Here is a 54184-nt window from a genome sequence, read left to right as displayed (position 1 = left end):
CGGAGAGCTCGTCCATGCCCAGGATAGCGATGATGTCCTGCAGGGCCTTGTAGCGCTGCAGCGTCGCCTGCACCTGGCGGGCCACCGCGTAGTGCTCCTCGCCGACGATCATCGGGGAGAGCATGCGCGAGGTGGAGTCGAGCGGGTCCACGGCCGGGTAGATGCCCTTCTCGGCGATCGAGCGCGACAGCACGGTCGTGGCGTCGAGGTGGGCGAAGGAGGTGGCCGGGGCCGGGTCGGTCAGGTCGTCGGCCGGCACGTAGATGGCCTGCACCGAGGTGATCGAGCCCTTGGTCGTCGTGGTGATGCGCTCCTGCAGGGCGCCCATGTCGGTGGCGAGCGTCGGCTGGTAGCCCACCGCCGAGGGAATGCGGCCCAGCAGTGCCGACACCTCCGAGCCCGCCTGCGTGAAGCGGAAGATGTTGTCGACGAAGAAGAGCACGTCCTGGCCCTGGTCGCGGAAGTACTCGGCGACGGTGAGGCCGGTCAGCGCGACGCGGGCGCGGGCGCCCGGAGGCTCGTTCATCTGGCCGTAGACGAGGGCGCACTTGGAGCCGTCGCCGCCGCCCTTCTTGTTCACGCCGGACTCGATCATCTCGTGGTAGAGATCGTTGCCCTCGCGGGTGCGCTCGCCGACGCCGGCGAACACGGAGTAGCCGCCGTGCGCCTTCGCGACGTTGTTGATCAGCTCCATGATGAGCACGGTCTTGCCCACGCCGGCGCCGCCGAACAGGCCGATCTTGCCGCCCTTGGCGTAGGGAGCCAGCAGATCGACGACCTTGATGCCCGTCTCGAGGATCTGCGCCTCGGTCGACTGCTCGGCATAGGACGGGGCGGCCGCGTGGATCGGGCGCATCGCGTCGGCCGGGACCGGGCCGGCCTCGTCGACCGGCTCGCCGATGACGTTGATGATGCGGCCGAGCGTGCCATTGCCGACCGGCACGGCGATCGGGGCGCCGGTGTCGGTGACGGGCTGGCCGCGCACGAGGCCTTCCGTGGTGTCCATCGCGATGGCGCGGACCGAGGATTCGCCGAGGTGCTGCGCGACCTCGAGCACCAGGCGGTTGCCGCCGTTGGTCGTCTCGAGCGCGTTCAGGATCTCGGGCAGGTGGCCGTCGAACTGCACGTCCACGACGGCGCCGATGACCTGCGTGACGCGTCCGGTGGGTTTAGTGGCCATGGTCATGTCCTCGGTCTTGGCTCAGAGCGCTTCCGCGCCCGAGATGATTTCGATCAGTTCCTTCGTGATCATCGCCTGACGCGTCCGGTTGTAGGTCAGCGTCTGCTTCTTGATCATCTCGCCCGCGTTGCGCGTGGCGTTGTCCATCGCGCTCATGCGCGCGCCCTGCTCGGAGGCGGCGTTCTCGAGCAGTGCCCGGAACACCTGCACCGCGATGTTGCGCGGCAGCAGCGTCTGCAGGATCTCGCCCTCGCCGGGCTCGTACTCGTAGCTCGCCTGCGAAGCCGCGGGCGTCGCCTGCGCCGGGATTTCGGCCGGGATCACCTGCTGCGCCGTCGGGATCTGCGCGATCACGCTGCGGAAGCGCGAGAAGAAGATCGTCGCGACGTCGAACTCGCCGGCCTCGAACATGTCGATGATGCGCCGGGCGATCGGCTCGGCGGTGTCGAAGCCCAGCGTGCGCACGTTGCGCAGCTCGATGGCGTCGATGATCTGCCGCGCGAACTGGCGCTTCAGGATGTCGTGGCCCTTCTTGCCGACGCAGATGATCTTGACCGTCTTGCCGGCCGCCATCAGCGCCTGCGCCTTGTCACGGGCGAGGCGCGCGATCGACGAGTTGAAGGCGCCGCACAGGCCGCGCTCGGCGGTGAAGACGACGAGCAGGTGCACGTCGTCCTTGCCGGTGCCGGCGAGGAGCGGCGGGGCGCCCGGCCCGGCCACGCCGGCCGCGACGTTCGCCAGCACGGCGCTCATGCGCTCGGCATAGGGACGGGCCGCCTCGGCCGCCGTCTGGGCGCGGCGGAGCTTGGCCGCCGCGACCATCTGCATGGCCTTGGTGATCTTCTGCGTCGCCTTCACCGAGGCGATGCGGTTGCGCAGGTCCTTCAGCGACGCCATGGCTCGCCTCTACCTCTCCGGTCCGGCCGCGATCAGGCGAAGGACTTGGCGAACGCGTCGACCACGCCCTTGAGCTGCTTCGTCGTGTCGTCCGAGAGATCCTTCGACGTGCGGATCGCGTCGAGGATCCCGGCGTGGCTCGTCTTCAGGGTGGCCAGCAGGCCGTCCTGGAACGCGCGCACCCGGTTCACCGGCAGCGGGTCGAGGTAGCCGTTGACGCCGGCGTAGATCACCGCGACCTGCTCCTCCATCTGCAGCGGCGAGAACTGCGGCTGCTTGAGGAGCTCGGTCAGGCGCGCGCCGCGGTTCAGCAGGCGCTGCGTCGTGGCGTCGAGGTCGCCGCCGAACTGGGCGAACGCGGCCATCTCGCGATACTGGGCGAGCTCGCCCTTGATCTTGCCCGCGACCTTCTTCATCGCCTTCGTCTGGGCGGACGAGCCCACGCGCGACACCGAGAGGCCGACGTTCACCGCCGGGCGGATGCCCTGGTAGAACAGGTCCGTCTCGAGGAAGATCTGGCCGTCGGTGATCGAGATGACGTTCGTCGGGATGTAGGCCGACACGTCGTTCGCCTGCGTCTCGATGACCGGCAGCGCCGTCAGCGAGCCCGAGCCGAACGTCTTGTTCAGCTTCGCGGCGCGCTCCAGGAGGCGCGAGTGCAGGTAGAACACGTCGCCCGGATACGCCTCGCGGCCCGGCGGGCGGCGCAGCAGCAGCGACATCTGGCGGTAGGCGACGGCCTGCTTGGACAGGTCGTCATAGATGATCACGGCATGCATGCCGTTGTCGCGAAAGTACTCGCCCATGGTGCAGCCGGTGAACGGCGCGAGGAACTGCATGGGGGCCGGGTCGGACGCCGTGGCGGCGACGACGATGGAGTACTCCAGCGCGCCCTGCTCCTCGAGCACCTTCACGAACTGCGCGACGGTGGAGCGCTTCTGGCCGACGGCGACGTACACGCAGTAGAGCTTGGCGCTCTCGTCCGTGCCCTGGTTGATCGCCTTCTGGTTGAGGATCGTGTCGAGCGCAATCGCGGTCTTGCCGGTCTGGCGGTCGCCGATGATCAGCTCGCGCTGGCCGCGGCCGATCGGGATCAGGGCGTCCACGGCCTTGAGGCCGGTGGCCATCGGCTCGTGCACCGACTGCCGCGGGATGATGCCCGGGGCCTTGACGTCGACGCGCATGCGCTTGTCGGCCTTGATCGGGCCCTTGCCGTCGATCGGGTTGCCGAGCGCGTCGACGACGCGGCCGAGCAGGCCCTTGCCGACGGGGGCGTCGACGATGGCGCCCGTGCGCTTCACCGTCTGGCCTTCCTTGATGTCCCGGTCGGAGCCGAAGATCACGATGCCGACGTTGTCGGTCTCGAGGTTCAGCGCCATGCCGCGCACGCCGTTCTCGAACTCGACCATCTCGCCCGCCTGGACGTTGTCGAGCCCGTAGGCACGCGCGATGCCGTCGCCGACGGACAGCACCTGGCCGACCTCGGTGACCTCGGCCTCGGAGCCGAAGTTCTTGATCTGCTCCTTGAGGATCGCGGAGATTTCTGCGGCGCGGATGTCCATCAGCCGACCTCTTTCATCGCGGTACGAATGCCGTTGAGTTTGGTGCGCAGCGAGGCGTCGACCATCTTGGAGCCGAGCTTCACCACGATGCCGCCGATGATCGCGGGATCGACCTTCACGTCGATCGCCACGTTGTCACCGGCCACGTCCTTGAGGGCCTTGCGGATCTCGCCCATCACCGCATCGGAGGGCGCGTCGGCCACGGTCACCTGGGCGCGCACGACGCCGTGCGACTTGTCGACCAGCGCGCCATAGGCGCGGACCATGTCCGAAACCGCGAAGAGGCGGCGCTTGGCCGCCACGAGCTTGAGGAAATTGGCGGCAAGCCCAGTGACCCCGATCTTCGCCAGGATCGGCGCCAGCGCCTTGCCCTGCTCCTCGGCGGTGAACACCGGGCTGCGCACGAAGCGCTCGACATCCGGCTGGGTCGCGATGAGCTGGGCGAAGCGGTCGAGGTCCGCCTTCACCGCGTCGACCGCGCCAGCCTCGCGGGCCAGCTCGAACAACGCCGTGGCGTAGCGCCCCGCAACCCCCGAAACGATCGTGTTCTCTTGAGCCACCGGCCGTCTCTCGAACTCTCTGTCCCGACTGGGGTTTCGCGCCGCAGGGCCCGCTGCCGGGCATCGTCGCGCAACCACCGTCTGGTGTGGAACGGGCCCCCTCCGGTAAATCCCCGCGAACGCGCGGAAATACCCTGATCGGAGGCCCGAAAGGCGCCGGTGACCTAGCATGAGTATCCGGGGTGCGCAACCCGAACGGGACAGTGGAAAGGCCGACTTTCGGGGCAGGCGGAGGGGGTGCCGCCGGCTGGGCGGGCGCAGGCTCCGGCCAGGCTGCCGGAACTACAGGAAACTCATCGGATCGACGTCCACCTGCACGCGCACGCTGCCGGCGGTTTTCGGCGATCGGCCCAGCCAGGCCCTGAGCCAGCCCTGCAGGTCGAACTCCCGCGGCGTCTTGAGCAGCATGCGGAAGCGGTGCCGGCCTCGGATGACGGCGAGCGGGGCCTCGGCCGGCCCCAGCAGCAGCACGTCGGGGGGCGCTTCGGCGCAGCGCGCCATGGCGCGGGCATGGGTTTCCGCCTGGGGCCGGTCGGCGGCCGAGACGATGACGGCGGCGAGACGGCCAAAGGGCGGCAGGCCCGCCGCCTCGCGCATCGCCGTCTCCTCAGCGTAGAAGCGCTCGGCATCCCCCGACACCAGCGCCCGCATGACCGGATGGTCAGGCTGGAAGGTCTGGATGAGCGCCCGGCCAGCCGTGTCGCCGCGGCCGGCTCGCCCGGTCACCTGCTGCAGCACCTGGAAGGTACGCTCCGCCGCCCGCGGATCGCCGGAAGAGAGGCCGATGTCGCCGTCGACCACGCCGACGAGCGACAGGAAGGGGAAATTGTGGCCCTTCGCCACCAGTTGCGTGCCGATGACGATGCGGAACTCGCCCGCCGCCACCGCGTCGAGTTCCCGCCGCAGCCGCTCCGTCCCGCCGGGGAAGTCGGAGGAGAGCACGAGCGCCCGGTGGCCGGGGAAACGCTCCGCGACCTCCTCTGCCAGCCGCTCCACCCCCGGGCCGCAGGGAATCAGGGCGTCGGCGACGCCACAGGAGGGGCAGGTCTCCGGCCGTCGCTCGATATGCCCGCAATGGTGGCAGACCAGCGCCCGGCGGAACCGATGCTCGACAAGCCACGCCGTGCAGTTGGGGCACTGGAACCGATGGCCGCAGGCGCGGCAGAGCGTCAGCGGAGCATAGCCGCGGCGGTTGAGGTAGAGGAGCGCCTGCTCGCCGGCCTCCAGCGTCCGCGACACGGCCTCCGCCAGCCGCGGCGACAGCCAGCGCCCGCGCTCGGCCCCCTCGGTGCGCATGTCGATGGCGGCGATGGAGGGCAGGGCGCGTCCGCCGAAGCGCGAATCGAGCCGCAGGTGCCGGTAGCGCCCCCGGCGGGCGTTGACACGGCTCTCGATGGAGGGGGTCGCGGAGGCCAGCACCACGGGGCAGCCCTCGATCTGGCCGCGCACCACGGCCATGTCGCGTGCATTGTAGTGGACGCCGTCCTCCTGCTTGTAGGCGGCCTCGTGCTCCTCGTCGACGACGAGCAGGCCGAGCGACCGGAACGGCAGGAACAGCGACGAGCGCGCGCCCGCCACCACCAGCGCCTCGCCGGAAGCCACCGCCGCGAAGGTCCGCTCGCGCCGCCGCCCGGCGATGCCGGAGTGCCACTCGGCCGGCCGCACCCCGAAGCGCTTCTCGAAGCGGGCCAGGAACTGCCCCGTCAGCGCGATCTCCGGCATGAGGATGAGCGACTGCCGGCCGGCGCGCACGGCCTCCGCCACCGCCTCGAAATAGACCTCGGTCTTGCCCGATCCGGTGACTCCCTCCAGCAGGCTCACCGAGAAGGCGGCGTCCGCGACCGCCTGCCTCAGCGCCTGCGCGGCTGTTTCCTGCCCGTCCTCGAGATCCGTGCGGGCGTGGTCGGGGTCCGGCCGCGGGGCGATCGCCGGCGGCGGGATGCCGATGGCTTCCAAGGTCCCCTCGTCGACCAGCCCGTCGATCACCGCCGTGCTCACGGCCGCCGCGTCGGCAAGCGCGCGCTTGGAGAAGGCGAGGCCGCCCTCCGCCGCCGCGATCACCCGGGCTCGGGCGGGGGTCATGCGCGCCGGCGGCGGCCCGGCGAGCCGCACGCCCACCTGCATCCGCTCCGGTTCGTCATGGTCCGGCCCGCGCAGCGCCATGCGCAGCACCATGCCGCGCGGCGCGAGCGTGTAGCGCGCCACCCACTCCACGAAGCGCCGCAGCGCCGGGGACAACGGGGGGCTGTCCAGCTTCCGGGTGATGCTCTTCAGGTTGCTGGCGCCGCCGGCGACCTGCTCGCGCACCTCCCAGACCACCCCCTGCCACTCGCGCGGGCCGAACGGCACGGCCACGACGTCGCCGGCTCGCAGGTCGAGGGCAGGCGGGACGACATAGCTGTAGAGCTGGTCGAGGCCGGTCGGCACCAGGACGTCGGCGACGGTCGTGCCGCCGCCGGCCAGGGAGGTGGGGTTCGATCCGGCCGACATCCTTCCCCTCTACCACCGATTCGACGGCCGGAGAGAGCCGCCCAGTCGGAGGGAGCGGCGCGCTAACCGCTCCTTCACCATCCCGGCCCACCCTCGGGCCATGCAGACCATGGCCCCTGATCTCGCCGCCGCGCTGGTGAAATGGCGCCGGCACCTCGTTTCCGAGCGCCGACTCTCCGACAAGACGGTGGACGCCTACGAGCGCGACGTCCGCCAGTTCGCCGGCTTTCTCGCCGGTCGCGACGGGGAGGCACCGGGCCTCGCCACCCTCCGACGCCTGCGCCCCGGCGACCTGCGGGCCTTCATGGCGGAGCGGCGCGGCGAGGGCGTGGTCAGCCGCTCGCTCATGCGCAACCTCGCCGGCCTTCGCTCGGCCCTGCGCTTCCTCGAGCGCGAGGGCCTCTCCGACGTCTCGGCGCTGTCCGCGGTCCGCGGCCCCAAGGTGGCCAAGGGTCTGCCCAAGCCTGTCTCCGCCGCCGCCGCCCGCCGCATGACCGACCCGGACCTGCGCGCTGCCGAGGACCGTGAGACCTGGGTGCTGGTGCGCGACGCCGCCGTCATCGCGCTGCTCTACGGCAGCGGCCTGCGCATCTCGGAGGCGCTGGGCATCCGCGCCAAGGACGCGCCGGTTCCCGGCCGCGACAGCCTGACCGTGCTCGGCAAGGGCGGCAAGACCCGCATGGTGCCGGTACTGCCGCAGGTGGCGGCAGCCGTGCAGGACTACGTGAAGATGTGTCCCTGGCCGCTGGAGCCCGATGGCCCGCTGTTTCGCGGCGCCAAGGGCGGGCCGCTCTCGCCGCGCATCATCCAGTTGGCCATCGAGCGCCTGCGCGGCGCGCTCGGCCTCCCGGACACCGCCACGCCGCACGCCCTGCGCCACTCCTTCGCCACGCACCTGCTGGCCCGCGGCGGCGAACTCCGCGCCATCCAGGAACTGCTCGGCCACGCCTCGCTGTCGACGACCCAGATCTACACGGAAGTCGACACGTCCCGCCTGCTGTCCGCCTACCGGGCGGCGCATCCGCGGGCTTGAGGCTCTTCCCTTCTCCTCGCGGGCGGGGAAAAGGTGCCGGAGCGAAGCGAAGGCGGATGAGGGGCGGCCTCGCCGCGCAAACCCCTCATCCGGCCCTTCGGGCCACCTTCTCCCCGTCGGACGGGGAGAAGGGAACGCGCGGCGACGTCCCGACGACCCCGCTAAGGGCCCGGGAATCTCTTCGTCCGTCCCGCCCGTCCGTGACACCGCGCCGCGCACCCCCCTCTGGAACACGGCCGCGCCGGTGCTACCTTTTTCACGTCGGCCGATCCCGCCGATCTGACGAAGGAGTATCCCCCATGCGCAGAGACCTCCTCGCCATCCTGGTCGCCGCCGCGGCGCTCGCCGGGGCCGTGGCTCCCGCGGCCGCCGAAGGCGGCTGCTCGTCCTACAAGGCCGTGACGGCGTCCTCGAGCCAGTCCACGACCACGCAGACCGCGTCGGTCCAGACGCAGTCGCAGACGGCCACGCAGTAACGCCTGCCCAAACACGGAAAAGCCCGGGCCGCGCCAGCGGACCCGGGCTTTTTCTTGTCGTGACCGGTCCTCGAGGACCGGTCTCAGATGTGGATGGCGCGCTTCTCGACGGCCAGCGCCGCCTCCTTCACCGCCTCGCTCATCGTGGGATGGGCGTGGCAGGTGCGGGCGAGGTCCTCCGACGAGCCGCCGAACTCCATCAGCACGGCCGCCTCGTGGATCATCTCGCCGGCACCGGCGCCGACGATGTGCACGCCCAGCACCCGGTCGGTGTTGGCATCGGCCAGCACCTTCACGAGCCCGTCCGACTTGCGCATGGCGCGGGCGCGGCCGTTGGCGGTGAAGGGGAACTTGCCGACCGTGTAGGAAACACCCGCGGCCTTGAGCTCCTCCTCGGTCTTCCCGACCGAGGCCACCTCCGGCATCGTGTAGACCACGCCAGGAATGACGTCGTAGTTCACGTGCCCGGCCTTGCCGGCCAGGATCTCGGCCACGGCGATGCCCTCGTCCTCGGCCTTGTGGGCCAGCATCGGGCCGCGCACCACGTCGCCGATGGCGAAGATGCCGGGCACGTTGGTCTGGAAATGATCGTCGATGACGACGCGCCCGCGGTCGAGTGCCACGCCCGCCTGCTCCAGCCCCAGCCCCTCGGTGTAGGGGCGCCGGCCGATGGCGACGAGCACCACGTCGGCCTCCAGCACCTGAGCGTCGCCGCCCTTGGCGGGTTCGACGGTGACCTTCGCCCCTGCCTTGCCGGTCTCGACGCCGGTGACCTTGGAGCCGAGGAGGAAGGTGACGCCCTGCTTCTGAAGGATGCGCTGGAACTGCTTGGCGATCTCGTCGTCCATGCCGGGCAGGATGCGGTCGAGGTACTCGACCACCGTCACCTGCGCGCCGAGGCGGCGCCAGACGGACCCGAGTTCGAGGCCGATCACGCCGGCGCCGACGACGACCATCTTGCCTGGCACCTTCGGCAGCGCGATGGCGCCGGTGGAGGAGACGACGGTCTTCTCGTCGATGGTGACGCCGGGCAGCGGCGTGACGTCCGACCCCGTGGCGATGACGATCGCCTTGGTTTCCAGCACCTGCTCCGTGCCGTCCTCGGCCGTCACCTTCACCTGGCCGGGCGCCACGATCGTGCCGGTGCCGTGGAAGGCGTCGACCTTGTTCTTCTTCAGCAGGAAGCCGACGCCGTTCACGTTGGCGGCGACCGTGTCGTCCTTGTGCTTCATCATGCCGGCGAGGTTGAGCTTCGCCTTGCCGACCTCGATGCCGAGGTTGACGAAGTCATGCCCCGCCTCCTCGAAGAGGTCGGAGGCGTGCAGCAGCGCCTTGGACGGGATGCAGCCGACATTGAGGCACGTGCCCCCGTGCGTCTTGCGCTTCTCCACGACGGCGGTCTTGAGGCCGAGCTGGGCCGCGCGGATGGCGCACACGTAGCCGCCGGGGCCGGTGCCGATGACGATCAGGTCGTACTGGGCCATGCGGGCCTTCTCCTTCTCAGACGCCCGGCCGCCGTTGGGCCCGGAGCGCGCGTTTGACGTGGATGATGATCGCGGCGTGGAGGGCGACCGCGAGGGCGGCGCCGCACGCCTGCTGGATCGGCGAGGCGATGGGCCACTCGACGCGCAGCAGCGCCAGGCCGAGCGGCAGGAAGAGCGCGACGGCGGTGAAGAGACCGGGGTTCGGCTTCCGCATCGCCAGCGCCGGGCCGACGTGGACCAGCGCGTTGACCAGCAGCAGGTACGCCGCCAGCACGCCCCAGCCGGCGCCCGCGAGGTTGGTGAGCGCGATCACGGCGGCGAGGACCGCCCAGACGCCGACGATGTTGATGACGAACACGTCGAGCGGAGTCAGGACCTCGACGCCGCCCCCGATCTCGGCGTTGACGAAGCGGCGGAAGCGGTCGTCGTCATGCTCCTCGTACTGGTGGAGCATGTAGGCCGGCAGGCACAGGAACGTCAGCGTCTCCGCCGTCGACCAGCCCGTGGTGAGGACCGGCAGCAGCAGGAGAAGCAGGAGCCCGGCGAGCACCCCGCCGTACACCCAGTTCCCCACGAGCCGGTCCAGCATGGCTCGCCGCCGGGCTCAGAGGTCGAGCACGAGGCGCGCCGGATCCTCGAGCGCCTCCTTGACGCGAACGAGGAAGGTCACCGCCTCCTTGCCGTCGACGATGCGGTGGTCGTAGCTCAGCGCGAGGTACATCATCGGGCGGATCTCGATCTTGCCGCCCACCACCATCGGCCGCTCCTGGATCTTGTGCATGCCCAGGATGCCCGACTGCGGCGCGTTGAGGATCGGCGTCGACATCAGCGAGCCGTAGATGCCGCCATTGGTGATCGTGAAGGTGCCGCCCTGCATCTCCTCGATCTTCAGTTGGCCGTCGCGGGCCCGCTTGCCGAACTCGGCGATCTTCTTCTCGATGCCGGCGATCGACAGCATGTCCGCGTCGCGCACCACCGGCACGACGAGGCCCTTGTCCGTGCCGACCGCGATGCCGACGTGGTAGTAGTTCTTGTAGACGAGGTCGGTGCCGTCGATCTCGGCGTTGACGGCCGGGATTTCCTTCAGCGCCTGCACGCAGGCCTTCACGAAGAAGCCCATGAAGCCGAGCTTCGTGCCGTGCTTCTTCTCGAAGACGTCCTTGTAGGTGGCGCGCAGCGCCATCACCGCGCCCATGTCGACCTCGTTGAAGGTCGTCAGCATGGCGGCGGTGTTCTGGGCGTCCTTCAGCCGGCGCGCGATGGTCTGGCGCAGCTTGGTCATGCGCACCCGCTCCTCGCGGGCCGCGTCGTCCGGCACGGACGGGGCGCGGACCTGCGCGGGGGCGGCGGGAGCCGGCACGGCGGCGCTGGCCGCGGCCGCCACGGCGGCGAGCATGTCGCCCTTGGTGACGCGGCCGTCCTTGCCGGAGCCGGCGACGCCGGCCGGGTCGACACCCGTCTCGGCGGCGATGCGGTTGACGGAGGGCGCCTGCGGCGTCCCGGCCGGGAGCGGCTTGGCGGCCGTGGCGGGCGCCGGGGCCGGGGCCGGCTTGGCGGCGGGAGCCTCGGCCGCGGGAGCCGCGGCGGCAGCGCCGGAGCCCGCGGCGATCGAGCCGAGCAGGGCGCCGACGCCCACCGTCTCGCCGTCCTTGGCGACGATCTCGGCGAGCACGCCGGCGGCCGGGGCGTTGACCTCGAGCGTGACCTTGTCGGTCTCGAGCTCCAGCAGCGGCTCGTCCGCCTTCACGGCGTCGCCGGGCTTCTTGAACCACTTGCCGATGGTGGCCTCGGAGACGGATTCGCCGAGGGTCGGGACGCGGATGTCGGTGGCCATGGCCTTTCGGACCTTTCGTCAGGATCGGCGTTCGCAGGTCGGTCTCTCGACCGCCGCGCGGGAGGCGCGGGGAACACCCATGCGGAGCGGGGGCCGGCTCGCGCCGGCCCGGGGCGGGTTCAGCGGGCGTAGACCTCTTCGAGGAAGGCCTGCAACTGGGCGACGTGCTTGGACATGAGGCCGGTGGCCGTCGCGGCGGAGGCGGGGCGGCCGGCATAGACCGGCTCCTTCGCCTTCAGCCCGGCGTGCGGCAGGACCCAGCGCAGATAAGGCTCCACGAAGGTCCAGGAGCCCATGTTCTTCGGCTCCTCCTGGCACCACACCACGTCCGCGTTCTTGAAGCGGGCGAGCTCGGTGGCCACCGCCTTCACCGGGAACGGATAGAGCTGCTCGACGCGCAGCAGGTAGACGTCGTCGATGCCGCGCTTCTCGCGCTCCTCGTAGAGGTCGTAGTAGACCTTGCCCGAGCACAGCACGACCCGACGGATCTTGTTGTCGCGGGCGAGCTTGATCTTCTCGCCCTTGAGCAGCTGGGCGTCGTCCCAGAGCACGCGGTGGAAGGTCGAGCCCGTGGCGAGCTCGTCGAGCCGCGACACGGCGCGCTTGTGGCGCAGCAGCGACTTCGGCGTCATCAGGATCAGCGGCTTGCGGAAATCGCGCTTCAGCTGGCGGCGCAGGATGTGGAAGTAGTTCGCCGGCGTCGTGCAGTTGGCGACCTGCATGTTGTCCTCGGCGCACATCTGCAGGAAGCGCTCGAGACGGGCCGAGGAGTGCTCCGGGCCCTGGCCCTCGTAGCCGTGCGGCAGCAGGCAGACGAGGCCCGACATGCGCAGCCACTTGCGCTCGCCCGACGAGATGAACTGGTCGAACACGACCTGCGCGCCGTTGGCGAAGTCGCCGAACTGCGCTTCCCACATCGTCAGCGCGTTCGGCTCGGACAGCGAGTAGCCGTACTCGAAGCCGAGCACCGCCTCCTCCGAGAGCATCGAGTTGATGACCTCGTAGCGGCCCTGCCCTTCGCGGATGTTGTTGAGCGGCGTGTAGCGGGTCTCGCTCTCCTGGTCGATCAGCACCGAGTGGCGCTGCGAGAACGTCCCGCGCTCGCAGTCCTGGCCGGACAGGCGCACGCGGTGCCCCTCGAGCATCAGCGAGCCGAAGGCCAGCGCCTCGGCCGTCGCCCAGTCGAGCCCCTCGCCCGTCTCGATCGCCTTGCGGCGGTTGTCGAGGAAGCGCTGGATGGTCTTGTGGACGTTGAAGCCCTGCGGAACCGACGTGATCTTCTCGCCGATCAGCTTCAGCACCGAGGCGTCGATGCCAGTCTGGCCGCGGCGGGCGTCGTCGTCGCTCTCCTTGATCGCCTTCAGGCCGGCCCAGCGGCCGTCCAGCCAGTCGGCCTTGTTGGGCTTGTAGGCCTGGCCGGCCTCGTACTCCGCCTCGAGCCGGGCGCGCCAGTCGGCGCGCATCTTGTCGATCTCGCCCTGGGTGACGACGCCCTCGGCGATCAGCTTGTCGGCGTAGAGCTCCAGCGTCGACTTGTGCGACCGGATCTTCTTGTACATCAGCGGCTGCGTGAACGCGGGCTCGTCACCCTCGTTGTGGCCGAACCGCCGGTAGCAGAACATGTCGACGACAACCGGCTTGTGGAACTTCTGCCGGAACTCCGTCGCCACCTTGGCCGCGAACACGACGGCCTCGGGGTCGTCGCCGTTCACGTGGAAGATCGGCGCCTCGATCATCTTCGCGACGTCGGACGGGTAGGGCGAGGAGCGCGAGTAGCGCGGGTAGGTCGTGAAGCCGATCTGGTTGTTGATGATGAAGTGCACCGAGCCGCCCGTGCGGTGACCCTTCAGGCCGGACAGGCCGAGGCACTCCGCCACCACGCCCTGGCCGGCGAAGGCGGCGTCGCCGTGGATCAGCAGCGGCATCACCTTGGCACGCTCGACGGTGTCGTCGAGCTGGTCCTGCTTGGCGCGCACCTTGCCGAGCACCACCGGGTCGACGATCTCGAGGTGCGACGGGTTGGCGGTCAGCGACAGGTGGACCGTGTTGCCGTCGAACTGGCGGTCGGACGAGGCGCCGAGGTGGTACTTCACGTCGCCCGATCCCTCGACCTCCGTGGGCGCGAAGGAACCGCCCTTGAACTCGTGGAACAGGGCGCGGTGGGGCTTGCCCATCACCTGCGTCAGCACGTTCAGCCGGCCGCGGTGGGCCATGCCGAAGACGATCTCCTTCACGCCGAGGTTGCCGCCGCGCTTGATGATCTGCTCGAGCGCCGGGATCAGCGACTCGCCGCCGTCGAGGCCGAAGCGCTTCGTGCCCGTGTACTTGACGTCGATGAACTTCTCGAAGCCCTCGGCCTCGACCAGCTTGTTCAGGATGGCGCGCTTGCCCTCGCGGGTGAAGGCGATCTCCTTGTCCGGCCCCTCGATGCGCTCCTGGATCCACGCCTTCTCGGCGGGATTGGAGATGTGCATGAACTCGTAGCCGATGGTGGAGCAGTAGGTGCGCTTGAGGATCGCGAGCATCTCGCGGATCGTCGCGTACTCCAGCCCCAGCACGTGGTCGATGAAGATCTTGCGGTCCCAGTCGGCCTCGGTGAAGCCGTAGGACGACGGGTGCAGCTCCTCGTGGTCCTTCAGCGGCTCGATCTCGAGCGGGTCGAGCTGGGCGTGCAGGTGTCCGCGCATGCGGTAGGCGCGGATCATCATCAGGGCGCGGACCGAGTCGCGCGTGGCGCGCTGGATGTCGGCGTCCGAGAGGCCAGGGGCGCCCTTGGCCTGGATCGCCTCGGCCTTCCCCTTGATCTTGTCGCCGACGATCTTTTCGACCTGCCCCCAGTTGCCGTCGAGCGCGGAGACGAGCTCACCGTTGGCGGCGACCGGCCAGCCGGGCCGCTTCCACGACGCGCCGCGGGCGCTTTTCGTCACCGCCGCGCCGTCATCCTTCAGCGCGCCGAAGAACGCCTGCCACTCGGCGTCCACCGAGGACGGGTCGTCCTGGTAGCGCGCATAGAGGTCCTCGATGTAGGCGGCGTTCGCGCCGTACAGGAAGGAGGTCTGGAGGAAGGCGTCGTTCTGGTCCTGACGTGCCATGTCGTTTCCTCGTCGCTCCCTGTTGGTCTGCGGCCGGAGCGGGGCCGGTAGGCTGGGACACCGTCCGCCCGTAGGCGGCGGAGAGGGAACCCGCCGTCCCCGGAACGGCCGGAGCCGCGCCGGGGACGGCGTGTGAGGTTTCAGCCCTTGAGCAGTTCCACCAGCGTCTTGCCGAGGCGGGCCGGCGACGGCGACACGCGGATGCCCGCGGCCTCCATCGCGGCGATCTTGTCCTCGGCGCCGCCCTTGCCGCCCGAGATGATCGCGCCGGCATGGCCCATGCGGCGGCCGGGAGGCGCCGTGCGGCCGGCGATGAAGCCGACCGTCGGCTTCTTGCGCCCGCGCTTCGCCTCGTCGGCGAGGAACTGCGCCGCGTCCTCCTCGGCCGAGCCGCCGATCTCGCCGATCATGATGATCGACTCGGTCTTCGGGTCGGCGAGGAACAGCTCCAGCACCTCGATGAACTCGGTGCCCTTGACGGGGTCGCCGCCGATGCCGACCGCGGTCGTCTGGCCAAGGCCCTCGCGCGTGGTCTGGAACACCGCCTCGTAGGTCAGCGTGCCGGAGCGCGAGACGATGCCGACGTTGCCCTTCTTGAAGATGTTGCCGGGCATGATGCCGATCTTGCACTCGCCCGCCGTCATCACGCCCGGGCAGTTCGGCCCGATGAGGCGCGACTTCGAGCCCGAGAGCGCCCGCTTCACCTTGATCATGTCGGTGACGGGGATGCCCTCGGTGATGCAGACGATGAGCGGGATCTCCGCCTGGATCGCCTCGCAGATGGCGTCGGCCGCGCCGGCCGGCGGCACGTAGATGACGGAGGCGTCGGCCCCGGTCTTCTCGCGCGCCTCGGCGACGGTGTCGAACACCGGAAGGCCAAGATGGGTGGAGCCGCCCTTCCCGGGCGAGGTCCCGCCGACCATCTTGGTGCCGTAGGCGAGCGCCTGCTCGGAGTGGAAGGTCCCGTTCTTGCCGGTGAAGCCCTGGCAGATGACCTTGGTGTTGGCGTCGATGAGGACGGACATCAGCGGGCCTCCTTCACGGCCTTCACGATCTTCTGCGCGGCGTCGTCGAGGTCGTCGGCCGGGATCACGTTGAGCCCCGACTCGGCGATGATCTTCTTGCCGAGGTCGACGTTGGTGCCCTCGAGGCGAACCACCAGCGGCACCTTCAGGCCGACCTCCTTCACCGCGGCGATCACGCCCTCGGCGATGACGTCGCAGCGCATGATGCCGCCGAAGATGTTGATCAGGATGCCCTTCACGTTCGGGTCGGCGGTGATGATCTTGAACGCCGCCGTCACCTTCTCCTTGCTCGCGCCGCCGCCGACGTCGAGGAAGTTCGCCGGGCTCTCGCCGTACAGCTTGATGATGTCCATCGTCGCCATGGCGAGGCCGGCGCCGTTGACCATGCAGCCGATGGTGCCGTCGAGCGTGATGTAGTTGAGGTCGTACTTCGACGCCTCGATCTCCTTGGCGTCCTCCTCCGTCTCGTCACGCAGGGCGAGGATGTCGGGGTGCCGGTAGAGGGCGTTCGAGTCGAAGGAGATCTTGGCGTCCAGCGCCTTCAGCTTGCCGTCGGTGGTGACGATCAGCGGGTTGATCTCCAGCAGGCTCATGTCCTTGGACACGAAGGCCGTGTACAGCTTGGCCGTCAGGCTCTCGGCCTGCTTGGCGAGGTCGCCGGTCAGCCCCAGCGCCTGAGCGACGCGGCGGCCATGGTGCGGCATCACGCCGGTCGCCGGGTCGACCGAGAAGGTGATGATCTTCTCGGGCGTGTCGTGCGCCACGTCCTCGATGTTCATGCCGCCCTCGGTGGAGACCACGAAGGCGACGCGCGAGGTCACGCGGTCGACCAGCATCGACAGGTAGAACTCCTTGGCGATGTCCGAGCCGTCCTCGATGTAGAGGCGGTTGACCTGCTTGCCCGCCGCGCCGGTCTGGATGGTCACCAGCGTCCTGCCGAGCATCTGGCCGACGTGGGCCACCACCTCCTCGATGGACTTGGCGAGGCGCACGCCGCCCTTCTCGCCGGCCTCGGGCTCCTTGAACTTGCCCTTGCCGCGGCCGCCGGCGTGAATTTGCGACTTGACGACCCACAGCGGGCCGCCGAGTTCCTTCGCCGCCGCCTCGGCCTCCTCGGCCTTGAAGACGGCCCGGCCGTTGGAGACGGGAACGCCGAACTCCTTCAGGACCGCCTTGCCCTGGTATTCGTGGATGTTCATGGAAACCTCGCGGGTGAGCGACGGGCGACGGGCGGAGGGCGGCGCCCGGCCGAAGCCGGCGCGCCGCCGTCCTGTCTCACGCGAACGCCGGGTTGATCTGCTTGCAGGCGTCGACGAGGCCCTGCACGGCGGCCACCGACTTGGCGAACATCGCCTTCTCGGCCTCGTTGAACTCGATCTGGACGATCTTCTCGACGCCGGTCTCGCCGATGAGCACCGGCACGCCGACATACATGTCCTTCACGCCGTACTCGCCGCTGAGATAGGCGGCGCAGGGCAGGATGCGCTTCTGGTCCTTGAGGTAGCTCTCGGCCATGGCGATGGCGGACGCCGCCGGGGCGTAGAAGGCCGAGCCCGTCTTGAGCAGCGCGACGATCTCGCCGCCGCCCTTGCGGGTGCGCTCGACGATGGCGTCCAGCCGCTCCTGGGTCAGCCAGCCCATCTTCACGAGGTCCGGCAGCGGCACGCCGCCGACCGTCGAGTGGCGCACCAGCGGCACCATGTCGTCGCCGTGGCCGCCCAGCGTCATCGCGTGGACGTCGCGGACCGACACGCCGAGCTCCTCCGCGAGGAAGTAGCGGAAGCGGGCCGAGTCGAGCACGCCGGCCATGCCGACGACCTTGTTCTTCGGCAGGCCCGAGGCCTTCTGCAGGGCCCACACCATCGCGTCGAGCGGGTTGGTGATGCAGATGACGAAGGCGTTGGGGGCGAACTGCTTCAGGCCGGCGCCCACCTGCTCCATCACCTTCAGGTTGATGCCGAGCAGGTCGTCGCGGCTCATGCCGGGCTTGCGCGGCACGCCGGCGGTGACGATCACCACATCGGCCCCGGCGATCGCCTCGTAGCTGTTGGCGCCGGAGTACTTGGCGTCGAAGCCGTCGACCGGCGACGACTCGGCGATGTCGAGGCCCTTGCCCTGCGGAACGCCCTCCGCGATGTCGAAGAGAACGATGTCGCCGAGTTCCTTCAGGCCGGCGAGATGGGCGAGGGTGCCGCCGATCTGGCCGGAACCGATCAGAGCGATCTTCTTGCGCGCCATGGGTCCAGGGCTCCTTGGACGTGGTCAATAACGAGCCCGCGACGAACGCCGTCCGCCCGGGACGGGTCCGCCTTAGCCCCAGACCATCACAACGGCAAGTCGCGCAAAAGGCGTACGCCGGACGGGTCGGTCGGCGGCGATCCGTCGCAGGCGCGCCCCTCGCGATTTGCACAAGTCACTGATTTCAATGACGTTAGCCAAGGAGAGACGGCAGAACGTACGGCCGGAATGAGAATCGGATCACACCATGACAATTTTCAGATTTTGTAACTTGTAGCGAGTTTTTGGCGCCATCCTGAGCGCGGCGTTAAGGCTGGGGAGCCCCCCGCGGCGGGTCGCCCGCGGCTCAGGCTCCGCCCGTCTTGAGAGTGCGAAGGACGGACCTGACGACCACCGCCAGCCGGTCCTCCAGGGTCCGTCGCGGCACCTCCCTGTCGAGGCGGACCGCCAGCGGATGGATGAACCGGAACAGCGCGTCGTGCAGCAGGGCCACGGCGCGCTCGGGGCGCTTCACGTCGAACAGGCCCGACCCCGTGCCCTCCTCGATGATGCGCTCGATGAGCGCGCGGACGCGGGCCCGATGCTTGCGCGCGACGCCGCGCATCTCGCTCGAGGCCTCCACGAACATCTCGAACAGGTTCGGATCCTGCTCGAGACGGTCGCGCAGGGCCGATGCCCAGGCCAGCAGGAGGCGCTCCAGCTTGTCGTCCGCCGGGTCCGGCGCATCGGCGATCCCGGCGAGGTCCGCCTCCAGCGGCCGCAGCCACGACGCGGTCAGCGCATCGGCGAGCGCCAGCTTGGAAGGGAAGTAGCGGTAGACGTTCGCATGCGTCATCCCGGCGTCGCGGGCCACGGACACCACGGTGGTGCGCTCGTAGCCGTAGCGGCGCACGTGGTCCGCCGCCGCGGCCAGGATGCGGGCGTCGGTGCTCTCCTCGGTGCTGGCGGTCTGCTGCATCGCGGCCTCCACCCCGACAGTCGGCAGCAGGGGGGCCTTCGTCAATGGCGTTTGACCGCGTGGCCGGGCGGGCCTACGCACAAGGCATGCCCAAGGAGAGGCCACCCGGCGCAACACCGCCCCAGTCGGGGCCAGCCGACCCGCCGCGCCGCCGCCACGTGCGCCACACGGTGCTGCGCCTGCTGGGGCCGGGACTGGTGGCGGGGGCGGCCGACGACGATCCCTCCGGCATCGCGACCTACTCTCAGGCCGGCGCCCAGTTCGGCTACGGCATGCTGTGGACGGTGATCCTCACCTACCCGTTCATGGTGGCGATCCAGGTCGTCGGGGCCCGCATCGGCCGCACCACCGGCTCCGGCATCATCGCCAACGTCCGCACGGTCTTCCCGCGCTGGACCGTGCTGTGGCTGGTGATGCTGCTGCTGGCGGCGAACACGATCAACATCGCCGCGGACCTCGCGGCGATGGGCGCGGCGCTGAAGCTCGTCGCCGGCGGCCATGCCGCCCTCTACGCGCTGCTCCTCGGCGTGTTCTGCGCGGCCCTCGAGGTGTTCGTCCCGTACCGCCGGTACGCGCCCCTCCTGAAGGGACTGACGATGGTGCTCTTCGTCTATGTCGCGACGGTCCTGAGCATCCGCGTCCCGTGGTCCTCGGTCGTCGACGGCGCCCTCGTGCCGAGCCTGTCGCTCGAAGCGGACACGCTCGTCATGGTCGTCGCGATCTTCGGCACCACCATCAGCCCCTACGTCTTCTTCTGGCAGGCCGCGGAGGAGGTGGAGGACCTCCACCTGCGGCGTCACGGCCGGCCGCTGCGCGAGGCGACCCGCAGCGCGCGGCCCACGCTCCGGCGCATCGGCATCGACACCGCCATCGGCATGGCGTTCTCCATCGGGATCGCCGCCTGCATCATGATCACGACGGCCGCCACCCTGAATGCCAACGGCATGACGCACATTTCGACGTCGGCCGAGGCGGCGGAGGCACTGCGCCCGCTGGCGGGCGAGATGGCGTTCCTGCTCTTCGCGGCGGGCATCATCGGCACCGGGCTTCTTGCCGTTCCGGTGCTGGCGGGCTCCGCCGCCTACGCCGTCGCCGAGGCCATGGACTGGCGGTCGAGCCTCGAAGACGCGCCGCGCGACGCGCGTGGCTTCTACGCCATCGTCGCGGGCTCCACGCTCATCGGCGCGCTGATCGCGCTCTCGCCGCTCGATCCCATCCGCATGCTGTTCTGGACCGCCGTGATCAACGGCGTCGTCGCCGTCCCCGTCATGGCCGTCATGATGACCCTCGTGTCCAGCGAGCGCGTCATGGGGCCGGTCCGCGCAGGCATGCTGCTGCGGGTCGGCGGATGGGCGGCGACCGGGGTCATGGCGGTCGTGGTGGTGGCGATGCTGGGGCAGTGGGCGCTCGCCTGAGACGCCGCGGATCCTCGCTCCGCCTCAGGTCTCCACGAGGCCCGTCGTGCTGCCGGAGGCCTTCGAATCCCGTCGCCCCTTCGGTGCCGCGAGATACTCCCTGGACCGCATCTCGATGAGCCGGGAGACCGTGCGGTCGAACTCGAAGGCCTCGCGTCCGTCGGTGGCCGTGTAGAGGCCATGGGGCTCGGCCTCCGCGGTCGCGAGGAGCTTCACGCCGGAATCGTAGAGGGCGTCGACGAGCGTGATGAACCGTTTCGCCTCGTTGCGCTTCTCGATGCCCATCACGGGGACGCCGTCGATCATCACGGTGTGGAAGCGCTCGGCGACGGCGAGGTAGTCCGAGGCGCCCAGCGGCTGGCCGCAGAGCTCGTCGAAGGAAAACCGTGCGACGCCCTGTGCCGCGCGCGGCACCACCACGTCGCGCCCCTTCACGGTGAGCATTGCGCGCCCCGGCGCCTGCCCGCCCGCGAGCCGCGTGAAGGCTCCGTCGAGCGCGGCTGCGCCGACGGCATCCGCCGGCACGTGCCACACTTCGGCGCCCTCGAGCTTCTCAAGCCGGAAGTCCGTGCGGGCCTCGAGCTTCACCACCTCCATGCGCTCCTGCAGCAGCTCGATGAAGGGCAGGAACAGCGCCCGGTTGAGACCGCCCTCGTAGAGCCGCGACGGCTCGACGTTCGACGTTGCGACCACCGTCACGCCGCGTGCGAAGAGAGCGGTGAACAGCCGGCCGAGGATCATCGCGTCCGCGATGTCGGTGACGGTGAACTCGTCGAAGCACAGCAGCGACGCCTCGTCGGCGAGCTGGCCGGCGACGGTGGGGATCGGGTCGGTGTCCTTCACCTCCCCGCGCTTCACGCGCTGGCGAAAGGCGTGGATGCGCTCGTGCACGTCCGCCATGAACGAGTTGAAGTGCGCCCGCCGCTTGTCGGCCACCGGCACGCGCTCGTGGAACAGGTCCATCAGCATCGTCTTGCCGCGGCCGACGGAGCCCCAGATGTAGAGGCCGCGCACCGGCTCGCGCGGCGCCCGCTTGCCGAACAACCAGCCGAGTGCCCGCCCCTTGCGGGCGAGCTGGCGCTCGTGCAGCGCCTCCGCGAGCGCCACCAGCCTTCGCAGCACCGCCTTCTGCGCGGCATCCTCCTCGATCGTCCCGGAGGCGACGAGCGCGTGGTAGCGGTCGGCGATGCTGGAGGGCACGTGCGGTTCCCTGCGGTCGTGGCGTCGCTTTAACGCGCGTGCCGGCCCAGCGGCAACCGTCCTTCCGTCGCAGGCCTCAAGCCGGCAGCGGGTGGCCGGGCATGAGCTCGTAGGGATGCACCCAGCCCGGCAGGCTGCTGATCCGCTCGCGCCAGGCCGACAGGGCCGGGAAAGCCGCCCAGTCGATGCCGGTCTCCTCCGGGTAGAACACGTAGCCCGCCATCGACAGGTCCACGATGGTCGGCCGGTCGCCCAGCATGAAGGCCCGCGTCGCGAGATGCCTGTCGGCGATGCCGAAGGCCGCGGTGGCGCGGGCCCGCAGGAACTCCGTCACCGGTGTCTCGCCCGTCTTCTGCAGCCCGCAGAGGAACCGCAGCGTGGCGAGATAGCTCGTGAACTTGTGGTTGTCCCAGAGGATCCAGCGCAGTGCCTCGTAGCGCTCGTCGGCATCCTTCGGCGCGAAATGCCCCTCGGTCTCCGCGAGCATCGTCAGGATCGCCCCCGACTGGCTGTAGCGCTGTCCGCCGCGCTCCAGCACGGGCACCTCGCCCATGGCGCTGACGCCCTCGCGCCACTCCGGCCGCCGCGTCTCGCCGCCCTTGAAGAAGTCGACGAACACGGGCTCCCAGTCGAGCCCCGCGAGCTGCAGGTACAGCGCGACCTTGTAGGCGTTGCCGGACTGGGCGAAGCAGTGGAGGCGGTGGCGGGCCATGTGGGGGACTCTCCGGGTGATGGCTCAGCGGACGTAGGCGATGACGTCGGGGCCGGCGAAGCGTGCGCGTGCGCCGAGTTCCTCCTCGATGCGCAGCATCTCGTTCCACTTCGCCGTGCGCTCGCCGCGAGTGATCGAGCCGACCTTGAACTGCCCGGCGTCCCAGCCCACCGCGAGGTGCGCGATCGTCACGTCCTCGGTCTCGCCGGAGCGGGCGGAGACGATCGTCGCGAAGCCCGCGCACCGGCCGGCTTCGAGCGCCGCAAGGGTCTCGATAATCGTGCCCGCCTGGTTCGGTTTCACCAGCACCGCCGAGCAGCGCCGCTCGCGCGCCGCCGCCTCGACGCGCGCGGCGCTGGTGACGAGGAAGTCGTCGCCGATGACCTGAGCCCGTGCCCCGTGCGCGGCGGTGAAGGCGCGGAAGCCGTCGGCATCATCCTCGGCCAGGGGGTCTTCGATCGAGATGATCGGGTAGCGCGACAGCCAGCCGCCGAGCAGGTCGATCAGGCCATCCGTATCGAGCTCGCGCCCGTCGCGGGCGAGGCGGTAGAGCCCGCCCCGGCCGAACTCAGAGGCCGCGACGTCGAGCGAGATCGAGACCTCGTCGCCGGGCGTGAAGCCCGCCTTCTCGATGGCGCGCACCAGCATGTCGAGCGCCTCCTCGTTGCCGGCGAAGGCGGGCCAGAACCCCCCCTCGTCGGCCACGCCCTGCAGCAGGTCGCGCTCCTTCAGCAGCTGCCCCGCCGCGCGGTACACCTCCGCCGTCCGGTCGAGCGCCTCGGCGAAGCTGCCGGCCGTGGGGCAGATCACCATGAAGTCCTGGATGTCGACGCGCCGCGCCGCGTGGGCGCCGCCGCCGAAGATCTGGATCTCCGGCACCGGGATGCGCACGGGGCGGTCCCCGGCGAGCATCCGCCACAGCGGCTCGCCGCGATGCGTGGCCGCCGCGTGCAGCACGGCCATCGAGGTGGCGATGATGGCGTTGCCGCCGAGCCGCGCCTTGTTGGCGGTGCCGTCGAGGGCGAGGAGGGTGGCATCGACGCCGGCCTGGTCGAGCGCGTCACGCCCGCGCAGGCCCGGTGCGATCGCGTCGCGGACATGGGCGAGCGCATGGCGCACGTCGAGGCCGCCGAAGGCCGCGCCGCCGTCGCGCAGGTCGAGTGCCTCCCCCGATCCCGTCGACGCCCCGGCCGGCGCGATGGCGCGCCCGCGCGCGCCGCTCTCCAGCACGACGTCGACCTCGACGGTGGGCCGCCCGCGTGAATCCCAGACGCGGCGGCCGTTGACGGCGTGGATGGCAGAGGTCGGCATGGGCGGGGCTCCGGCGGGTTCGGCTCAGGACTGCAGCCGCGACGCCCACGCGTCGCGCACGGCGGAAAGGATCGTCGGCGGCGTGGCGAGGAGCGGCAGCGCCGTAGCGCGCACGCGGTCGCGGTCCGCCTCGCGCGTCACGTACTCGACGGGCGACTTGCCGTCGACGCGCGCGAGGAACAGCGCGGGCAGCAGCCGCGCGGCGCGCGCCTCCACCATCGCCGGATCCTCGAACGTCACGGCCGCGCGGTAGGCCGACGCCAGCGCGTCGAAGCCGGCGAGGAAGGCGTCCCGCGCGGAAGGCGTCCAGAGGCACTTCAGCAGGAGGTGGTTGAGGCAGAACGCGATGTCGAAGGCAGGGTCGCCGTACCATGCGCACTCGGCGTCGAGGAACACGGGCCCGCGCGGTCCGGCGAGGATGTTCTTCGGCGACACGTCTCCATGCACGAGCGCCACCTTCCGCGCGAGCGTGCCGCGCGACAGCGCCATGAGGGCGCCCGCTGCGTGCGGGTGCCTCGTGGCCGTCGCCTCGAGGTACGGCTCGAGGCGGATGGGGTGGAAGATGTGGTCCGTCGCGAAGCGCGCGGCGACGTCGGCGCGGCCCGCCGTGGCGCCGTGGATGCGCGCGAGCGCAGTGCCCACCTGCGCCGCGAAGGCCGGGTCGCAATGCCCGTCGCGCAGGCGCAGCTTCCACACCGGATGGTCCGCCGGCTCCAGCCACTCCATCGCGAAGAGCCCGGCCTCGGTATCCTCACCGAGGATGGCCGGGACGTTGGCGGGAACGATGGCCTCGGCCTCGCGCAGCCACGCGACCTCGTAGCGGTTGCGTTCCGTGGGAGCGCGCCAGTCCGCGGCGACGCGCAGCTTCGCCAGCGCGCGCTTCACGACGACGGAGCGCGAACGCATGGTCGCGAGCCAGATGTCGGAGGACACGCCGCCCGTCAGCGGCTCGAGATCCACGTGCTCGTCCTGCGCAAGCAATCCCATGCGCCGCAGGGAGGCGACGATGTCGCTTCGATCCTCCGGCATGCCCTCGCTCCGACGTCCCGGGTGGCCCTAGCTGTCGCATGCCGGCGCCGCGGCGGGCAAGGCGGACACCGACGAAAGAACGACGCCGGAATCGGCCGTTCGCGACGTTGGTACGGTTCAGTTCCGCGAGCGCGCCGCTACATTGGGAAGAGGTCTGGGGAGGAGATCGAGTCGCACGAATCCGGCTGCACCGGAGGCACCGTTGGCACAGTCCGTACCGCCCCTCGTCGCCGGCATCCGCAGGCTCGGATCGAACGACCGCGGAGCCTTTCGCGAGCACCTGCTGAGGCTCGACGGAGAGAGCCGCGCGAGCCGCTTCGCGATGGCCGCGAGCGACGCCTTCGTGGAGCGCTACGCAGGCACTGCGATCGTCCACGACATCACGTTGTTCGGCTTTTTCGACGAGGAACGGTTGCGTGCCGTCGCGGAGCTGCGGCCCGTCGGCGAGCGCGCGGCGGAAGCCGCCTTCAGCGTCGAGCCCGCGTGGCGCGGACGCGGCATCGCCACCGCACTTTTTGCGCGAATCATCGACGACGCGCGGGCCCTCGGAACACGCCGAATCTACATGAGCTGCCTCTCCGAGAACCGCGCCATGCAGGCGCTGGCCCGAAAGTTCGAAGCAGAATTTCGCTTTGAGCCGGCGGATTTACTCGACGGACAGTCGATGCGGTCCGCATCGCTTCGTCCCGCGGAAACATCTGGTACCAAAGAAGAATTTTCGACGGCGATCGTACGGCTCGGAGACGGATGGCGCCGTTTTTCGCCGCGGCGCGGCTGATTGCGGTTGATGAGTGGTCGCCTACACTTGAAAAAATTGTGACGAATACTCTTTTTTCAGGTTAGTTCGCCACGCTCACCGCGCGTCGCCTGATTCGGAGGGTATCCCATGGCGAAGACAGCGAAGTCCACCGGTAGCGTAAAGAAGGCCGCCCCCAAGGCGGAAGCGAAGCCCGCCGCCAAGGCTGCAAAGCCCGCGGCGAAGGAAGCTGCAAAGCCCGCCACCAAGGCGGCTGCGCCGAAGGCTTCGGCCAAGGCGAAGGAAGCGAAGCCCGCCGCCAAGGCGGCCGCGAAGCCGGCTGCCAAGGCCCCGGCCAAGGCTGCCGCCGCAAAGCCCGCTGCGGCCCCCAAGGCTGCCGCCAAGGCTCCCGCGAAGGCTCCTGCGAAGGCCGCCGCCAAGGCGCCTGCCAAGGCTGCTGCTGCGAAGGCCCCGGCCAAGGCCGCTGCGCCGAAGGCTGCCGCCAAGGCCAACGGTGCGAAGGCTCCGGCTGCGAAGCCTGCCGCCGCTCCCAAGGCGAAGGCTCCGGCCAAGGCCGCCGCTGCCAAGGCGGCTGCGAAGCCCGCGGCCAAGGCCGCTGCTGCCAAGTCGGCCGGCAAGGGCAAGTAAGACCGGCGGGGGCCACCCCGCCGCAAGATCCTCGCGACCGTGCTTTCGGCTCCCAGGAGTGGGGCACGGTGACGACACGTGTTGTCCGGTGATCGCGATGAACCGCAACGGCAAGGCCCATGGTCGTGCCGTTGCGGTCCGCGTGTCCAGCGTGGAGACGGCGCGTGGCGCCGCTCCCCGAAAGGCCCTACGCCTCAGAACTGGCGGGCCACCATCATCTTCTTGATCTCAGCGATCGCCTTCGCCGGGTTGAGCCCCTTCGGGCACGCCTTGGCGCAGTTCATGATCGTGTGGCAGCGGTACAGGCGGAACGGATCCTCGAGGTTGTCGAGGCGCTCGCCCGTCGCCTCGTCGCGCGAGTCGATCAGCCAGCGATAGGCCTGCAGCAGTGCCGCCGGCCCGAGGTAGCGGTCGCCGTTCCACCAGTAGCTCGGGCAGCTCGTCGAGCAGCACGCGCACAGGATGCACTCGTAGAGGCCGTCGAGCTTGAGCCGGTCCTCGGGGGACTGCTTCCACTCCTTCTCCGGCGACGGCGTCGCCGTGTGCAGCCACGGCTCGATGGAGGCGTGCTGCGCGTAGAAGTTCGTCAGGTCCGGCACCAGGTCCTTCACCACCGGCATGTGCGGCAGCGGGTAGATGCGGATGATGCCGGCGACGTCGTCCATCGCCTTGGTGCAGGCGAGCGTGTTCGTGCCGTCGATGTTCATCGCGCACGAGCCGCAGATGCCCTCGCGGCACGAGCGGCGGAACGTCAGCGTCGGGTCGATCTTGTTCTTGATCCAGATGATCCCGTCCAGGATCATCGGCCCGCAGTCGTCCCGGTCCACCCAGTAGGTGTCGATGCGGGGATTGCTCTCCCCGTCCGGGTCGTAGCGATAGATCCTGAACTCGGTCGTCCGCTTGGCGCCGGCCGGCTTCGGCCACACCTTGCCCTCGACCGGGCGCGAGTTCTTGGGAAGGGCGAGCTCAACCATGGGACAGCGCCTCCGTCCTCAGTACACGCGAGCCTTCGGCTCGATGTACTGGACGTCGTTGGTCATCGTGTAGGTGTGCACGGGGCGGTAGTCGATCTGCACCGAGAGCTTCGTCTCGTCGATCCACGCCAGCGTGTGCTTCATCCAGTTCTTGTCGTCGCGGTCGGGGTAGTCCTCGCGCGCCTGGGCGCCGCGGCTCTCCTTGCGGTTGAGCGCGCCCTCCATGGTGACGACCGCCTGCGTGATCAGGTTGTCGAACTCCAGCGTCTCGATGAGGTCGGAGTTCCAGATCAGCGAGCGGTCCGTGACGTTCACGTCGGCCGTGCCGCGCCACACCTCGTGGATGAGCTTCTGGCCCTCCTGCAGCACGTCGCCCGTGCGGTACACGGCGCAGTTGCTCTGCATCGTGCGCTGCATGCGGTCGCGCAGCTCCGCCGTCGGCGTGCCGCCCCTGGCGTTGCGGAAGCGGTCGAGGCGCGACAGCGCGAGGTCCGCGGAGCCCTTCGGCAGTTCGCCGTGCTTCTCGCCCGGCGTGACGATCTCCGCGGCGCGCAGGCCGGCCGCGCGGCCGAACACGACGAGGTCGATGAGCGAGTTCGAGCCGAGCCGGTTGGCTCCGTGCACCGAGACGCAGGCCGCCTCGCCGATGGCCATCAGCCCGGGGACCACGGTGTCGGGGTCGCCGTTCCTCTTGGTCAGCACCTCGCCGTGATAGTTCGTCGGGATGCCGCCCATGTTGTAGTGGACGGTCGGAAGGACCGGGATCGGCTCCTTCGTCACGTCGACGCCCGCGAAGATCTTCGCGCTCTCCGAGATGCCGGGCAGGCGCTCGTGCAGGATCTTCGGGTCCAGGTGGTCGAGGTGCAGGTAGATGTGGTCCTTGTTCCTGCCCACGCCGCGTCCGCCGCGGATCTCCATCGTCATGGCGCGCGAGACGACGTCGCGCGAGGCGAGGTCCTTCGCCGACGGCGCGTAGCGCTCCATGAAGCGCTCGCCCTCGGAGTTCGTCAGGTAGCCGCCCTCGCCGCGCGCGCCCTCGGTGATGAGGCAGCCCGCGCCGTAGATGCCGGTCGGGTGGAACTGAACGAACTCCATGTCCTGCAGCGGCAGGCCGGCCCGCAGCACCATGGCGTTGCCATCGCCCGTGCAGGTGTGCGCGGAGGTCGCCGAGAAGTAGGCGCGCCCGTAGCCGCCCGTCGCCAGGATGACCATGTGCGAGCGGAAGCGGTGGATCGTGCCGTCGTCCATCTTCAGGGCGACGACGCCGCGGCAGCGGCCCTCCTCGTCCATGATCAGGTCGATGGCGAAGTACTCGATGAAGAACTCGGTCTGGTTGCGCAGCGCCTGCCCGTAGAGCGTGTGCAGGATGGCGTGGCCGGTGCGGTCGGCGGCGGCGCAGGTGCGCTGGGCGGTGCCCTTGCCGTACTCGGTGGTCATGCCGCCGAAGGGCCGCTGGTAGATCTTGCCCTCGCCGGTGCGCGAGAACGGCACGCCCCAGTGCTCGAGCTCGTACACGGCGGCCGGCGCATTGCGGCACAGGTACTCGATGGCGTCCTGGTCGCCGAGCCAGTCGGACCCCTTCACCGTGTCGTACATGTGCCAGCGCCAGTCGTCCGGCCCCATGTTGCCGAGCGCGGCAGAGATGCCGCCCTGCGCCGCCACCGTGTGCGAGCGGGTGGGGAACACCTTGGAGATGCAGGCCGTGCGCAGGCCCGCCTGCGAGCAGCCCACCGTCGCGCGCAGGCCCGCGCCGCCGGCGCCCACCACCACGACGTCGAAGGTGTGGTCGACGATGGGGTAGGCCGCGCCGTTCACCGCGGGGGAAGCGGTTCCGTTGCTCGTGGTGGCAACCATGGTCAGGCTCCGAAGCTCAGCTTGAGGATGGCGAAGACGCAGGCGACGCCCACGCCGATCGCGAAGAAGGTGTTGAGGGCCAGCAGGAGCACCTTCGGCAGCTCCTCGTGGACGTAGTCCTCGATGATGACCTGCATGCCGATGCGCATGTGGACGATGCCGGTCGTCACGAACAGCAGCATGAGGATGGACACGAAGGGATGCGACAAAGTCGCCAGAGCGTCGGCCGGCGGCTTGCCGATCACCTTCAGCAGGATGATGACGAAGGCGAGCGTCAGCGGGATCTGGGCGAGCGCCGTGATGCGCTGGCGCCAGAAGTGGTCCGTGCCGCTGTGGGCGGCGCCGAGGCCTCGCACCCGCTTCAGCGGCGTCGTCAGGGAGCTTGTCGTCGGGGAGCTCTTGGGTCCGGACATGGCGGGCTCCTCAGCGCACGGCGTAGGCGACGATCCACAGCAGCACCGTCAGCACGACGGAGCCGCCGAGGGTGAGGCGGGCGAAGAGTTCGCGCTCCACCGGGCCGAAGCCGCGGCCGGTGTCCCAGATCAGGTGCCGGATGCCGCCCAGCATGTGGTGCAGCAGCGCCCAGGTGTAGCCGAAGAGCAGGATGCGCCCGAGGAACGAGCCCAGCACCGCCTGAGCCGTGGCAAAGCCCGCCGGGCCCGACGCCGCCATGATCAGCCAGAAGGCGAGGATCACCGTGCCGAAGTACAGGGCGGCGCCCGTGATGCGATGGATGATGGACATCATCATCGTCAGCATCGGGCGGTAGATCTGGATGTGGGGGGAGAGCGGACGCTCGATCCGGAGCCTGGAGTCGGCCATTTCGCCTTCTCTTTGGTGAGAAACGGAGGCCGGCTCCGTCCAGCCGGCACGTTTCAGTACCGTGTGTCAGGCCCCACTGCAATGCGGTAGGATACTGGACATTCGACGGATTCGGGCGGATCGACGCATGGCAGCCGTGCCGGAAAAGGGGCTTGGAAGCCTCGACGCCCCCGTGGAGCAGCCGCCTCCACGGGTCGGTCGCGGCCGCGAGCGCGCGCCCCGGCTCTCCGCGACGGAACGCCGCGAGGGCATCGTCATGGCGGCGGCCGGCTTCTTCGCCGAACACGGCTTTTCCGGCACCACACGGGCACTTGCCGACACGATCGGCATCCGCCAGGCCCTGCTCTACCGCTACTTCCCCTCCAAGGACGCGCTGGTGGAGGCGGTGTTCCAGCGCATCTTTGCCTCGCGCTGGACCGAGGACTTCGGCCCCATCTTCGCCGACCGGGGCCGGCCCCTCGAGGACCGGCTCGCCGAGGTCTACCGGCTCTATGCCGAGCAGGACGAGGGCCTCGCGGTGCGCCTGTTCGTGCGCGCGGCGCTCGATCGGTTCCCCGTGCCGCCCTCGCGCGGCGCCACCCTGACCGCCCGGATCGTCGAGCCGCTCGTCGGCGAGCTTCGCCACGAGTGCCGGCTGCCGGGGCTCGACCGCCTCGCCATGACCCAGGGCGAGCGGGAGCTCGTCATGCTGATGCACGGCGCGGTGATGTTCCACGCCATCCGCGAGCACGTGTACCGCGCCCCGATCCCCGACGACCGCGACGCCGTGCTGCGCCTCTACGCCCGGACGTTCCTCGTCGGCGCCCGGGAGACGATGCGGGCGATGCACGCCCGCCTGGCCCGACCCGGCCGCGTCGCCGCCGGCCGCTGAAGCCAGATCTCCGGCGTCTTGGTCTCCGACGCTCCGCGCCATCGATTCGGACCCGAAGTGATCGGGGAATCATTCTCCGAAAAGGAGTCTCCTGTTAGAGACTCCCGATGGTCATCTGACCAACAGCGAGCACCACGGCCGGACCGGATGGCGGGCGTGTTGTCTCGTGCTGCTCGACGCGCCTCGAAAGACCATCGCCTCCCCCGTCCGACGGTTGAAACGGGACGTCGCAGGCACGCGCGGCAGGGGCAAGGCCCGTCGCGGGGGCGGCCAAGCCATTGATCAGGGAATCATTTTCGCAAAAGGAGTCGCGGATCAGGTCGTTGCAGTGGTCGCCCGACCACTTCCTCGCAGGGGGGCGGATCAGCTCCGCGCCGCCCGCCGCTGCCGCCGCCAGCCGCGAACGGTCGCCGTCAGCCGCGCGGCCGCCACGGCTTCGGCCGCTGTCACCACCCGCGCGTACTCGCCCGAGAGGTGAGCCATGGCGAGCGCGTGCACGTCCTCCGCCGGCCATGTCCGCCCTGCTGGGTCGCGCGTCTCCACCGACCAGCACGCATCGGACACGACGAAGACCCGGTAGCCGAGGCAGCCGGCATGCCGCGCCGTCGTGTCGACGGAGTTGTGCGCCAGCACGCCGCACACGACGAGCGTGGTGCAGCCGAGTCCGTCGAGGTGCTCCTCCAGCCCCGTCCCGACGAAGGCGCTCCCGGTCGCCTTCCCGACGACCGCCTCGCCCTCGCGCGGCATCGCCTCGGGCTTGAAGGCGTGCAGCGGCTGCCCCGGCCGGTAGGGCGAGGCAGGCTCGACGGAATCGTGCCGGACGTGCACCACCGGGAACCCGCCGTCCCGCCACGCGCCGATGAGCGCGGCGATGGCCGCCTCCGCACCGGGATTGTTCCGCCGGCCCCAGCGGGGATCGTCGATCGCCCCCTGGACGTCGACGACGAGGAGGGCGGTGTCGGACGGGATGCGCACGGGCGGGCTCCACAGGCCCGCGCCGGCGGGCTCACATCGGGATCAGGACCCACAGGTCGAGGTCGAGGATGACCGCCGGATCGTACTCCTCCCCGACCTTGAGGGGGAAGTCCGCGCAGGGCCGGTCCTTCGTGGCGACGAGCCGTACCCTGAGCGCACCCACGTCGTCGCGCCCGTCGAGCGCCTGCTTGTCGAGGACCTCGCTCCACGCCGACACCGTGCCGCCCGCGAAGAGCGGCGCGACGTGCCGCCCGCCGTTGATCGCGGCGACGTGGAAGGCGTTGCCGAGCCCGTTGAACGACAGCGCCCGGGCGAGCGAGATCACGTGTCCGCCATAGATCAGCCGACGCCCGAAGCGGCTCTGTCCCTGCGAGAGCTGGTCGAAGTGCGCCTTCGCGGTGTTCTGGTAGAGGCGGGTGGCGATCTGGTGCTCCGCCTCCTCCACCGTCATCGCGTCGACGTGGTCGATCCGCTCGCCGACCTCGTAGTGGGCCCAGCGGAACGGCGAGCCCGAGAGATCCTCGTCCCAGGCGGTGGGGTCGATCACCGGGCAGGCATCGCCCAGCGCGTCCGGCGTGACGACGCGCGGCAGGGTCGGCACGTGCTCCTCGAGCACCGGCAGGCCCGGCTCGCGCTTGCGCACCATCACCCAGCGGACATAGTCGAGCACCTCGGTCCCATGCTGGTTGAAGCCCGTCGAGCGGACATAGACCACGCCGGTCTGCCGGTTGGAGTTCTCCTTCAGGCCGATCACCTGCGACACCGATCGCAGCGTGTCGCCCGGATAGACCGGCGCCAGGAACCGCGCGCCGGCGTAGCCAAGGTTCGCCACGGCGTTGAGCGAGATGTCGGGCACCGTCTTGCCGAAGACGACGTGGAACACGAGCAGATCGTCCACTGGCGCGCGGGGATAGCCGATCGCCTGCGCGAAGGCATCGGACGACTGCACGGCGAAGCGGGAGCCGTAGAGCGCGGTGTAGAGCGCCACGTCACCCGTCGTGACGGTGCGCGGCGTCGCGTGCTGGATCGTCTCGCCGAGCCGGAAATCCTCGAAGAAACGCCCGGGGTTCGTCTTGCTCGCGGTCATGCGATCCTCCGCCATTCACGCCGGAGGCGGAGCATGGCCGCAACGTTGCGGTGCAGCAAGCGCGCCGGCGCCCGACCTTCGGCGGAGACGGGGAGACTAGAGCGCCGGCGCGGGCAGTCCCCGTCGCGCGCAGGCGGCGCCCAGCGTGTTGGCGAGCAGGCAGGCGATGGTCATCGGCCCGACGCCCCCCGGAACCGGCGTGATCGCCGACGCCACGCCCATCGCCGCGGCGGTGTCGACGTCGCCGACGAGTCGCGTCTTGCCCTCGCCGAGCTCCGGCGCCGGGATGCGGTTGATGCCGACGTCGATGACGATGGCGCCGGGCTTCACCCAGTCGCCCTTCACCATCTCTGGCCTTCCCACCGCGGCGACGAGGATGTCGCCCCGCCGGGCCACGGAGGGCAGGTCGCGGGTGCGCGAATGCGCCACCGTCACGGTGCAGCTCTCCGCGAGCAGCAGCTGCGCCATCGGCTTGCCGACGATGTTCGAACGGCCGAGGACGACGGCCTCCAGCCCGGAGAGATCCGGCCGCACCGTCTTCAGCAGCATCAGGCTGCCGAGCGGCGTGCAGGGCACGAGCCCGCCGGTGCCCGTGGCGAGCCGTCCGGCGTTGACGGGGTGGAACCCGTCGACGTCCTTGGCCGGGTCGATCGTCTCGATCACGCGGGCGGCATCGATGTGGGAGGGCAGCGGCAGCTGGACGAGGATGCCGTCGACCGCGGGATCCGCGTTGAGCCGGCCGACCAGCGCCAGAAGTTCCGCCTCGCCGGTACTGGCCGGCAGCTTGTGCTCGATGGAGCGCATGCCGGCCTCCACCGTCTGCTTCGCCTTGGAGCGGACATAGACCTGGCTGGCGGGATCCTCGCCGACGAGCACCACCGCGAGGCCCGGGATGACGCCCTGCTTCGCGAGCCGGTCAACATGGTCGCGAATGCGGCCGCGCAGCGCGGCGGCGACGGCCTTGCCGTCGATGATGGTGGCGGCCATGGCGCCCTCCGTATGCCGCGGGGGCGGGCTCAGAGCCCGAGCGTGCGCGCCAGCGCGCCGGCGAGGGCGGCGGCATCGCCCTCGACGTGCAGGGACTTGACCCGGGCGGTCGCACCGGACGAGAGCGTCACCTGCGTCGCCGCGACGCCGCAGGCGGCGGCGAGAAGGCGCGCGAGCGCCGCGTTGGCCTTGCCGGCCTCCGGCACCGCCTTCACCCGGGCCTTGATCACGCGCCGCCCGTCGGACAGCGTCTCGACGCCTTCGATCGCATCGCGCCCGCCGCGCGGCGTCAGGCGCACGCAGACCGACAGGCCTCCGTCGGCTCGCGGTTGCCAGGGGTGCGCGGCGTCGGTCATCAGAACACGTTGGGGTAGATGTAGTAGCCGATCACGCGCTGGATCAGGAAGATCAGCAGCAGCAGCACGATGGGCGAGATGTCGAGGCCGCCCATGTTGGGCAGGCGCCGCCGGATCGGGGCCAGCACCGGCTCGGTGAGCTGGTAGACGCCGTTGTAGATCATGCGGACGAAGTCGTTGCGCATGTTGATCACGTTGAAGGCGATCAGCCAGCTCAGCACCGCCGACGCGATGATGACCCACGTGTACAGGTCGAGCGCGAGCAGGATGACGTCGAGGATGGCGCGCATGAACGGCTCCGGCGGGACAGGCGGCCTTGGTTTAGCCGGGCCGCCTTCCGCGGACAAGCAGGCATCGCGAGGATGCATCGAACGGGCCACGGCCGGAACGGTCCGGCACGCGTCGCCGCCCCGACCCGGCGCGCCCCCGACTTTGCCGATTGACACGCCGCCGCCGCCCGCCTTATGAGGGCGCACCCGGAAGGGGGCTGTAGCTCAGTTGGGAGAGCGCTGCAATCGCACTGCAGAGGTCAGGGGTTCGAATCCCCTCAGCTCCACCAGGTCCCGCCGACCTGGTCATCCTTCTCCTCCACCAAATGCGATCACGACTGACTTGCCGGCCTGCTGCCGGAGCGTGACGCCGCGATCTGCGACCCCGTCTCAGGCGCTTGCGCGCCGCCGCACCCCCCGCTACATCTGCCTTCGCTCACGGGGTGCTCGCGCGGCGAGCTGAGAGGCGATGGTGCCAACCCGACGAACCTGATCCGGGTCATGCCGGCGGAGGGATTGAGGGATGACGAACCTCACCACAGTTGTGTCTGTTGTTTCGCGCGTCGCCGCGGTTGCGGCGCTGGTGGCGTGGGCCGTCGCGCCCGGTGCGGCGTCGGCGCAGGACAAGCCCACGCTCACGGTCCACACCTACTCGTCCTTCGTGGGCAAGTACGGGCCGGGCAAGGCGCTGAAGGAGCGCTTCGAGGAGACCTGCGGGTGCACGGTCGCCTGGATGACGTCCGACGACAGCGGCGGCATCGTCGCGCGCATGAAGCTCGAGGGTGACTCGTCCAAGGCCGACGTCGTGCTCGGCCTCGACGCCAACCTCGCCGGCGACGCGGAGGCCACCGGCCTCCTCGCCCCCCACGGGCGCACGATTCCTGCTCTCGACCTGCCGGTGGCGTGGTCGAGCCGCGTCTTCGTGCCGTTCGACTGGGGCTACCTCGCCTTCGTCTACGACGAGACGAAGCTCAAGACCCCGCCGGCGAGCCTGAAGGAGCTCGTCGAACGTGCCGACGGGCCGCGGATCATCGTGCAGGACCCGCGCACCAGCGCGCCCGGCCTCGGCTTCCTGCTGTGGATGAAGGACGTCTACGGCGAGCAGGCGCCCGCCGCGTGGGCGAAGCTGCGCCCGCGCATCGTCACCTTCACCAAGGGCTGGTCGGAGGCCTACGGCCTGTTTCTCAAGGGCGAGGCCGACATGGTGCTGAGCTACACCACCTCGCCGGCCTACCACGTCGCCGTGGAGAAGAAGCAGCAGTACAAGGCCGCGGCCTTCGCCGAGGGGAACTACCTGCAGGTGGAACTCGCCGCCGTCATGCGGACGACGAAGCAGGCGGACCTCGCCGGCCGCTTCATCGACTTCGTCACGTCGGAGCGGTTCCAGGAGCTGATGCCCGAGGGCAACTGGATGTACCCGGCCCGCACGCCGGCGGCCGGCCTGCCGGCGTCCTTCGCGGGGCTCGCCAAGCCGTCGAAGGGCCTGCTCCTCGACTTCGCGACCGTGCGCGACAACCGCAGGGCGTGGATCGACGAGTGGCTGTCGGCCACCGCGCGCTGACCGCGCCGTGCGCGGTCCCGGCCTCGTCGCCGCGGCGGCCGTCGTCGGGATCGTCGGCACGGGGCTGGCGGGCCTCTGGTCCGCCGGCGACGGGCTCGACCTGCGGGTCCTCGGCAGCCCGTGGCTGCACCGCATCCTGCTGTTCTCGACGCTGCAGGCGGGTCTCTCCACGCTGATTTCGCTCGTCGCCGGCGCCGCCCTGGCGCTGGCGCTGGCCCGCCGCCGGGCCTTCCCCGGCCGCGGCCAGCTCGTCGGCCTGCTCGGCACGGCGACGGCGCTGCCCGCCGTGGTGGTGGTGTTCGCGGTCGTCACCGTCTACGGACGCTCGGGGTGGCTGGGCACCGCGCTCGGCGCCCTCGGCCTGCCGGCCGGCCAGTGGCTCTACGGCCTGCCCGGCATCCTCATCGCCCACGTGTTCCTCAATGCGCCGTTCTGCGCGCGGGTGTTCCTGCGCGCGCTGGAGGCGCAGCCGCCGGAGACGTGGCGGCTTGCCAGCCACCTCGGCCTGCCGCCGCGCACGCTGTTCCGGCACATCGACGCGCCGCTGCTGGCGCGGGAGACGCCGGCCCTCGCGGTCCTCGTCTTCCTGCTGTGCTTCACCAGCTTCGCCACGGTGCTGGCGCTCGGCGGCGGCCCGGACCGCGCCACGCTGGAGGTGGCGATCTACGAGGCCCTGCGGCTTGACGCCGACTTCGCCCGCGCGGCGCTTCTTTCGGGGCTTCAGCTCGCCATCGGCCTGCTGCTGACGGTTCTCTTCGTCCTTTCGGACCGCGGCACGCGGGAGACGGCCGGCGCCGGCCGCGGCGTCGCGCGCCCGGACGCGGCGTCGGGCGCGCTTCGCCTCGCCGACGCGGCGGTGCTCGTCGCCGGAACGCTGTTCCTCGCGCCGCTCGCCCTTTCGGTCGCGACCGGCGCCGGCGCGATTCGCAGCCTTGCCGACGCCGAGGTGCTGCGGGCGACGGCCGCCAGCATCGCCATCGCCGCGACGGCAGCGGTCCTCGCCGTCACGGCTGCGGTCGCCCTCGCGCTCGCCGGGCGCGACCTGCGCTCGGCCCGGCACGGCACGACCGCGGCCGCCTTCGGGCATGTCGCGGTCATACCGCTGGCCGTACCGCCCTTCACCCTCGTCGCCGGCCTGTTCGTGGTGCTGCGCGGCCATGTCGACGTGGCGACCATGGGGGTGCCGATGGTCGTCGTGGTCAACGCGCTGATGGCACTGCCCTTCGCCATGCGCCTCGTCGAGCCGCCCCTGGCGCTGGCGGAACGGCGCTACGGCCGGCTGGCCGCGGGCCTCGGCATCCGCGGGCTCGCCCGCCTGCGCATCGTCGACCGGCCGTTCCTGCTGAGGCCCCTGCGCGGCGCGCTGGCGACCGCCGCGGCGCTTTCGATGGGGGACCTCGGCGTCGTCGCCTTCTTCGGCGGGCCGGACCTCGTCACGCTGCCGCTGCTGCTGTACCAGCGGCTCGGCGCCTACCGGATGGACGAGGCGGCGGCCGTGGCCCTGCTGCTGGCCGCGCTCGTGTTCGTCCTGGCTTGGGCCGCCGGTGCGGAGGCCGACGATGCTCGCGCTTGAGGCGCTGACCGTTCCCTACCCCGGCTTCACCGGGGTCTACACGCTGCGCGTGCCGCGCGGCGAGCTCTGCGCGCTCGTCGGTCCGTCGGGCGGCGGCAAGACGACCCTGCTCTCCGCCATCGCCGGCTTCGAGCCCGTCGCCTCCGGCACGATGACCTTCGACGGCGCGGACCTGAACGCCCTGCCGCCGGCCCGCCGGCCTGTCTCCATGCTGTTCCAGGACTGGAACCTGTTCCCGCACCTCGACGCGGCGGACAATGTCGGGCTCGGCCTGCGGCCCGACCTCCGGCTGACCGCCGGGGACCGGGAGGAGATCGCGGCGGTGCTCGCCCGGGTCGGTCTCGACGGGTTCGGTGGGCGGCGTCCCGGCGAATTGTCCGGCGGCGAGCGCCAGCGCGTGGCGTTGGCCCGCGCGCTCGTCATGCGGCGCCCGCTGCTGCTTCTCGACGAGGCGTTCGCCGCGCTCGACCCCGGCCTGCGCCGGGGCATGATCGACCTCGTCGATGAGCTGCGGCGCGAGCGCGGGCTCACGGTGCTGATGTCGATCCACACGCCGGAGGATGTGCTGGGCCGCGCCGGTGCGATGGCCTTCGTCGCAGGCGGCCGGGTGCGCCTGCACGGCCCGCCGGCCGACGTGCTCGGGAGCGACGACACGGACGTGCGCCGCTTCGTCGGGCGGCGCGTGCCGGGGGCCTGAGGCGCGGCGCGACGGCCTCAGTGCGCCATGAACACCGGCAGCCGGGCGTGGGCGAGCACGTGGCTGGTCGCCCCGCCGAAGATCATCTGGCGCAGGCGGCTCTGCGTGTAGGCGCCCTTGATGAGCAGGTCCGCGCCGGCCGCCTCGCAGTGGCTGAGAATGACCTCGCCGGTCGTCTTGCCCTTCGGCGCGACCGTCACCTCCTCGGCCTTGACGCCGTCGAGGCGCAGCATCCGCGTCAAGTCCGCCCCGCTCGGGCCGGGAACCGAGCCGCCCTCGACGCTCAGCACGTGCACCGTCTTGGCCTGTCGCAGGAGCCCCATGCCGAGGCCGATGCAGCGCGCCGTCTCGGTGCTCTGGTTCCAGGCGATGACGACGGTCTCGCCGATGGTCGTGCCGGAGAAGTCGGGTGGGGCGATCAGCAGCGGCCGCCCGCTCTCGAAGACGATCGTCTCCAGCAGCGACAGCCGCGGCCCCGCCGCGCTGGACGACGGCCGGCCCACGACCGTGATGTCGAAGATGCGCCCGCGCGCCGCGACGGCGCCGTCGCCGAGCAGCGGCGCCTCGTGCCAGCCGTGCGACGCGCCGTCGTTGAGCCCCGTGTGCACGGGAATGCCGGCCCGGCCGACGGCGGCGATGAACGAATCATGCGCGTCTCGGGCGATGTCGCCCATGCTGCGCTGCTGCGGCGGCCACAACGGCACCATCTCGCCGACGATGTAGTTGTCGAGCACCGGGAGGGTCGCCGCGCCCTCGATATAGGCGCCATGCGCCTTGGCGAAGAGAATTCCCGCATCGAAGATCGGGCGCGAGACCTCCGGATCGTCGATCGGAACGAATACGGACTTCATGATCGACCTCCCCTGTCGCAGTGCAGCAACCATAGCACCGCGACCGTGTTGGGGAAGGCCTCAGCGTGCGGCAAAGCTGACGCTTCGATCCGTCCCCCGGTGCGACCCCGCTTCCGACGGCTGGACCCGCACCGCCTGCACGGCTGCGAGCAGGTAGATGGCGAGCGTCAGGACGTTGAGGGCGACCCGCGTCCGGCGGATCTCCCCAGGCACGACGCAATTGTCATTCGTCATGTGCGTGGCCTTATCCGGTTAATGCCCTCCAGTCTCCGTGAGGCTTGCGGCCTCTTGTAGATCGGGCGAAACCGTAGGGAGAAACGCGGATCACGCCTTGCGCGATCCCTGCCCCGCTGCTTCTGTCCCGCCAAGCTCACGCTGGAGGCTCCGCATGCGCATCGGAACGGTGGTGCTCGGCTTCGCGGCGGGCTTTCTCGCGGTGCTCACCGTGCACCAGGCCGTGATCGCCGCCGGCGGCGCGCTGGGCTTCCTCGCTGCGGGCGGCGGCTGGTCCATGCAGCCCGTGCCCCCCTTCGGCGTGCCGCAGGTCCTGTCGCTCGCCTTCTGGGGCGGTGTCTGGGGCGTCGTCCTCCTCGCCGTCGCCGACCGCGCCGGGCGCGGCGTGGTGGGCTGGCTCGTCCCGACGCTCCTGCTCGGCCTGGCGACGACGCTCGTCGGATGGTTCGTCGTCGGGCCGCTCAAGGGCCGGCCCGTGGGCGACCTCGGGCTCGCCCGCCTCGTCACGGGGCTGGTGATCAACGGCGCATGGGCGCTCGGCGCGCTCGTCATCGCCCGCCTGCTGGGCCGGGTCGGCCTCGCGCGCTGATTCGGAAGCACCCGCCGCGGGGACGCAGGGGTCAGCTCGTCTGCTCGCAGCGGTGCCAGCTGTCGACCGGCAGGTCGCCGCCGGATGAACGGATCAGGTTCTCGTTCAGGAGCTGCAGCTGCATCATCGCCCCGGCGGCAGGGTCGCCGTCGGGCGCGGTGTAGGTGAACGAGTGGCGCGCGTAGCGGCCCTCGATCTTCTTGCCGCCCGGCGTGACGATGGTCGTGCCGGAGATTTGCATCTGCCGGGTGCCGGCGGCGTTGCACCAGTTGCCGTCGATGGAATCGGCGAGTGCCGGGACCGCCGCGGCAAGGCCGGCGGCGGTGAGCGTCATGCGCAGGAATGCCTTGCCCCTCATCGCAGCCCCCTCCTCTTCGGGACGCGTGGCCCTAGCCGACCGCCTCCAGCCGGCGTTCCGCCGGTGCGGACGACGGATCGGCAACCGTCGTTGCGGCCACCGGCGACAGCCAGTGGTCGAGGAACGCGTCGAGAAACCGGCGCACGGCCGGGTCGTGGATGTACCAGCCCTCGAGATGCTCGGGCCGGCTGCGCGCACCGGGCATCGCCATCCGCTCGTGGGCCCGGGTCGTCCAGCGGCACATCATCGCGTAGGTCACCTCCGGGTGGAACTGCAGCGCGTAGGCGCGGTCCCCGTAGCGGAAGGCCTGGTTGGGGAAGATGTCGCCCTCGGCCAGCGCCGTGGCGCCGCGCGGCGTCTCGAAGCCCTCGCGGTGCCACTGGTAGACGCTGGTCGGCCAGCGCACGCCGATCGTGTCGGCCAGCTGCTCGCCGGCCGACGTCGGGCGGATGGGGTAGTACCCGATCTCGGCGTGGCCGTCCGGATGCGGCGCGACCCGCGCGCCGAGGTGGCGGGCCAGCATCTGGGCGCCGAGGCACAGTCCGAGGAAGGGCGTCCCGGCCTTGAGGACGCAGCCGATCCAGTCGGTCTGGCGCCGCACCCAGTCGTGCTCGTCGTTGGCGCTCATCGGCCCGCCGAAGACGACGACGCCGGCATAGTGGTCGGGGGTGTCCGGCAGGACGCAGCCGAGCGGCGGCCGCTTCACCTCGAGGCGGTAGCCGCGCTCGACGAGCAGGCGGCCCACGCGGCCCGGGGTGGAGTGCTCCTGGTGGAGGACGACGAGGATGGGCTTGTCGGTCGACGCGGTCATGGCGGATCGCAGGATGGGCACGGGGGCCCGCGACGCACGAAGCGTGCCACAACCCGGCCGCTGCGTCGAGCCGTCGATCGCCGGCGGGGTCAGCGGATTCCCTGGGCGACGCAGGTGCGGCGTCCCGCCTCGAAACAGGTCTGCACCTTTCCGGCACGGTGCAGCGCCTCGACGATGAAGAGCCCCGCCCCCAGGAGAAGCAGGCACACGATCATGACGAGCAGGTTCACCGTCATGCGACGGTCGTGCTCGTCCTCGTCGTCACTGATCCAGCTCCGCACCGTCGGCCCCGGTCGTCGTCCGCGCCGACGGAATCATAGCGCAGGACGGCCCGCTTGGCACCGTCCCGCGAAGGGGCCGGCCGCGGTCAGCGCTGCGACCACGCGGCCGGGTTCTTCGCCCAGGTCTGGAGCGGCTCCATCGACTTCGGCATCGGCGCGTAGCCCAGCGCGGCGGGAGCGGGCGCCTGGCGGGCGGCCACGGCCGCAGGCTTCGCCGTGCGGGCCTTGGCGACCTTGGCCGGCTTCGGCGCCGACGCGGAGGCCAGCATGGTGCCGGTCGGCGGGTTGCCGTTGATGGCGATGACCGCGCCGTCCGCCTTCACCAGCTCGAAGAGCTTGGCGGCGTGGGCCCGCGACAGGCGGATGCAGCCGTGGGACGCCGGCCGGCCGAGCCGGGATTCCTCGGTGGTCGCGTGGATGGCGTAGCCGCCGTGGAAGAAGATCGAGTGCGGCATCGGCGCGTTGTTGTACTTCCGCGAATAGTGCATGCGCGCCAGCCGGTAGGGCTCGTAGGTCCCGCGCGGCGTGCCGTAGCCCTTTCGCCCGCTCGAGATCGGCCAGATGAAGACTTCGCCCTTGTCCGTCTCGACCCGCATCGTCTGGTAGGCGAGGTCGATCTTGATCTCCACCTTGGCCGAGGCGGCGGTCGGGAGGAGGGCGATGAACAGAAGGCCGAGCGCGGCGGCGAGACGTGCGAACATGGTCGATCCCCGGAGGGCCTTCTGGCCCTGACGCGTCCGACGATCCAACGACGCGCGTTGCCGGGTCGTTTCAGCGCGGCCTCCGTCGGCCGGCGATCTCTCGACTTGGTAAAGGACCCGTGTCCTCAGTTTTCCCCGGCAGGCGGGTAGGCGTGGCGCTGTCCGCGCCAGTCGGTGACCGAACCGTCGGCAGGGTCCAGCGCGTCCGGCGCGATCGGCGCCTTGCCGTGGCCGCCGGGGATGTCGAGCACGTAGTGGGGCTGGCAGAGCCCGGAGACCCGGCCGCGCAGGGCGGCGACGAGGGCGCGCCCCTCCTCCAGCGTCGTGCGCAGGTGCGCCGTGCCGGGCGCGAGGTCGCCCTGGTGCAGGTAGTAGGGCTTCACGCGGGCCTCGACGAAGCCGCGCATCAGCGCCGCCAGCGTGTCGACATCGTCGTTGACGCCCTTGAGGAGCACGGTCTGGCTGACGAGCGCGATGCCGGCGTCGGCGAGGCGGGCGCAGGCGGCCCGCGCCTCGGCGGTGAGCTCGCGCGGATGGTTGGCGTGCACGGCGACGTAGGTCGTGCCGCGAAAGCCGCGCATCGCCGCGACGAGGTCCGCCGTCACCCGCGACGGCGCCGCCACCGGCAGGCGCGTGTGCCAGCGCATCACCCGGACATGCGGGATGGCCGAGACGGCCTCCGTCAGGTCGGCGAGGCGCCGCGGCGACAGGGCGAGCGGGTCGCCGCCCGTCACGATGAGCTCCCACAGCTCCGGATGGGCGCCGACATAGTCGAGCGCCGCGGAGAGCTGGCCGTGCGAGAGCATGCCGGAGCCCTGCGGCCCCACCGTCTCGCGCCGGAAGCAGAACCGGCAGTAGACCGCGCAGACGCTGACGAGCTTCAGCAGCGCCCGGTCCGGGTAGCGGTGGACGATGCCCTCGACCGGGCTGTGCGCGTCGTCGCCGATCGGGTCCGCCCGCTCCTCCGGCCGCGTGTCGAGCTCGCGCGGGTCAGGCACGTATTGCCGGGCGATGGGGTCGTCCGGGTCCGACGGGTCGATCAGCGCCCGCACCTCGGGGGTGACGGCGACGGCGTAGCGTGCCGCCACGGCCTCGAGCGCGCCAGCGGCATCTTCCCCCACCAGGCCGGCCTCGACGAGGTCGCCCACGCTGCGGAGCGTGCGGGTGGTCGGGTCGCGCAGGGGCACGGAGGCGGAGGTCATGCCGCTCTCTCTCACATCTCGGCCACCGGCGTCCACATCACCTGCTCGATCCGCCGGGCGCCGGTCGCCAGCATCACCAGCCGGTCGAAGCCCAGCGCGATGCCGCTGGCGGGCGGCATGTGAGCCAGGGCGGCGAGGAAGTCGTCGTCGATCGGGTAGCGCTCGCCGTACACGCGCTCCTTCTCGTCCATCTCGGCGACGAAGCGCCGCCGCTGCTCGGCAGGGTCTGCCAGCTCGCCGAAGCCGTTGGCGAGCTCGACGCCGCAGGCATAGAGCTCGAACCGCTCCGCCACGCGTGGATCGGCCGCGTCTGCGCGCGCGAGCGCCGCCTCGCTCACCGGATAGCCGTGGAGCACGGTGGCGCGGCCGAAGCCGAGGCGCGGCTCGATCCGCTCCACCAGCACCCGGCTGAACACGTCCGCCCAGGTGTCGTCTCCGGCCACCCGGATCCCTGCTTCCCTTGCGGCCGCCGCCAGTCCGTCCCGGTCGGTGGCATGCCCGTCGACGGTCGCCAGCAGGTCGATGCCGGCGAACCGGTCGAACGCCTCGGCCACCGACAGACGCTCCGGTTCGGCGAGAGCGTCGCAGGTGCCCTCGCGCCAGACGAGGGCCGCCCGGCCCGTCGCCTCGGCCGCCCGGCGCAGCAGCGCCGCGCAGTCGTCCATGAGGACGGTCCAGGGCTGGCGCGCCCGGTACCACTCCAGCATCGTGAACTCGGGGTGGTGCAGCGGCCCGCGCTCCCGGTTCCGGAAGGTGCGGGCGAAGGTGAAGATCCGCTCCTCCCCGGCCGCGAGCAGCTTCTTGCAGGCGAATTCCGGAGAGGTGTGCAGGTAAAGGGGCCGGACGGATCCGTCGGGAGCGGTCGCCTGTGTGGCAAAGGCGTGGAGGTGGGCCTCGTTCCCCGGCGAGACCTGCAGGACCGCCGTTTCCACCTCCTCGAAGCCCTCTCCCTCGAACCAGCGACGGATCGAGGATGCGACGGCCCGCCGGGCGGCGAGGAACGGGCGCCGGTCCGCGTGGACGTCGCGGCTCCACCACGGCGAGGGCGCGGGGCCGCGGGCGCTCACGGACGGGGCGTCCCGGCGGGGCGCCCGGCGCCGCCGCGCTTGACAGCGCGGCCGTGGCCTGCAATCGCCTGCGGCGAACAATCGATCCAGAGAGACAGATCCGTGAAGGTCATCGCCAGCTCGCTCCGCAAGGGCAATATCGTCGAACAGGACGGCAAGCTCTACGTCGTTCTCAGCGCCGAGAACATCCACCCCGGCAAGGGCACCCCCGTCACGCAGCTCGACATGCGCCGCCTGTCCGACGGCGTGAAGGTGTCGGAGCGCTACCGCACGACGGAGCAGGTCGAGCGCGCCTTCGTCGAGGACCGCGACTACAACTTCCTCTACCAGGACGGCGAGGGCTGGCATTTCATGAATGCCGAGACCTTCGACCAGATCACCGTCCCCGAGGACGTGCTGGGCGACCAGTCGGTCTGGCTGCAGGAGAACATGACCTGTGTCGTCAGCATGCACGAGGGCGTGCCGGTGGCCATCGAGCTGCCTGCCCGCGTGACGCTCGAGATCACCGAGACGGAGCCCACCGTGAAGGGCCAGACCGCCTCCTCCTCCTACAAGCCCGCGATCCTGTCGAACGGCGCCCGCACCATGGTGCCGCCGCACATCTCGGCCGGCACCCGCGTCGTCATCATGACCGCCGACGGCTCCTACGTGGAGCGCGCCAAGGACTGATCCCGGCGTCATCGCCGCCGTTCGGAAAGGCCGGGCCCAGCGCCCGGCCTTTCGCGTTTTCGCGGGCCTTTCCAGTCTCTTCCACGCACCGCGACGGACGCGCGACGGGGGGTCTTGAAGCCCGGCCGGACGCTTCCTAACTCGTTTGCCGGACGGCTCAGGCACCGGCTCTCGGAGCGGGGCCGGCCGGTCCGCAACGAAACATCATCGAAGATGGATCTGGAGGAACTCATGAAGTTTCGGCCACTTCACGACCGCGTCGTCGTCCGTCGCATCGATGCCGACGAGAGGACCGCGGGCGGGATCATCATCCCCGACACAGCCCGGGAGAAGCCGCAGCAGGGCGAGGTCATCGCCGTCGGCCCCGGCTCCCGCGACGAGAGCGGCAAGCTCGTCGCGCTCGACGTGAAGCCCGGCGACCGCGTGCTCTTCGGCAAGTGGTCCGGCACCGAGGTGAAGATCGACGGGGAGGACCTGCTGATTATGAAGGAGAGCGACATCCTCGGCATTCTCGAGGAGACCGTCGCCCGCAAGAAGGCCGCGTAACCCCGGACGGGCCGCAACGGCCGTCCATCCTGCCATCACGTCTCAGGGAGTGATGAATCCATGGCTGCCAAGGAAGTGAAGTTTTCCCAGGACGCTCGCGAGAAGATGCTGCGCGGCGTCGACGTCCTCGCCAACGCGGTGAAGGTCACGCTGGGCCCCAAGGGCCGCAACGTCGTCATCGAGAAGTCGTTCGGCGCGCCCCGGATCACCAAGGACGGCGTCACCGTCGCCAAGGAGATCGAGCTCGCCGACAAGTTCGAGAACATGGGCGCCCAGATGGTGCGCGAGGTCGCGTCGAAGCAGAACGACGCCGCCGGCGACGGCACCACGACGGCGACCGTCCTCGCCCAGGCGATCGTGAAGGAGGGCGCCAAGGCGGTGGCCGCCGGCATGAACCCGATGGACCTGAAGCGCGGCGTCGACGTCGCCGTCGAGGCCGTGGTGAAGCACCTCGGAAAGAACGCCCGCAAGGTCACCTCGAACGACGAGATCGCCCAGGTCGGCACCATCTCCGCCAACGGCGACGCCTCCATCGGGCGCATGATCGCCGAGGCGATGAAGAAGGTCGGCAACGAGGGCGTCATCACGGTCGAGGAGGCCAAGAGCCTCGAGACCGAGCTCGACGTCGTCGAGGGCATGCAGTTCGACCGGGGCTACCTCTCGCCCTACTTCATCACCAACAGCGAGAAGATGCTGGTGGAACTGGATGATCCCTACATCCTGATCCACGAGAAGAAGCTCTCCGGCCTGCAGGCCATGCTGCCCGTGCTCGAGGCGGTGGTGCAGACGGGCAAGCCCCTGCTGATCATCGCCGAGGACGTCGAGGGCGAGGCCCTGGCCACGCTCGTCGTCAACAAGCTGCGCGGCGGCCTCAAGGTCGCGGCGGTGAAGGCGCCGGGCTTCGGCGACCGCCGCAAGGCCATGCTCGAGGACATCGCCATCCTGACCGGCGGCCAGATGATCGCCGAGGACCTCGGCATCAAGCTCGAGAACGTCACGCTCAACATGCTCGGCCGGGCAAAGAAGGTCCGGATCGAGAAGGAGAACACGACGATCGTCGACGGCGCCGGCAAGAAGAAGGACATCGAGGGCCGCGTCCAGCAGATCAAGGCGCAGGTCGAGGAGACCACCTCGGACTACGACCGCGAGAAGCTGCAGGAGCGCCTCGCCAAGCTCGCGGGCGGCGTCGCGGTGATCCGCGTCGGCGGCGCGACCGAGGTCGAGGTGAAGGAGAAGAAGGACCGCGTCGACGACGCGCTCAACGCCACCCGCGCCGCGGTCGAGGAAGGCATCCTGCCGGGCGGCGGCGTCGCGCTGCTGCGCGCGCTGAAGGCACTGGAGGGCCTGCCCTTCTCCAACGACGACCAGAAGACCGGCATCGAGATCGTCCGCAAGGCCATCTCCGCCCCGGCCCGCCAGATCGTCGACAACGCCGGCGAGGACGGCTCCGTCGTCATCGGCAAGATCGTCGAGAAGGCCGACTACGCGTTCGGCTACGACGCCCAGTCCGGCCAGTACGGCGACCTCTTCAAGCTCGGCATCATCGACCCGGCCAAGGTCGTGCGCACCGCCATCCAGGACGCCTCGTCCGTGGCCGGCCTGCTGATCACGACCGAGGCCCTGATCGCCGAGAAGCCGAAGAAGGACGCCCCGATGCCGGCCGGCGGCGGCATGGGCGGCGGGATGGACTTCTGACGGCCATCACGAAAACCCGGCCGGCCCGCTTGGAGCTTCGGCCGCACAAGACGACGAAAGGGCGCCTTCGGGCGCCCTTTTGCGTCGATCGCGACCGAGCCGTGAGCGGGCTAGGCCACCCGATTGAGCAGGGGCAGGCCGTCGCGCAGGCGGCAGACGTTGTCCAGCGCCACCGCCAGTGCCCGCCGCCACGTCTCCGGCGTCAGCCACGCCATGTGCGGGGCCAGCACCACGTCTTGCCGGGCCAGCAACCGATGGTCCGCAGGGGGAGGCTCCTCGCCCAGCACGTCGAGGCCCGCGCCCGCGAGGCGGCCCGAAGTCAGCGCGTCGATCAAGGCCGTCTCGTCGACGAGGCCGCCACGGGCGGTGTTCACGAGGATGGCGCCCGGCTTCATCGCCGCGAAGGCCTGCCGGTTCATGAGCCCGCTCGTCGCCTCCACGAGAGGCACGTGCAGCGACACGATGTCGGACGTCCCCAGCAGCGTCGGCCACGGCACGAAGCGGGCCGGCATGTCGGGCCGTTCCGTGCGGCTCCAGCAGACGACCTCGGCCCCCAGCGCCCCCAGCGCGACCGCCAGCCGCCGCGCCACGGCGCCGGCGCCGACGAGGCCCACGGTGCGGCCGGCGATCTCGCCGAAACCCTCCTCCGCGCCGGGTCCCGGCGACCAGCCGCCGGGGGTCCGGGCCGCCCCGTCGAGCGCCGGGATGCGCCGCAGCACGGCCAGCATGAGGCCCAACGTCATCTCGGCGACCGCGGGCGTGTTGACGCCCGGCATGTTGCAGACGGCGACGCCGTACCGGCGGGCGGCATCGAGGTCGATCGTGTTCACGCCGACGCCGATCTTCTGGACCAGCCGCAGGCGGGGCGCGGCGGCGAACAGCGCCGCGTCGACGGGCTTCAGCACGTGCAGCAGCGCGTCAGCCTGCGGAAGGACCCGCTGGAGCGCGGTGTCGTCGTGCTCCGGCACGATGCTCACGCGCAAGCCGGCCCCGCCCCAGGCCGCGAGGTCGCGGGCGAGGGTTTCTCCGGCGGACAGGCGGGCGATGACGAGCGGTTCGGCCACGCCCTTCCCTACCACGGGCAGCCCCGTGGCGGCGATATCAGCGCGCCGCGGTGGTGCCGACGCCACTGACGTGGTTCAGGTTCACCCAGCTCGAGTCGGCCTGGCTTTCGCGCTTGACGAAGACATAGCCCGTCTTGTGCCAGGCCAGCACGTCGTTGCGCTTGTTGTCGAGGATGAGGTCGCCGCGGTCCGTGCGCAGCGTCAGGACGGCGTGGCCCTCGTTGCGCTCGTCGAGCACCACCGTCATCACCATGGCGCGGCGCGGCAGGCCGAGCATCGCCAGCTTGCGGCGCTTGAGGAGCTGGTAGTCCTCGCAGTCGCCGCGGCCGTCCTCGGCAAGGTCCCAGCGGTCGAGCTCGTTCCAGTGGTCGACGTCGGTGACCGGGCGGATCGCGGTGTTGACCGAGGTGTTGACCTCGTTGATCAGCGCCCAGACCGCCGGCGTCAGGCGGATCGTGTCGCTCTCGGCCGGGTCGACCCGGCACTCGTCGACGTAGATCTTGCAGAACTTGAGCCAGCCGGTGATCGGCCGCGCGATGCCGCCCGGCGCCATGGGCGCGGAGCTCGGCGGCAGCCCGGTGGAACGATCGCCGAGGTTCGCCAGGACGATCGCGGGCCGTCCCGGGGGCTCGACCCCGGCGGTCATCGCGGGTTCCCCGACGGCCCTCGGCATCAGGGCGGCGAAGGCGGCGGCAAGAAGAGCGGCGAGGGAAGATGCGTGCATGATCGGCCCCTTGGTGGGGCCATCGAACGGCGCGCTCTCCCGCAATTGCCTGACGGGATTGCCTCAAATTGCACGCATCCCGGGGGCTCTCCGCGGCGACACGAAGGCATGGTCGCCGCGGCGTGTGAGGAGTCCCGCTTATTCGACTTTCATTCGACGCGTCATTGAATCAAGAACGCCGAAAATTCGAACGATCTCAGAGGTACCACGGCACCTTGTAGTAGTCGTAGACGCCGCGGCCGAAGGTGTCGTCGCCCCAGGGCGGCTCGGCGGGCGGGTAGCTGGGCCCTGCCTCCAGTTCCTGCCGGGACGCCGGCAGCACGAAGCCCCCGCGGTCGGGGTCGTAGCTCAGGCTCTGCCACGGCAGCGGGTGGTACCGCTCCTCCGCGTCGAGGAGGCCGCCCAGCGACAGCACGGCGTACGCCACCTTGCCCGTCGCCTTGTCGACCATGAAGGTCTGCACGGAGCCGACGCGCCGGCCGTCGCGGTCGAACACCGCGGCCCCCGTGACCCTGTCCGCCGCGACGAGTCGCTCCGTCTCCTCGATGGGCAGCCGGTTGGCGCGTCCGGCGGCGTGGGCGACGGCGTGGGGATCGGCATCCGCGGTCATGGCGTCACCTCATTTCGGCGTCGGTGCGTCCGCCCCGCCGGGCGTGCCCGGCGGCGGGATGACCGGCGTGGTCCCCGGGTTGGGCACCGGCGCCGGCACCCGGATCTCCGGGTCCATGTTCGGCGGCGGCTTGATGACACCCTTGGAGTCCTTGAGCTTGTCGCTCAGCGTTCCGGTCGTGTCGTCCTCGCGCGTCAGCGGCGGGTCGACCTTCTCCGGCACGGTCTTCCTGGGGTCGGGCTCCTGCGGCAGCACCGGCGGGCGGGCCGGCGTCTGGGCCGTTGCGGCCGTGGCGGCGGCCGCGGCCGCGATGAGGGCGGCGAGGCCGAAGAGCGCGGCACGGGCGGGACGACGAAGGCTGGTCATGGCTCCTCCTGCCCCGATCAACCGGCAACGCATGGCCGGGTTCCCGCCGGAGGGTTGCCTCGCGCCACGCCTGTGGCCATTGTGTCGCCCGCATGCGCCGCCCGGAGAAGCGGCCGGAACGGGAGATGCACATGAGCCGCAGGATCGCGATCGTCACGGGGGCAGGGTCGGGCGTGGGACGCACCGTCTCGCTGGCGCTCGCGAAGGCCGGCTACAACGTCGCCCTCGCCGGCCGCCGCGTCGAGCCGCTGGAGCAGACGGCGTCGATGATCACGGCGGCGCACGGCGCCGGGACGGCGCTGGCCGTTCCCACCAATGTCGGCGACCCGGCCTCGGTGCGCGCCCTCTTCGACCGCACCGTCGAGACGTACGGACGCCTCGACGTGGTCTTCAACAACGCCGGAACCGGCGCCCCGGCGATCCCGATCGAGGAGCTGACCTTCCAGCAGTGGCAGACGGTCGTGGAGGCCAACCTCACCGGCACGTTCCTGTGCATCCAGAACGCGTTCCGCGTGATGAAGGCGCAGACGCCGCGCGGCGGGCGCATCATCAACAACGGCTCCGTGTCGTCCTACGTGCCGCGGCCGATGTCCTCGCCCTACACGGCGACGAAGCATGGCGTGCTGGGGCTCACCAAGACGGCGGCCCTCGACGGCCGCGCCTACGACATCGCCGTCGGCCAGATCGACATCGGCAACGCGGCCACCGACATGACGGAGCGCATGAAGAGCGGCGTCCCGCAGGCCAACGGCACGATGATGCCGGAGCCGACGATCGACGCCCAGCACATCGCCGACGCGGTCGTGTACATGGCCGGCCTGCCGCTCGACGCCAACGTGCTCAGCATGACCGTGATGGCGACGAAGATGCCCTATGTCGGGCGCGGCTGAGGCCCGGCCGACCGTCTAGCCGGTCTCCCGCCCGGCCCGCGCCGGGCGTGCCGCCGTGGCGGCGCGCTTCTCGCCCACGGCGACGGCGAGTGCCATGGCGAGGCTGAGGCACGCGGAGAGCGAGCGGAACGATCCGAAATCGCTCTCCACCACCTCGAACCACACCGCCGCATGCGGGCGCAGCGGCGAGAACACGCTGTCGGTGATGGCGATCACCGGCACCCCGGCCTCCGCCGCGGCCTTCGACAGGTCGATCGTGAAGGGGGTATAGGGCGTGAAGCTCACCGCCACCATCGCGTCGCCGGGCCCCGCGTCGGCGAGCTGCTCTGGACCCAGGCTGCCGACATTGTCGACCAGCAGCGAGCGCACCTTCAGCTTCGGCAGGGCATAGGCGAGATAGGCGGCGATGGGGAAGGCGCGGCGCTGCCCCAGCAGGTAGATCGTGTCGGCCCGCGCCAGGAGATCGACCGCGCGCTCGAGGTCTTCACCCGAGATGGTCTGGCGCATCCGCTCCAGCGAGGTCGCGGCGCTCTCGACGAAGCCGAACAGAAGGCGCAGCGGGTCGCGCCCGGCGTTCGACACGTCGTTGAGGGTCCGCAGCCGTTCCTCGTAGTCGGGCCAGCGCTCGCGCAGCCGGTGCCGGAACACGCCCTGAAGGTCGCTGAAGCCGGCATAGCCGAGCGCCTTCGCGAAGCGGACGAGGGTCGAGGGCTGCACGTCGGCCAGCGAGGCGATGGAGGCCGCGGTGCCGAAGGCCACCTCGTCGGGATGGGCCATCGCGAACTCGGCCACCTGCTGCAGGCGCCGCGGCAGCGCGCGCTCGCGTTCGGCCAGGAGAGCCTTCAGGCCCTCGAAGTCGCGTGGGGTCGACGGTTCGCTCATGCCCTGCCCGCGCTGGCGTCGCCGTCGGCCGGCGCCGACGTCGCAGGGCATCAAATCACGTCAGGAATGAATTTTCCACGGGATCGGCATCCCGGCCGAAGCATTCCACCGTCAAGGCACGGGCATCCCCTGGGCAACCCTGCGCGCGGCAGGCTCGTCTCAGCGACGACGGAAGTTCGGGCGCGCGGGGCCCGGGCCGGTGCTGGCCCGCTCGTCCTTGTGGCGGAACACGAGGCGCGCCTTGTCGAGGTCGTAGGGCGACATCTCCACCGTCACCCGGTCGCCCGCGAGGGTCTTGATGCGGTTCTTCTTCATCTTGCCGGACGTGTACGCGATCACCGTGTGACCGTTGTCGAGCTGCACGCGGTAGCGCGCGTCCGGCAGCAGCTCCGTGACGAGACCCTCGAAAGCGATGGTTTCTTCCTTGGCCATATAGCGTTCCTGCCTGGAGGCGCGGCGTCCCTGCGGGAAACCGCCGCCCCGCGACTGTGGGGATGCGCGTGCCTAACCCGCCTCGCGCCCGATCTCAAGGCGAATGAACGTGACAGGCCCTTCGGCGCGACCGATTTCCGTCCGGCGGGCTCACGAAGCCTGCGCGCGCGACCCCTGCGCCTCGGCGAGGCTGCGCCGGAACTGCTCGATGTCGCGCCGGATGCGCCGGCCTTCCTCGTTCACCTCCACCATGAGGTGCAGGACGGCGCCGGCCGCGGCGTTGGCGTGCTCGGCGGCCTGCGCGACGCTGCGCGAGGTCGACGAGACGGCGACGGTCTCGTGCGTGACGTCGCGCATCATGCTGGCGACCTGCTCCACCGAGCGGCTCTGCGTGTCGATGATCGCGCCGATCTGCTCGCCCGTGGTGCCCAGCGAGGCGATGCGGGCGCGGATGCCGTCCATCGCGTGCATGCACGAGGCGGCGGCATCCTGGATGGCCTGGATCTGGCGCGTGATGTCGGCGGTGGCGTCGCTGGTCTGCAGGGCGAGCGACTTGACCTCGGCGGCGACGACCGCGAAGCCGCGGCCGCTTTCGCCCGCACGCGCCGCCTCGATCGTGGCGTTGAGCGCCAGCAGGTTCGTCCGCCCGGCGATCGACGCGATGAGCCGCGTGATGGAGCCGATGTGGGCGACCGCGCTCGAGAGCTCGTGGATGGCCTGGCCCGTCCGGTCGGCCTCCCCCGTCGCGTCGATGGCGGTGAGGCTCGTCTCGGCGGACTTCGTCGCCATGTCGCGGGCGGCGCTCGACATGGCGTCGGCCGTCCGCGCCAGCGAGAGGACATGCTCGGCCGCCCGGCTGGATGCCTGCGAGGCCGTCTCGCTGCCGCCGCGGGCCTGCTCGACGGCTTTCGTCATCGCCGTGCAGCGCTCGGTGATGTCCTCGATCATCGCCGCGAGCCGCGTCACCGAGTCGTTCACCTTGCCGTTGAAGGTGTTCACCGTCTCCGCCAGCTCGGCCTCGCGTCGCAGGGACGCGGCCTGCTCGTCCCGCTGGACGAGCGCCAGCGAGGCCGCGAGGTTCTCGCGCTCCACGGCCTCCATGCGGGCCTGCGTGCGGATGACGCGCCGCATCTGCCGGATGAGCAAGACCATCAGCCCGAGCATCGAGAGGGCGAGCCCGCCCACCGCCGTGGCCAGCATCCGGTGCAGCTCGTGGATGGCCTCGCGCTCCTCCCAGCGACGCTGGATGTCGGCCTGGTGCACGCGGCCGAGCACGTTGGCGAGCTTCGGCACCATGCCGGCGAGGCTGTCGCGGAGAACGAGGAGGACGTCCCGCGTCCGGTCGCCGGTCGCGAGGGCGTCGAGCTGCGCGACGTCGCGCTCGGCGTCCTTCTGCAGGGAGGCGACGACGCCGTCGAGCTCGGCGTCATAGGGCATCGCCTGGCTGCGCCGCGCCTCGAGATAGACCGGGAAGCGGCTGATGAAGATGTCGGCCCTCAGCCGGACGCGGTCGAGGTCGTCCGCGGCGATCACATCCTTCGACAGCGCGTCGGTGAGCGCCCGCAGGGTCAGGTTGGCTTCGCTGTGGAGCTGGAAGGCCGACCACGGGCGGTTGCTGATGACGACGTCGGCTTCCCGGCTCTGCTCGTTCTCGAGCACGAGGAAGATCGCGACGATCGAGGCGAGCGTGACGGCGGCCACGATCCCCAGAACGACGCCGAGAACGGTGAGGGGGGAACTCGACCGGCGGAGGCGCACGTCTCCGGCATTCCGCCGCGCAGTCCCGCCGGCGGTGAACGGTGTCCCGACTCTGGGATCGCCCATCTGGCGGCGTCGCCCCCATGCTCACGCTTAAGTGAACCGTAGGTTGAATCATTTGACGAAACCTCAACGTGATAAGCCCGGCAGGACCAAAATCCCGCCGGGCTTCCATCGTTGCGGGGGGCGCAAAGCCACCCTTAGTCGCTGGCGTCGCCCGGCTTCGGCAGCTTGCGGCCTTCGCCCGGGCCCTTCCCGCCGGTCGCGGCGCCGGCGTCGCCCTTGCCCGGATTCGGGGCCTGAGGCATGGCCTTGGCGCCCGGGCGGGCCACGGACCCTGTCGTCTCGTCACCGGAGGAAGACCGCGCCGCCGCGGGCCGGTCGCTCGGCCCGGACACCCCCTGGCGGCGCCGCTGGTCGTCCTGCGCGCCCGACCGGGCCGACGGCGTCATCGCGTCGTCGTTGCGACGCGTGTCCTGCGCCGGTGCGCCCGGGTTCGGCTGGCGCTGCGCCGCGCCGGTGGGGTAGGGTTCGCCCCGCCGGCGGGG

General features: G+C 70.7%; 56 protein-coding genes, 1 tRNA gene and 1 riboswitch (2 of these 58 running past the window's edge). Of the genes, 15 read left to right on the top strand and 42 right to left on the bottom strand.

The genetic code is table 11. The features are described from left to right. The 5 genes from atpD to ACX9GQ_RS16035 form a co-directional block, all read right to left on the bottom strand. A protein-coding gene (gene atpD, locus ACX9GQ_RS16055) for a F0F1 ATP synthase subunit beta (protein WP_459630570.1) crosses the window boundary here: on the bottom strand, positions 1-1186 show its 5' portion. The gene continues 245 nt to the left of window position 1, outside the view; 1186 of the gene's 1431 nt are visible here — the first part of the coding sequence; the start codon lies at positions 1184-1186; its stop codon lies off the left edge, out of view. 15 nt (positions 1187-1201) lie between these two features. Further along, positions 1202-2077: a F0F1 ATP synthase subunit gamma gene (locus ACX9GQ_RS16050; RefSeq protein ID WP_459630569.1), complete on the bottom strand. Its 876-nt coding sequence runs from the start codon at positions 2075-2077 to the stop codon at positions 1202-1204. A gap of 32 nt (positions 2078-2109) precedes the next feature. Beyond that, positions 2110-3639: a F0F1 ATP synthase subunit alpha gene (gene atpA / locus ACX9GQ_RS16045; protein ID WP_459630568.1), complete on the bottom strand. Its 1530-nt coding sequence runs from the start codon at positions 3637-3639 to the stop codon at positions 2110-2112. Further along, positions 3639-4199: a F0F1 ATP synthase subunit delta gene (locus ACX9GQ_RS16040; RefSeq protein WP_459630567.1), complete on the bottom strand. Its 561-nt coding sequence runs from the start codon at positions 4197-4199 to the stop codon at positions 3639-3641. The genes atpA and ACX9GQ_RS16040 overlap by 1 nt, the downstream gene beginning before the upstream one ends. Positions 4200-4481: 282 nt before the next feature. Continuing rightward, positions 4482-6689, bottom strand: a complete 2208-nt coding sequence (locus ACX9GQ_RS16035) for a primosomal protein N' (RefSeq protein WP_459630566.1) — start codon at positions 6687-6689, stop codon at positions 4482-4484. Between the two features lie 109 nt (positions 6690-6798). On the opposite strand from ACX9GQ_RS16035, the gene ACX9GQ_RS16030 reads away from it, so the two are divergent. Together ACX9GQ_RS16030 and ACX9GQ_RS16025 are read left to right on the top strand one after the other, a co-directional pair. Beyond that, positions 6799-7722 (top strand): tyrosine recombinase XerC, encoded by a 924-nt coding sequence (locus tag ACX9GQ_RS16030; RefSeq protein ID WP_459630565.1) that lies wholly within the window; start codon positions 6799-6801, stop codon positions 7720-7722. A gap of 299 nt (positions 7723-8021) precedes the next feature. After that, positions 8022-8198, top strand: a complete 177-nt coding sequence (locus ACX9GQ_RS16025) for a hypothetical protein (protein WP_459630564.1) — start codon at positions 8022-8024, stop codon at positions 8196-8198. 83 nt (positions 8199-8281) lie between these two features. On the opposite strand, the gene lpdA is transcribed toward ACX9GQ_RS16025, so the two are convergent. From lpdA to ACX9GQ_RS15985, 8 genes are all read right to left on the bottom strand, one after another. Further along, positions 8282-9682, bottom strand: a complete 1401-nt coding sequence (gene lpdA, locus ACX9GQ_RS16020; protein WP_459630563.1) for a dihydrolipoyl dehydrogenase — start codon at positions 9680-9682, stop codon at positions 8282-8284. Between the two features lie 16 nt (positions 9683-9698). Then, positions 9699-10271 (bottom strand): HXXEE domain-containing protein, encoded by a 573-nt coding sequence (locus tag ACX9GQ_RS16015; protein WP_459630562.1) that lies wholly within the window; start codon positions 10269-10271, stop codon positions 9699-9701. Between the two features lie 15 nt (positions 10272-10286). Next, a complete protein-coding gene (gene odhB, locus ACX9GQ_RS16010; protein WP_459630561.1) occupies positions 10287-11516 on the bottom strand; it encodes a 2-oxoglutarate dehydrogenase complex dihydrolipoyllysine-residue succinyltransferase in 1230 nt (409 codons plus the stop codon). A gap of 119 nt (positions 11517-11635) precedes the next feature. After that, on the bottom strand, positions 11636-14608 hold the full coding sequence (locus tag ACX9GQ_RS16005; RefSeq protein ID WP_459630560.1) for a 2-oxoglutarate dehydrogenase E1 component: 2973 nt from the start codon (positions 14606-14608) through the stop codon (positions 11636-11638). A 140-nt stretch (positions 14609-14748) separates the two neighbouring features. Then, positions 14749-15633, bottom strand: a complete 885-nt coding sequence (gene sucD, locus ACX9GQ_RS16000; RefSeq protein ID WP_459630559.1) for a succinate--CoA ligase subunit alpha — start codon at positions 15631-15633, stop codon at positions 14749-14751. Beyond that, on the bottom strand, positions 15633-16832 hold the full coding sequence (gene sucC / locus ACX9GQ_RS15995) for an ADP-forming succinate--CoA ligase subunit beta (RefSeq protein WP_459630558.1): 1200 nt from the start codon (positions 16830-16832) through the stop codon (positions 15633-15635). The genes sucD and sucC overlap by 1 nt, the downstream gene beginning before the upstream one ends. A 76-nt stretch (positions 16833-16908) precedes the next feature. Continuing rightward, positions 16909-17871 (bottom strand): malate dehydrogenase, encoded by a 963-nt coding sequence (gene mdh / locus ACX9GQ_RS15990; RefSeq protein WP_459630557.1) that lies wholly within the window; start codon positions 17869-17871, stop codon positions 16909-16911. Between the two features lie 346 nt (positions 17872-18217). Beyond that, positions 18218-18829: a TetR/AcrR family transcriptional regulator gene (locus ACX9GQ_RS15985; protein ID WP_459630556.1), complete on the bottom strand. Its 612-nt coding sequence runs from the start codon at positions 18827-18829 to the stop codon at positions 18218-18220. Between the two features lie 44 nt (positions 18830-18873). On the opposite strand from ACX9GQ_RS15985, the gene ACX9GQ_RS15980 reads away from it, so the two are divergent. Next, on the top strand, positions 18874-20244 hold the full coding sequence (locus tag ACX9GQ_RS15980) for an Nramp family divalent metal transporter (RefSeq protein ID WP_459630555.1): 1371 nt from the start codon (positions 18874-18876) through the stop codon (positions 20242-20244). A gap of 24 nt (positions 20245-20268) precedes the next feature. On the opposite strand, the gene zapE is transcribed toward ACX9GQ_RS15980, so the two are convergent. The 4 genes from zapE to ACX9GQ_RS15960 all read right to left on the bottom strand — a co-directional run bounded on the left by zapE (position 20269) and on the right by ACX9GQ_RS15960 (position 24496). After that, positions 20269-21444: a cell division protein ZapE gene (gene zapE, locus ACX9GQ_RS15975; protein ID WP_459630554.1), complete on the bottom strand. Its 1176-nt coding sequence runs from the start codon at positions 21442-21444 to the stop codon at positions 20269-20271. A gap of 76 nt (positions 21445-21520) precedes the next feature. Further along, complete coding sequence (locus ACX9GQ_RS15970) at positions 21521-22156, bottom strand: glutathione S-transferase family protein (protein WP_459630553.1); 636 nt, start codon at positions 22154-22156, stop codon at positions 21521-21523. 24 nt (positions 22157-22180) lie between these two features. Further along, positions 22181-23467, bottom strand: a complete 1287-nt coding sequence (eno, locus tag ACX9GQ_RS15965) for a phosphopyruvate hydratase (RefSeq protein ID WP_459630552.1) — start codon at positions 23465-23467, stop codon at positions 22181-22183. A gap of 24 nt (positions 23468-23491) precedes the next feature. Next, a complete protein-coding gene (locus tag ACX9GQ_RS15960) occupies positions 23492-24496 on the bottom strand; it encodes a phosphotransferase (protein ID WP_459630551.1) in 1005 nt (334 codons plus the stop codon). Positions 24497-24698: 202 nt separating this feature from the next. Between ACX9GQ_RS15960 and ACX9GQ_RS15955 the strand changes: the two genes are divergently transcribed. Both ACX9GQ_RS15955 and ACX9GQ_RS15950 read left to right on the top strand, forming a co-directional pair. After that, a complete protein-coding gene (locus tag ACX9GQ_RS15955; RefSeq protein WP_459630550.1) occupies positions 24699-25274 on the top strand; it encodes an N-acetyltransferase family protein in 576 nt (191 codons plus the stop codon). Between the two features lie 108 nt (positions 25275-25382). Further along, entirely contained in the window at positions 25383-25880 is a 498-nt protein-coding gene (locus tag ACX9GQ_RS15950; protein WP_459630549.1) for a hypothetical protein, read from the top strand. 194 nt (positions 25881-26074) lie between these two features. Here the strand turns inward: ACX9GQ_RS15950 and ACX9GQ_RS15945 are convergent, their stop codons facing one another. From ACX9GQ_RS15945 to sdhC, 4 genes are read right to left on the bottom strand one after another with little or no spacing between them, the layout of a single operon-like run. Then, complete coding sequence (locus ACX9GQ_RS15945; RefSeq protein WP_459630548.1) at positions 26075-26854, bottom strand: succinate dehydrogenase iron-sulfur subunit; 780 nt, start codon at positions 26852-26854, stop codon at positions 26075-26077. Between the two features lie 18 nt (positions 26855-26872). After that, positions 26873-28708 carry a succinate dehydrogenase flavoprotein subunit gene (gene sdhA / locus ACX9GQ_RS15940; RefSeq protein ID WP_459630547.1) on the bottom strand — a complete coding sequence of 612 codons (1836 nt, stop codon included), beginning with the start codon at positions 28706-28708 and terminating at the stop codon, positions 26873-26875. 2 nt (positions 28709-28710) lie between these two features. Further along, the gene (gene sdhD / locus ACX9GQ_RS15935; protein ID WP_459630546.1) at positions 28711-29121 is read right to left on the bottom strand and encodes a succinate dehydrogenase, hydrophobic membrane anchor protein; all 411 of its coding nucleotides are present in this window, start codon (positions 29119-29121) and stop codon (positions 28711-28713) included. A 10-nt stretch (positions 29122-29131) separates the two neighbouring features. Continuing rightward, positions 29132-29530 (bottom strand): succinate dehydrogenase, cytochrome b556 subunit, encoded by a 399-nt coding sequence (sdhC, locus tag ACX9GQ_RS15930; protein ID WP_459630545.1) that lies wholly within the window; start codon positions 29528-29530, stop codon positions 29132-29134. 127 nt (positions 29531-29657) lie between these two features. Between sdhC and ACX9GQ_RS15925 the strand changes: the two genes are divergently transcribed. Further along, positions 29658-30401, top strand: a complete 744-nt coding sequence (locus ACX9GQ_RS15925; protein ID WP_459630544.1) for a TetR/AcrR family transcriptional regulator — start codon at positions 29658-29660, stop codon at positions 30399-30401. A 363-nt stretch (positions 30402-30764) separates the two neighbouring features. Here ACX9GQ_RS15925 and ACX9GQ_RS15920 read toward each other — a convergent pair whose 3' ends face one another. The 5 genes from ACX9GQ_RS15920 to ACX9GQ_RS15900 form a co-directional block, all read right to left on the bottom strand. Beyond that, entirely contained in the window at positions 30765-31376 is a 612-nt protein-coding gene (locus tag ACX9GQ_RS15920) for a cysteine hydrolase family protein (RefSeq protein ID WP_459630543.1), read from the bottom strand. 31 nt (positions 31377-31407) lie between these two features. Next, positions 31408-32463 carry a MaoC family dehydratase gene (locus ACX9GQ_RS15915; RefSeq protein WP_459630542.1) on the bottom strand — a complete coding sequence of 352 codons (1056 nt, stop codon included), beginning with the start codon at positions 32461-32463 and terminating at the stop codon, positions 31408-31410. A 96-nt stretch (positions 32464-32559) separates the two neighbouring features. Further along, on the bottom strand, positions 32560-33450 hold the full coding sequence (gene folD / locus ACX9GQ_RS15910) for a bifunctional methylenetetrahydrofolate dehydrogenase/methenyltetrahydrofolate cyclohydrolase FolD (RefSeq protein ID WP_459630541.1): 891 nt from the start codon (positions 33448-33450) through the stop codon (positions 32560-32562). Between the two features lie 29 nt (positions 33451-33479). Beyond that, the gene (locus ACX9GQ_RS15905) at positions 33480-33806 is read right to left on the bottom strand and encodes a DUF167 family protein (protein WP_459630540.1); all 327 of its coding nucleotides are present in this window, start codon (positions 33804-33806) and stop codon (positions 33480-33482) included. Continuing rightward, a complete protein-coding gene (locus ACX9GQ_RS15900; protein ID WP_459630539.1) occupies positions 33806-34096 on the bottom strand; it encodes a YggT family protein in 291 nt (96 codons plus the stop codon). Before ACX9GQ_RS15900 ends, ACX9GQ_RS15905 begins: the two co-directional genes overlap by 1 nt. A 193-nt stretch (positions 34097-34289) precedes the next feature. On the opposite strand from ACX9GQ_RS15900, the gene ACX9GQ_RS15895 reads away from it, so the two are divergent. From ACX9GQ_RS15895 to ACX9GQ_RS15880, 4 genes are all read left to right on the top strand, one after another. Further along, a tRNA-Ala gene (locus ACX9GQ_RS15895) sits at positions 34290-34365 on the top strand. Positions 34366-34504: 139 nt separating this feature from the next. After that, positions 34505-34609: riboswitch (TPP riboswitch) on the top strand. Beyond that, positions 34599-35636 carry a thiamine ABC transporter substrate binding subunit gene (gene thiB / locus ACX9GQ_RS15890; protein ID WP_459630538.1) on the top strand — a complete coding sequence of 346 codons (1038 nt, stop codon included), beginning with the start codon at positions 34599-34601 and terminating at the stop codon, positions 35634-35636. It overlaps the preceding riboswitch by 11 nt. Positions 35637-35643: 7 nt before the next feature. After that, positions 35644-37209, top strand: a complete 1566-nt coding sequence (locus tag ACX9GQ_RS15885; protein ID WP_459630537.1) for an ABC transporter permease subunit — start codon at positions 35644-35646, stop codon at positions 37207-37209. Further along, positions 37196-37906: a thiamine ABC transporter ATP-binding protein gene (locus tag ACX9GQ_RS15880; protein ID WP_459630536.1), complete on the top strand. Its 711-nt coding sequence runs from the start codon at positions 37196-37198 to the stop codon at positions 37904-37906. Before ACX9GQ_RS15885 ends, ACX9GQ_RS15880 begins: the two co-directional genes overlap by 14 nt. A gap of 17 nt (positions 37907-37923) precedes the next feature. On the opposite strand, the gene ACX9GQ_RS15875 is transcribed toward ACX9GQ_RS15880, so the two are convergent. Beyond that, positions 37924-38757 (bottom strand): universal stress protein, encoded by an 834-nt coding sequence (locus ACX9GQ_RS15875; RefSeq protein WP_459630535.1) that lies wholly within the window; start codon positions 38755-38757, stop codon positions 37924-37926. Positions 38758-38817: 60 nt separating this feature from the next. Further along, entirely contained in the window at positions 38818-38991 is a 174-nt protein-coding gene (locus tag ACX9GQ_RS15870; protein WP_459630534.1) for a hypothetical protein, read from the bottom strand. 154 nt (positions 38992-39145) lie between these two features. Here ACX9GQ_RS15870 and ACX9GQ_RS15865 point away from each other — a divergent pair, with 154 nt between their 5' ends. After that, positions 39146-39580, top strand: a complete 435-nt coding sequence (locus ACX9GQ_RS15865) for a hypothetical protein (protein WP_459630533.1) — start codon at positions 39146-39148, stop codon at positions 39578-39580. Between the two features lie 31 nt (positions 39581-39611). On the opposite strand, the gene ACX9GQ_RS15860 is transcribed toward ACX9GQ_RS15865, so the two are convergent. From ACX9GQ_RS15860 to epmA, 6 genes are all read right to left on the bottom strand, one after another. Beyond that, a complete protein-coding gene (locus ACX9GQ_RS15860) occupies positions 39612-39938 on the bottom strand; it encodes a hypothetical protein (RefSeq protein WP_459630532.1) in 327 nt (108 codons plus the stop codon). Positions 39939-39969: 31 nt separating this feature from the next. After that, on the bottom strand, positions 39970-40749 hold the full coding sequence (locus tag ACX9GQ_RS15855) for a glutamine amidotransferase (RefSeq protein ID WP_459630531.1): 780 nt from the start codon (positions 40747-40749) through the stop codon (positions 39970-39972). Between the two features lie 89 nt (positions 40750-40838). Continuing rightward, positions 40839-41030 carry a hypothetical protein gene (locus ACX9GQ_RS15850; RefSeq protein WP_459630530.1) on the bottom strand — a complete coding sequence of 64 codons (192 nt, stop codon included), beginning with the start codon at positions 41028-41030 and terminating at the stop codon, positions 40839-40841. Positions 41031-41116: 86 nt separating this feature from the next. Further along, on the bottom strand, positions 41117-41731 hold the full coding sequence (locus ACX9GQ_RS15845; RefSeq protein WP_459630529.1) for a L,D-transpeptidase: 615 nt from the start codon (positions 41729-41731) through the stop codon (positions 41117-41119). 125 nt (positions 41732-41856) lie between these two features. Continuing rightward, on the bottom strand, positions 41857-42933 hold the full coding sequence (locus ACX9GQ_RS15840; RefSeq protein ID WP_459630528.1) for a lysine-2,3-aminomutase-like protein: 1077 nt from the start codon (positions 42931-42933) through the stop codon (positions 41857-41859). 11 nt (positions 42934-42944) lie between these two features. After that, on the bottom strand, positions 42945-44000 hold the full coding sequence (gene epmA, locus ACX9GQ_RS15835) for an EF-P lysine aminoacylase EpmA (RefSeq protein ID WP_459630527.1): 1056 nt from the start codon (positions 43998-44000) through the stop codon (positions 42945-42947). A 102-nt stretch (positions 44001-44102) separates the two neighbouring features. Here epmA and efp point away from each other — a divergent pair, with 102 nt between their 5' ends. From efp to groL, 3 genes are all read left to right on the top strand, one after another. Beyond that, a complete protein-coding gene (efp, locus tag ACX9GQ_RS15830; protein WP_459630526.1) occupies positions 44103-44669 on the top strand; it encodes an elongation factor P in 567 nt (188 codons plus the stop codon). A gap of 231 nt (positions 44670-44900) precedes the next feature. Beyond that, on the top strand, positions 44901-45215 hold the full coding sequence (groES, locus tag ACX9GQ_RS15825; protein WP_459630525.1) for a co-chaperone GroES: 315 nt from the start codon (positions 44901-44903) through the stop codon (positions 45213-45215). Positions 45216-45275: 60 nt separating this feature from the next. After that, positions 45276-46910 carry a chaperonin GroEL gene (groL, locus tag ACX9GQ_RS15820; RefSeq protein ID WP_459630524.1) on the top strand — a complete coding sequence of 545 codons (1635 nt, stop codon included), beginning with the start codon at positions 45276-45278 and terminating at the stop codon, positions 46908-46910. A gap of 110 nt (positions 46911-47020) precedes the next feature. Here groL and ACX9GQ_RS15815 read toward each other — a convergent pair whose 3' ends face one another. The 4 genes from ACX9GQ_RS15815 to ACX9GQ_RS15800 form a co-directional block, all read right to left on the bottom strand. Continuing rightward, complete coding sequence (locus ACX9GQ_RS15815; protein WP_459630523.1) at positions 47021-47974, bottom strand: 2-hydroxyacid dehydrogenase; 954 nt, start codon at positions 47972-47974, stop codon at positions 47021-47023. Positions 47975-48011: 37 nt separating this feature from the next. Next, positions 48012-48698, bottom strand: coding sequence for a transglutaminase-like cysteine peptidase (locus tag ACX9GQ_RS15810; protein WP_459630522.1), 687 nt, complete (start codon positions 48696-48698; stop codon positions 48012-48014). A gap of 196 nt (positions 48699-48894) precedes the next feature. Next, positions 48895-49308, bottom strand: a complete 414-nt coding sequence (locus ACX9GQ_RS15805; RefSeq protein WP_459630521.1) for a PRC-barrel domain-containing protein — start codon at positions 49306-49308, stop codon at positions 48895-48897. A 9-nt stretch (positions 49309-49317) separates the two neighbouring features. After that, positions 49318-49674: a hypothetical protein gene (locus ACX9GQ_RS15800; RefSeq protein ID WP_459630520.1), complete on the bottom strand. Its 357-nt coding sequence runs from the start codon at positions 49672-49674 to the stop codon at positions 49318-49320. Positions 49675-49799: 125 nt separating this feature from the next. Here ACX9GQ_RS15800 and ACX9GQ_RS15795 point away from each other — a divergent pair, with 125 nt between their 5' ends. Beyond that, positions 49800-50564, top strand: coding sequence for an SDR family oxidoreductase (locus tag ACX9GQ_RS15795; RefSeq protein WP_459630519.1), 765 nt, complete (start codon positions 49800-49802; stop codon positions 50562-50564). A 15-nt stretch (positions 50565-50579) separates the two neighbouring features. On the opposite strand, the gene ACX9GQ_RS15790 is transcribed toward ACX9GQ_RS15795, so the two are convergent. The 4 genes from ACX9GQ_RS15790 to ACX9GQ_RS15775 all read right to left on the bottom strand — a co-directional run. Further along, positions 50580-51446, bottom strand: coding sequence for a MurR/RpiR family transcriptional regulator (locus ACX9GQ_RS15790; protein WP_459630518.1), 867 nt, complete (start codon positions 51444-51446; stop codon positions 50580-50582). A 159-nt stretch (positions 51447-51605) separates the two neighbouring features. After that, complete coding sequence (gene infA, locus ACX9GQ_RS15785; protein WP_459630517.1) at positions 51606-51878, bottom strand: translation initiation factor IF-1; 273 nt, start codon at positions 51876-51878, stop codon at positions 51606-51608. Positions 51879-52028: 150 nt separating this feature from the next. Further along, the gene (locus tag ACX9GQ_RS15780; RefSeq protein WP_459630516.1) at positions 52029-53702 is read right to left on the bottom strand and encodes a methyl-accepting chemotaxis protein; all 1674 of its coding nucleotides are present in this window, start codon (positions 53700-53702) and stop codon (positions 52029-52031) included. A 134-nt stretch (positions 53703-53836) separates the two neighbouring features. Beyond that, positions 53837-54184, bottom strand: partial view of a DUF6600 domain-containing protein gene (locus tag ACX9GQ_RS15775; protein ID WP_459630515.1) — the 3' end only. The gene runs 1356 nt beyond the window's last position; only the last 348 of its 1704 coding nucleotides appear in the window; its start codon lies off the right edge, out of view; it ends in the stop codon at positions 53837-53839.

This window comes from Alsobacter sp. R-9 (assembly GCF_054612375.1).
This window is presented reverse-complemented; position numbering and strand designations above follow the sequence as displayed.

Bases quoted from the DNA above. Each gene is read 5' to 3' on its own strand.
- ACX9GQ_RS16050 (WP_459630569.1), bottom strand. From the start codon at position 2,077: ATGGCGTCGCTGAAGGACCTGCGCAACCGCATCGCCTCGGTGAAGGCG.
- atpA (WP_459630568.1), bottom strand. From the start codon at position 3,639: ATGGACATCCGCGCCGCAGAAATCTCCGCGATCCTCAAGGAGCAGATC.
- ACX9GQ_RS16035 (WP_459630566.1), bottom strand. From the start codon at position 6,689: ATGTCGGCCGGATCGAACCCCACCTCCCTGGCCGGCGGCGGCACGACC.
- ACX9GQ_RS16030 (WP_459630565.1), top strand. From the start codon at position 6,799: ATGGCCCCTGATCTCGCCGCCGCGCTGGTGAAATGGCGCCGGCACCTC.
- ACX9GQ_RS16025 (WP_459630564.1), top strand. From the start codon at position 8,022: ATGCGCAGAGACCTCCTCGCCATCCTGGTCGCCGCCGCGGCGCTCGCC.
- lpdA (WP_459630563.1), bottom strand. From the start codon at position 9,682: ATGGCCCAGTACGACCTGATCGTCATCGGCACCGGCCCCGGCGGCTAC.
- ACX9GQ_RS16015 (WP_459630562.1), bottom strand. From the start codon at position 10,271: ATGCTGGACCGGCTCGTGGGGAACTGGGTGTACGGCGGGGTGCTCGCC.
- odhB (WP_459630561.1), bottom strand. From the start codon at position 11,516: ATGGCCACCGACATCCGCGTCCCGACCCTCGGCGAATCCGTCTCCGAG.
- ACX9GQ_RS16005 (WP_459630560.1), bottom strand. From the start codon at position 14,608: ATGGCACGTCAGGACCAGAACGACGCCTTCCTCCAGACCTCCTTCCTG.
- sucD (WP_459630559.1), bottom strand. From the start codon at position 15,633: ATGTCCGTCCTCATCGACGCCAACACCAAGGTCATCTGCCAGGGCTTC.
- sucC (WP_459630558.1), bottom strand. From the start codon at position 16,832: ATGAACATCCACGAATACCAGGGCAAGGCGGTCCTGAAGGAGTTCGGC.
- mdh (WP_459630557.1), bottom strand. From the start codon at position 17,871: ATGGCGCGCAAGAAGATCGCTCTGATCGGTTCCGGCCAGATCGGCGGC.
- ACX9GQ_RS15985 (WP_459630556.1), bottom strand. From the start codon at position 18,829: ATGCAGCAGACCGCCAGCACCGAGGAGAGCACCGACGCCCGCATCCTG.
- ACX9GQ_RS15980 (WP_459630555.1), top strand. From the start codon at position 18,874: ATGGCGTTTGACCGCGTGGCCGGGCGGGCCTACGCACAAGGCATGCCC.
- ACX9GQ_RS15970 (WP_459630553.1), bottom strand. From the start codon at position 22,156: ATGGCCCGCCACCGCCTCCACTGCTTCGCCCAGTCCGGCAACGCCTAC.
- eno (WP_459630552.1), bottom strand. From the start codon at position 23,467: ATGCCGACCTCTGCCATCCACGCCGTCAACGGCCGCCGCGTCTGGGAT.
- ACX9GQ_RS15960 (WP_459630551.1), bottom strand. From the start codon at position 24,496: ATGCCGGAGGATCGAAGCGACATCGTCGCCTCCCTGCGGCGCATGGGA.
- ACX9GQ_RS15950 (WP_459630549.1), top strand. From the start codon at position 25,383: ATGGCGAAGACAGCGAAGTCCACCGGTAGCGTAAAGAAGGCCGCCCCC.
- ACX9GQ_RS15945 (WP_459630548.1), bottom strand. From the start codon at position 26,854: ATGGTTGAGCTCGCCCTTCCCAAGAACTCGCGCCCGGTCGAGGGCAAG.
- sdhA (WP_459630547.1), bottom strand. From the start codon at position 28,708: ATGGTTGCCACCACGAGCAACGGAACCGCTTCCCCCGCGGTGAACGGC.
- sdhD (WP_459630546.1), bottom strand. From the start codon at position 29,121: ATGTCCGGACCCAAGAGCTCCCCGACGACAAGCTCCCTGACGACGCCG.
- sdhC (WP_459630545.1), bottom strand. From the start codon at position 29,530: ATGGCCGACTCCAGGCTCCGGATCGAGCGTCCGCTCTCCCCCCACATC.
- ACX9GQ_RS15925 (WP_459630544.1), top strand. From the start codon at position 29,658: ATGGCAGCCGTGCCGGAAAAGGGGCTTGGAAGCCTCGACGCCCCCGTG.
- ACX9GQ_RS15915 (WP_459630542.1), bottom strand. From the start codon at position 32,463: ATGACCGCGAGCAAGACGAACCCCGGGCGTTTCTTCGAGGATTTCCGG.
- folD (WP_459630541.1), bottom strand. From the start codon at position 33,450: ATGGCCGCCACCATCATCGACGGCAAGGCCGTCGCCGCCGCGCTGCGC.
- ACX9GQ_RS15905 (WP_459630540.1), bottom strand. From the start codon at position 33,806: ATGACCGACGCCGCGCACCCCTGGCAACCGCGAGCCGACGGAGGCCTG.
- ACX9GQ_RS15900 (WP_459630539.1), bottom strand. From the start codon at position 34,096: ATGCGCGCCATCCTCGACGTCATCCTGCTCGCGCTCGACCTGTACACG.
- thiB (WP_459630538.1), top strand. From the start codon at position 34,599: ATGACGAACCTCACCACAGTTGTGTCTGTTGTTTCGCGCGTCGCCGCG.
- ACX9GQ_RS15880 (WP_459630536.1), top strand. From the start codon at position 37,196: ATGCTCGCGCTTGAGGCGCTGACCGTTCCCTACCCCGGCTTCACCGGG.
- ACX9GQ_RS15875 (WP_459630535.1), bottom strand. From the start codon at position 38,757: ATGAAGTCCGTATTCGTTCCGATCGACGATCCGGAGGTCTCGCGCCCG.
- ACX9GQ_RS15870 (WP_459630534.1), bottom strand. From the start codon at position 38,991: ATGACGAATGACAATTGCGTCGTGCCTGGGGAGATCCGCCGGACGCGG.
- ACX9GQ_RS15865 (WP_459630533.1), top strand. From the start codon at position 39,146: ATGCGCATCGGAACGGTGGTGCTCGGCTTCGCGGCGGGCTTTCTCGCG.
- ACX9GQ_RS15860 (WP_459630532.1), bottom strand. From the start codon at position 39,938: ATGAGGGGCAAGGCATTCCTGCGCATGACGCTCACCGCCGCCGGCCTT.
- ACX9GQ_RS15855 (WP_459630531.1), bottom strand. From the start codon at position 40,749: ATGACCGCGTCGACCGACAAGCCCATCCTCGTCGTCCTCCACCAGGAG.
- ACX9GQ_RS15845 (WP_459630529.1), bottom strand. From the start codon at position 41,731: ATGTTCGCACGTCTCGCCGCCGCGCTCGGCCTTCTGTTCATCGCCCTC.
- ACX9GQ_RS15840 (WP_459630528.1), bottom strand. From the start codon at position 42,933: ATGACCTCCGCCTCCGTGCCCCTGCGCGACCCGACCACCCGCACGCTC.
- groES (WP_459630525.1), top strand. From the start codon at position 44,901: ATGAAGTTTCGGCCACTTCACGACCGCGTCGTCGTCCGTCGCATCGAT.
- groL (WP_459630524.1), top strand. From the start codon at position 45,276: ATGGCTGCCAAGGAAGTGAAGTTTTCCCAGGACGCTCGCGAGAAGATG.
- ACX9GQ_RS15810 (WP_459630522.1), bottom strand. From the start codon at position 48,698: ATGCACGCATCTTCCCTCGCCGCTCTTCTTGCCGCCGCCTTCGCCGCC.
- ACX9GQ_RS15805 (WP_459630521.1), bottom strand. From the start codon at position 49,308: ATGACCGCGGATGCCGATCCCCACGCCGTCGCCCACGCCGCCGGACGC.
- ACX9GQ_RS15800 (WP_459630520.1), bottom strand. From the start codon at position 49,674: ATGACCAGCCTTCGTCGTCCCGCCCGTGCCGCGCTCTTCGGCCTCGCC.
- ACX9GQ_RS15795 (WP_459630519.1), top strand. From the start codon at position 49,800: ATGCACATGAGCCGCAGGATCGCGATCGTCACGGGGGCAGGGTCGGGC.
- ACX9GQ_RS15790 (WP_459630518.1), bottom strand. From the start codon at position 51,446: ATGAGCGAACCGTCGACCCCACGCGACTTCGAGGGCCTGAAGGCTCTC.
- infA (WP_459630517.1), bottom strand. From the start codon at position 51,878: ATGGCCAAGGAAGAAACCATCGCTTTCGAGGGTCTCGTCACGGAGCTG.
- ACX9GQ_RS15780 (WP_459630516.1), bottom strand. From the start codon at position 53,702: ATGGGCGATCCCAGAGTCGGGACACCGTTCACCGCCGGCGGGACTGCG.